Raw genomic sequence first — 57,671 nt, 5'->3', positions numbered from 1 at the left:
CTTTCGGGTTGATGCAGTCGGTGGCACCCAGCTGCCTGGCGATTTCAAACTTGGCCGGGTTGATGTCGATGGCAATGATGCGGCCGGCCTTGGCTTTCACCGCGCCGATCACCGCCGACAGGCCGATGCCGCCCAGGCCGAAGATGGCCACGGTGTCGCCCGGCTTGACCTTGGCGGTGTTGATCACTGCACCGATACCGGTGGTGACGCCACAGCCCAGCAGGCAGACTTTTTCCAGCGGCGCTTCTTTGGGAATCTTCGCCACGGAGATTTCCGGCAGCACGGTGTATTCGGAGAAGGTCGAAGTGCCCATGTAGTGGAAAATCGGCTGGCCCTTGTAGGAAAAGCGCGAAGTACCGTCGGGCATCAGGCCTTTGCCCTGGGTGGCGCGAATCGCCTGGCAGAGGTTGGTCTTGCCCGACAGGCAGAATTTGCACTTGCCGCATTCCGGGGTGTACAGAGGGATCACGTGGTCGCCCACCGCCACCGAGGTCACGCCTTCGCCGATGGCTTCAACCACGGCGCCGCCTTCGTGGCCGAGGATCGACGGGAAAATGCCTTCCGGGTCCGCGCCCGACAGGGTGTAGGCATCGGTATGGCACACACCGGACGCCACCACCCGCAACAGCACCTCGCCCGCCTTGGGCATGGCCACATCCACTTCAACGATCTCGAGGGGTTTCTTGGCTTCGAAGGCTACGGCCGCGCGGGACTTGATCATCCGGTTTCTCCATCGGGTTAAAAACGTAAGGCCGGCAGTGTAAAACATGCTCATCTGATTAATAATCCAGACAAAAGCAAAACATTATTGCCGTACAGGGACAATCAGCATGCTGGAAAACCGCTGGGAGGGCATCGACGAGTTCGTCGCCGTGGCCGAATGCAGCCAATTCACCGCGGCCGCCGAGCGCCTGGGCGTGTCGTCGTCCCATATCAGCCGCCAGGTCGCGCGACTGGAAGAGCGCCTGCAAACACGCTTGCTGTATCGCAGCACGCGCAAGGTGACACTGACCGAAGCCGGCCAGACCTTCCTGCAACATTGCCAGCGATTGCAGGACGGTCGCGAAGAAGCCTTGCGCGCCGTGGGCGACCTGGCCAGCGAGCCCAAGGGAATGTTGCGCATGACCTGCGCAGTGGCTTACGGCGAGCGTTTTATCGTGCCGCTGGTGACGCGGTTCATGGCGCTTTATCCGCAATTGCGCGTGGACGTGGAATTGACCAACCGACAGCTGGACCTGGTGCACGAAGGCCTGGACCTGGCGATTCGCCTCGGGCGCCTGGCGGATTCGCGCATGGTTGCCAGCCGCCTCGCGCCGCGGCGTATGTACCTGTGCGCGTCACCGTCCTACCTGGCCAGGTACGGGCGGCCACATAGCTTGTCGGAGTTAAGCCGGCATAACTGCCTGATCGGCAGCTCGGATATTTGGCAACTGGCCCAGGACGGGCGCGAATTTTCCCAGCGGGTACAGGGAAACTGGCGCTGCAACAGCGGGCAAGCGGTGCTGGATGCGGCCCTGCAAGGTGTCGGTCTTTGCCAGTTGCCGGACTATTACGTGCTGGAGCATTTGCACAGCGGCGCACTGGTGTCGTTACTCGAAGCCCATCAACCGCCCAACACCGCGGTTTGGGCGCTGTACCCACAACAACGCCACCTTTCGCCCAAGGTGCGAAAACTGGTGGACTTTCTCAAGGAGGGCCTGGGCAACCATCCCGTCTACCTGAGATAGACTGCTACCGCCCATGCAGCGCCTGAGTGCCGGTAAATAGCCTTTTTTACTGCGTAACCAGGCACCCCCATGATAACCAACGGCCCGCAACTCCAGCGCATCAGTCATTTCGTTCGCAAGGTCCTGGCGGATTTTCCCGTACCTTCGCGAATCGCCGCCCAGTTGATCCGCGAGCGGGTACAGCCCCTCAGCCAGGTCGAGTTCGACCCGGATACCACCCTCCTCGCCACCCTCGAATACAACACCGACAATCCCAATGCGGCCTTCACCGCCGTGGTGATCCAGTCGATGTCGCTGACCGAGGCCATGATCTGCAATGCGCCCCAGCCCCCGGGCGGCATGCTCAATACCACCGGGTTTTCCACCACTGCACCTTATTTCAATATTGTCAGCGAGCTGCCGCGCTTGATGGATAACCGGATTCCGGCAATGTTCAACGAAGAGTTCATCGTCTCGGGCTGGATCCCGCCAAGGCGTTATGAGGCGCTGTATCTGCAAAGCCAGCCCCAGGTTTACGACCCGAGCACGCAGCTGCAGATTTCACCAAAAACCTTCAGGCTCATCGTTAACTCAAGCCATTTCGAACAAACCTACGACGAGGCGATCGGCAAGTTCTGGAACAACCACCGGGAAAACTACAACACCCTGATGCGCATCGCGTTCACCAAAGCCTATCTGGAACAGTTCCATGAGTTCACCCTGACCGTGGCAGAGAGACAGCTGGCGGCACGGGCGGCGGGAATCGGCATCGACAAGAACCACGACAACCTCACCCTGGAGGATTTCCAGGAGCCCTATCGCCTCGACCCAAACCTGTCCCTGCGGCTATTGCGCGTTCACAACAGCGAATCCACCGACATCCTGACCATCACCGATAACCAAAGCCAGGTGACCCTGCTCTATATCCCGGGCAACTCCTCGCCCTTCCATGGGTTCAATAACCCGGCAGACATGCGCAGTTGGCTGGTGGAAACGGCAAGGGACGCCACTCAACGCAAGGCGCTGACCCAACACTTCGACGAGGACGCCATCGACTCCGGCCTGATCTACAGCGGCGTGGAGGAGGCACTGGTGGGGATGGCGGTGTTTCCGAAGCCGGCAACCTCCCCGGGTTTGTTCAACAGCCTGCGGGCCGATAACTACTGGGATCCCGAGCAGTACATCAATAACCCGATGTATCCGGCACTGGGCAGTAACCCGTTTGAGTTCATCGCCCGGCAGATCAGGGTACGCCTTGCAAAAGTAGCGGCGCGAAGCTTTATTTCGCCCCTGGATACGCTCAAGGCCGACACCCTGGATGCCCTGGAAAAAGCCTGCATCCTGGCGGTTCCCGTGGCACTGGCCATGGGCAACGCGCTACTGGCGGAATTTTGCTTCCTGACCTCCGGCGCGACTGAAATGGTGGTGGGTGCCGACGACCTGCTGCGCGGCAAACCCCACGCGAAGGAGCGCATTGTATTCGGCGCCCTTAACGCGCTGCCGGTGGTCGCCCATGGCGTGTCCAAGGGGCTCAAGGGCCTCGAAAGCCTGCGCCCCACCCTGGGCCCGGCAGTACGCCAGGATGCGGGCCGAATCAGCGTCAGCGCCATCAACGAAACCTCCATGGCGGCCAACACCGAGACGCGCACCCTGAGCCCACGGATGACTCCCGGCGGCCTGCAGACCATCCGGATTCACGGCGACCTGTACCTGACGTACAAGACCCCCAATGAATCAGGCTTCTTCGAACTGTTCGTAATGGCTCCCAACGCGCCAAACACGCTGCAATCCACCGGCCTGTATGCCATCCAGAGCGCCGACCTGAAGTGGCGCACGGCCGGGCTGGCCGGCGGAGGCGCATTTCGCAATGCCTGGCAAAGGGTCTACACGCTGTTCGGCGGCCCGCAACACTCGACGTTCTACAGTGCCTACGAGATGCCACCCCCCGCACGCGAGACCGTTTCGGAGATGCTCACCGACACCAGTTCGTTTTCGGAAAACCTTGAACCCGTGGGCAGCGGTGCCCAGCCGGTGAAAGACACCCGCAAGTTGTTTTTCGAGAAAAGAACCAAGCTGTCTGAAGATGCCACGATATTCTTTGCCAACTTGTCGTTTTCACCGATGCGGCCCGTGCTTCCAAGGCTCAGCCTGAATGAATCGCAGCCGACCATCATTCAAAAACTGCTGCACGCCAGCGACGGCCTCGTGATCGGCGAAAGCCATGGAGCCCTGTCGAGCAAGGCGTTCCTGATCAACAACATGCCGCTGTTGGCCAGCGAGGGGGTCAAACGCCTCTATTTCGAGCATCTGCTGACGGATGTACACATGCCCTTGCTCAAGGCGTTCTACCGTACCCGAAGCGCGGTGATGCCCGAGGAACTCAAGGGCTTCCTCAACAACATCTACCCGCCGTTGCGCGACCGGCACTACTCGTTCGTCAACATCGTCACCGCAGCCCGTGACGCCGGGATCAAAATCCAGCCGATCGACTGCACTGTCAGCTACATGCTGCGCGACCTGCCCGACACCGCCGACAACTTGCGCCAGCGCATGATGAACTACTACGCCACCGAGGTGATTCAATGGATCCAGACCACCAAGCCGCGCCCGGGAAAATGGGTCGCACTGGTGGGTGACAGCCATACCAATACCTACAAAGGGATTCCGGGGATCGCCGAACTCACCGGCAGCATCGGCCTGCGGATCGAGGATGCAGCGGCTGGCGGGCACCTCGGCGTCGAAGTGGACACGGGACGCACCGCCAGCCTGGGCATCGGCAAGGGTGAGGGAACGGTCAAGGCCAACCTGGTCCTGCGGGTGGACCGCGCCAGCTTGCAACGCCCGGCGCAACCGGCGCCCGCCCCCTCCCAGCCCCAGGCCAGGACGCCACAGACGCTGCTGACCAAGCCAGGCCAGTTCATGCTGACACCGGCAACCGTCACGACACCGGCACACCTTCACTACCGTTCACGGCGAGGCGACGTACGCCATTTCAGGATCGATCAACAGGGCGGCCGATACGCCATCAGCGCGCCCGGTTGGGCCGTGGACGGCAAACCGTTCGACAGCATTCAGGCACTGGTGGATGAGTTCAAGACCCCGGCCGGGGTTGAACAGATGACGGTGTGAGCGTCAGGAAGACTGGAAAGTCCGACGCTGGCGCAGCCATTCAAGGTCTTCCGGGCGCGTGACCTTGAGGTTGTCGGAACGGCCTTCGATCAGGCGAGGCGCATGCCCGGCCCATTCCATGGCCGAGGCTTCGTCGGTGATGACCACGTCCGAGACCAGGCTGTCGGCCAAGGCCCGGTGCAGCGCGCCAAGGTGGAACATCTGCGGGGTGTAGGCCTGCCAGATCGGCGTGCGATCAACCGTTTCCAACACACGCCCGTGCTTGTCGGCGCGCTTGAGGGTGTCCCGCGCCGGCACGGCCAGCAGCCCACCCACGCTGTCGTCGGCCAGTTCAAAGAGCAACTTGTCCAGGTCATCGCGGCTGAGGTTCGGCCGGGCGGCGTCATGCACCAGCACCCAATCGTCATCGCTGGCGCCCTGGCCGTGCAGGTAAAGCAAGGCATTGAGCACCGAACCCGAGCGTTCTTCGCCGCCGTCAACGCGCACAATGCGTGGGTCGGTGGCGCAAGCCAGGGTCGGCCAGTAAGGGTCATCCATCGCAACGCTGACCACCAGCCCCTTGAGGCCCGGATGATCGAGGAAACAGCCAAGGCTGTGTTCGAGAATAGTGCGCCCACCCAATTGCAAGTACTGCTTGGGACGGTCCGCGGCCATACGGGCACCCACGCCCGCGGCAGGAATCACGGCCCAGAAGGCCGGTGACGAAATGCTCATTGGGCCAACTGGTAGAGGGTTTCGCCCTCCTTGACCATGCCCAACTCATGGCGAGCCCGCTCTTCAACGGTCTCCATGCCTTTTTTCAATTCAAGTACTTCGGCATCGAGCACGCGATTGCGCTCCAGCAACACCTCGTTTTCGGCGTGCTGTGCGGCAATTTGCTGGGTCAGTTCGGTGACCTGCGCCAAGCTGCCATTCCCCACCCAAAGGCGGTACTGCAGGCCAGCCAGCAGCAAGAGCAAGACGAGGAACAACCAATTGGGACTGCGCATCGAATATCGGGTATCCAGTGAAAAAAGACAGCCATGCAAAATTTTTGCAGCAACTGATAGCACGAAGCCTGGAAAAACCAGGCTTGTGCTTGTTAGTCATGAGATTAGCGCCGAAACTCACGCTGCCGTGATTTTTCCGACGTAATCCGCTGACTTTTTACCATTTAACAATCAGCCGCGAAACTCGCTGCGACCGTTGTACTTGGCTTTGCCGCCCAGTTGCTCTTCGATACGCAGCAATTGGTTGTACTTGGAAACGCGATCGGAACGGCACAGGGAACCGGTCTTGATCTGCCCAGCCGAAGTGCCCACGGCCAGGTCGGCAATGGTCGAGTCTTCGGTTTCGCCGGAGCGGTGGGAGATCACGGCGGTGTAGCCCGCAGCCTTGGCCATCTGGATGGCTTCCAGGGTTTCGGTCAGGGTGCCGATCTGGTTGAACTTGATCAGGATCGAGTTGGCGATCTTTTTGTCGATGCCTTCTTTCAGGATCTTGGTGTTGGTCACGAACAGGTCGTCGCCCACCAGTTGGATCTTCTCGCCGATCTTGTCGGTCAACACTTTCCAGCCAGCCCAGTCGGACTCGTCCAGGCCGTCTTCGATCGAGATGATCGGGTAGCGCTCGGTCAGGCCCTTGAGGTAGTCAGCAAAACCTTCCGAGGTGAAGACGTGGCCTTCGCCGGACAGGTTGTACTTGCCGTCTTCGTAGAATTCGCTGGCCGCGCAGTCCAGGGCCAGGGTCACGTCGGTGCCCAGCTTGTAGCCAGCGTTGGCCACGGCTTCGGAGATCACTTTCAGTGCGTCTTCGTTGGACGCCAGGTTCGGCGCGAAACCACCTTCGTCACCCACTGCAGTGCTCAGGCCACGGGCCTTCAGCACAGCCTTGAGGTGATGGAAAATCTCGGTGCCCATGCGCAGGCCTTCGGAGAAGGTCTTGGCGCCAACCGGCTGCACCATGAATTCCTGGATGTCGACGTTGTTATCAGCGTGCTCGCCACCGTTGATGATGTTCATCATCGGAACCGGCATCGAGTAGACACCCGGAGTGCCGTTCAGGTTGGCGATGTGGGCGTACAGCGGCAGGTCCTGGTCCTGTGCAGCGGCCTTGGCAGCGGCCAGGGACACGGCGAGGATGGCGTTGGCGCCCAGGCTGCCTTTGTTTTCGGTACCGTCGAGCTTGATCATCGCGTGATCGAGGGCTTTCTGGTCAAGTGGATCCTTGCCCAGCAGCAGGTCGCGGATCGGGCCATTGATGTTGGCCACCGCCTTGAGTACACCCTTGCCCAGGTAACGGCTCTTGTCGCCATCACGCAGTTCCAGTGCTTCGCGGGAACCTGTGGAAGCACCGGACGGCGCGCAGGCGCTGCCGATGATGCCGTTATCGAGAAGCACGTCGGCTTCGACGGTAGGGTTGCCACGGGAGTCGAGAACTTCACGACCTTTGATGTCGACGATTTTTGCCATTGTTGTAAACACTCCAAAGTTGACGAAAACGACGCAGCTGAAGGAAATCTTTTGACCGACCGCAAGGGTGGAACAACGGGCAGGCTTGCAGGCGACAAGGCTCAGGCCTGCGGGCCTGAGCGTAAAGCGAGGGAAAGTCTACCGGAGAAATGGCGCTTACGCGGTCTCTACCGTCGGAAAACTCTTGACCAGGTCGTCCAACTGCTTCAACTGGGCCAGGAATGGCTCCAGCTTGTCCAGGCGCAGGGCGCATGGGCCGTCGCACTTGGCGTTGTCCGGGTCCGGGTGGGCTTCCAGGAACAATCCTGCCAGGGACTGGCTGATGCCGGCCTTGGCCAGGTCCAGTACCTGGGCACGGCGCCCGCCAGCGGAATCGGCGCGACCACCGGGCATTTGCAGCGCGTGGGTCACGTCGAAGAACACTGGGTATTCGAACTGTTTCATGATGCCGAAACCGAGCATGTCCACCACGAGGTTGTTGTAGCCGAAGCTCGAACCACGCTCGCAGAGGATCAACTGGTCGTTACCTGCTTCCACGCACTTGTTCAGGATATGTTTCATTTCCTGAGGCGCGAGGAACTGGGCTTTCTTGATATTGATCACAGCGCCGGTCTTGGCCATCGCGACCACGAGGTCGGTCTGGCGCGACAGGAAGGCCGGCAACTGGATGATGTCGCACACCTCGGCAACTACGGCAGCCTGCTCAGGCTCGTGGACGTCGGTGATGATCGGCACGCCGAAGGCTTGCTTGATGTCCTGGAAGATCCGCATGCCTTCTTCAAGGCCCGGGCCGCGGTAGGAGGTCACGGACGAACGGTTGGCCTTGTCGAAGCTGGCCTTGAATACGTAGGGGATACCGAGTTTCTCGGTCACCTTCACGTACTCTTCACAGACCTGCATCGCCATGTCGCGGCTTTCCAGCACGTTCATGCCGCCGAACAGCACCATGGGCTTGTCGTTGGCAATCTCGATGTCGCCTACGCGAATGATCTTCTGGGCCATCAGGTTTACGCCTTCTTCTGATGTTGCGTCAGTGCTGCTTTAACGAAGCCGCTGAACAACGGGTGACCGTCGCGCGGGGTCGAGGTGAACTCCGGGTGGAACTGGCAAGCCACGAACCATGGATGATCCGGTGCTTCAACCACTTCAACCAGCGCGCCATCACCGGAACGACCGGAGATTTTCAGGCCGGCTTCCATGATTTTCGGCAGCAGGTTGTTGTTCACTTCGTAGCGGTGACGGTGACGCTCGACAATCACGTCCTTGCCGTAGCAACCGTGAACCAGGGACCCCGGCTCCAGCAGGCAATCCTGCGCGCCGAGGCGCATGGTGCCGCCCAGGTCGGAGGCTTCGGTACGGGTTTCGACGGCGCCGGTGGCATCTTCCCACTCGGTGATCAGGCCCACGACCGGATGGCCGCTGGTGCGATCGAACTCGGTGGAGTTGGCGTCTTTCCAGCCCATTACGTTACGGGCGAACTCGATGACCGCCACTTGCATGCCCAGGCAGATACCCAGGTACGGCACCTTGTTCTCACGAGCGTACTGGACGGCAGTGATCTTGCCTTCCACGCCACGCAGACCGAAGCCGCCCGGAACCAGGATGGCATCAACGCCTTCCAGCAGCGCGGTGCCCTGGTTCTCGATGTCTTCGGAGTCGATGTAGCGCAGGTTGACCTTGGTACGGTTGCTGATGCCCGCGTGGCTCATCGCTTCGATCAGCGACTTGTAGGCGTCCAGCAGCTCCATGTACTTGCCGACCATGGCGATGGTGACTTCATGCTCAGGGTTGAGCTTGGCGTCGACCACGGCTTCCCACTCGGACAGATCGGCGCCGCCACATTGCAGGCCGAAGCGCTCGACGACAAAATCATCCAGGCCCTGGGAATGCAGGATGCCCGGGATCTTGTAGATGGTGTCGGCGTCTTCCAGGGCGATTACCGCACGTTCTTCAACGTTGGTGAACTGGGCGATCTTGCGACGGGACGCGATGTCGATCGCGTGGTCGGAGCGGCACACCAGCACGTCCGGCTGCAGGCCGATGGAACGCAGTTCCTTGACCGAGTGCTGGGTAGGCTTGGTTTTGGTTTCGCCGGCGGTGGCGATGTACGGCACCAGCGTCAGGTGCATCAGCATCGCGCGCTTGGCGCCGACTTCGAAACGCAACTGGCGGATGGCTTCGAGGAACGGTTGGGATTCGATGTCACCCACGGTGCCACCGATCTCGACCATCGCCACGTCGGCATCGCCTGCACCCTTGATGATGCGGCGCTTGATTTCGTCGGTGATGTGCGGGATCACCTGGATGGTTGCACCCAGGTAGTCACCACGGCGCTCCTTGCGCAGCACGTGCTCGTAGACACGGCCGGTGGTGAAGTTGTTGTTCTGGGTCATGGTCGTGCGGATGAACCGCTCGTAGTGGCCCAGGTCCAGGTCGGTCTCGGCGCCGTCGTGGGTGACGAACACTTCACCGTGCTGGAACGGGCTCATGGTGCCCGGGTCAACGTTGATGTACGGGTCCAGCTTGAGCATGGTGACCTTAAGTCCCCGCGCCTCCAGGATGGCCGCCAATGAAGCGGAGGCAATGCCTTTCCCCAATGAAGAAACAACACCGCCCGTGACGAATATGTAGCGCGTCATGAAAAACCCTAGAAGTCTGCGTTAAAGCGGTCCGAGCCGCCGGGGAAAGCGAAGGAAGGCCGAAGCCCCCGATCACCTGCATTAATCACAGTGCACCTTTCAAAAAAACCGCCGCGTTGTGACAGACCAGCAATGAAACACCGGTACGTTGATCGCTACACATTTTTTGGAATCGCCCAGCAAAGACTGCTTGGTAATCGGCAACTGCTGCGATTCAGGCGAATCCACAGAAGTTGTATCAAGAAGGGAGCGTAGTCTACCGGAAAGGCTCTATCAGCTCAAACCTTGATCGCAGGTTGGTGGCATCCAATGTAATTGCCAGCCGGTACCGCCACCCGCCGCAAGCCCCGGCAGGTTGGCCACAGCCAGCAATTGCTGGCCCTGATACAGCAGCGGCAATCTGCCACGGATGAAGCCTGGCACCGCACTTTCGTTAAGCAAGCGCTTCAGATCGCGCCGGCCCCGGCCTGGCAATTCCATGATTTCACCGCCCTGGCGATAACGGATGCTCAGGGGGCCTTCGGGTGCACTGCCGCTGAAGCGCACTTGGCCGTTACCGGGTAACTGTAGTGGGTTTTGCGGGCGCGGCCAGCTCACCGATGCGTCAGAAAATTCCGACCAACTGGCAGGTAACCACCAGATAAGTCCACCACAACGGTGCAATTGACCGTCGGCCAGGCGCCACAGTGGCTGTGCATCGTGTTTGGCGTCGCGCAAGGTCGCCCAGCCGGTCCAGTGGTCGCTGTCGGGCAAGCGTGTCAGCGGTGTCAGCCAGTGCATGAGTGCGTTGCGCTGGCGGGCCTCGGAGAGCGCGGCAAGCGGTTCAAGGGTCAGCGAAGGCAATGCCAGCCAGGGAAACACCGGGTGCTGGCTGGCGGCCAGCAGGTCCATCTGCGCCAGTTCGTCGAGCAGCCCCTGGGCTTCGCTCAAATGTTCAGCGCCACGGGCCATGGTGCTGACGGCCTGGGGCCACCGCTCGGTCAACTGCGGGAAAACATGGTGGCGCAGGTAATTGCGGGAGAAACGCGGATCAGCGTTCGACGGGTCTTCGATCCAGGTCAATTGATGTTCACGGGCGTAGGCTTCAAGCTCGGCGCGAGACACATCCAGCAAGGGTCGCACCAGATAGCCATCTGCCAAAGGGCGCTGCGCGGGCATTGCCGCCAGGCCACGCACGCCAGCCCCACGCAACAGCCGAAACAGTAAGGTTTCTGCCTGATCGTCACGGTGCTGGCCCGTGACCAGCAACTCCCCCGCCCCGATGACCTCGGCAAACGCCTGATACCGCGCGTCACGGGCCGCGCGCTCCAGGCTCGCGCCAGGTTGCACCTGCACGCGGATCACCCGCAAAGGCACGCCCAAGGCGTCGCACACGAACTGGCAATGGGCCGGCCACGCATCCGCCGCAGCTTGCAGCCCATGATGAACATGGATAGCGCTGAGTGGCGGGAGCTTGTCGATTTTGGCCCGCGTGGCCAGGAGGTGCAGCAGGACGGTGGAGTCGAGGCCGCCGGAGAAGGCGATATGCCAGGCCGGGGCGCAGCGCCAGGGCGCGACGGCTTGCAGGAGCTTGGCGGTTAACGTGGGCTTCATAGCAAAGTACGCCATCAATCTGGAATGCGATAACCCAGCATACACAAGGCAAATGTGGGAGCGGGCTTGCTCGCGAATGCAGTGTGTCAGTCGCCAACTATCTTGACTGAATCACCGCCTTCGCGAGCAAGCCCGCTCCCACACAAGCCAGCTCCCACATTTAGTAACGCGTCGGCTTAGAGACCGTAGCTCATCAGGCGCTCGTAACGACGGGCCAGCAGCGCCTCGTTGTCGAACTTCTTGAGCATCGCCAGCTGCGAGCTGAGTTCGGCACGAATGGTCGCGGCAGCGGCAGCCGGGTCACGGTGGGCGCCGCCCAATGGCTCGGCGATCACTTTATCCACGATACCCAGGCCTTTCAGGCGATCGGCAGTGATGCCCATGGCTTCCGCGGCATCCGGTGCCTTCTCGGCGGTTTTCCACAGGATCGAGGCGCAACCTTCCGGCGAGATCACCGCATAGGTGGAATATTGCAGCATGTTCAGCTGGTCGCAGACGCCAATCGCCAATGCGCCGCCGGAACCGCCTTCGCCGATCACGGTAGCGATGATTGGCGTCTTCAGGCGCGCCATTACCCGCAGGTTCCAGGCAATCGCTTCGCTCTGGTTGCGCTCTTCAGCGTCGATACCCGGGTAGGCGCCCGGGGTGTCGATGAAGGTCAGGATCGGCATCTTGAAGCGCTCGGCCATTTCCATCAGGCGACAGGCCTTGCGGTAGCCTTCAGGGCGCGGCATGCCGAAGTTGCGGCGGACTTTCTCGCGCACTTCACGGCCTTTCTGGTGACCGATGACCATCACTGGCTGGTCGTCCAGGCGAGCGATACCGCCCACGATGGCGGCATCGTCGGAGAAGTGACGATCGCCGTGCAGCTCATCGAACTCGGTAAAGATATGGTCGATGTAGTCCAGGGTGTACGGACGGCGCGGGTGGCGGGCCAGGCGCGCGATCTGCCAGCTGGTCAGCTTGCCGAAGATGTCTTCGGTAAGCGTGCTGCTCTTGTCTTGCAGGCGAGCGATTTCATCGCCGATATTCAGCGAATTGTCATTGCCGACCAGGCGCAGCTCTTCGATCTTGGCTTGCAGGTCAGCGATCGGCTGTTCGAAATCAAGAAAATTCGGGTTCATAAGCGTCCGTCTTGGGTCGACGGCCAAGGAGTGCCTGGCCAGCCGGTTGTCTATTCGCGCCCTACCTTAAGGGAGAGGCGCGGTTAGGTCGAGATTAAATGTTCGGTCGAGATCAGGCGATCTTCGTACTGCCTGACCGTCAACGGTATTGGAGGAAGACGTTGTCACGCCCGAACTGGTCACGCAATGCTTGAATCAAGCCATCGGCGGGGTCAATTCGCCACGTCTCGCCAAACTGCAACATCGCCTTGGCGTCGTTGCCGGTGTACTCCATGGTCACCGGGCAGGCGCCACGGTGGCGTTTAAGCAAGTCACCCAACCAGCGTAGCTGATCACCTTTGAGCGCATCGGTCTTGACCTTCAGGCGCAGGCTTTCGGCCAGGTTGGTGCGAGCATCTTCCATGCTCATCACGCGCTTGATCCGCAGGCGCAGGCCGCCGGAGAAGTCGTCGTTGCTGACCTCCCCTTCCACCACCACCATCGCGTCGGTCTGCAACAGCGACTGGGCGGAATGGAAGGCATCGGCAAACAGCGAGGCTTCGATCCGGCCCGAGCGGTCGTCGAGGGTGATGAAACCCATCTTGTCGCCCTTTTTATTCTTCATCACCCGCAGCGCGATGATCATGCCTGCGACGGTCTGGGTATCCCGCGCCGGCTTCAGGTCGATGATGCGCTGGCGGGCGAAACGCCGGATTTCACCTTCATATTCGTCAATCGGGTGACCGGTGAGGTACAGGCCCAGGGTGTCTTTCTCACCCTTGAGGCGCTCCTTGAGGGTCAGGTCCTTGGCCTTGCGATGGTTGGCGTAGACGTCGGCATCTTCTTCGACGAACAGCCCCCCAAACAGGTCGGCGTGGCCGCTGTCGTGGGTGCGTGCGGTCTGCTCGGCGGCCTTGATCGCTTCTTCCATGGCGGTCAGCAATACCGCGCGGTTGCGGTCGATATTGGCCTGGTACGCCTTCGGCTCATCGTGGAAGTACGGGCCCAGGCGATCCAGGGCGCCGCTGCGGATCAAGCCATCCAGAGTACGTTTGTTGATGCGCTTGAGGTCGACCCGGGCGCAGAAATCGAACAGGTCCTTGAACGGCCCGTCCTGACGCGCTTCGGTAATCGCCTCCACCGGGCCTTCGCCCACGCCCTTGATCGCGCCGAGGCCATAGATGATGCGGCCTTCGTCGTTCACCGTGAACTTGAACTCGGAAGTGTTCACGTCCGGCGCGTCGAGGCGCAGCTTCATGGTGCGCACTTCCTCGATCAAGGTCACGACCTTGTCGGTGTTGTGCATATCCGCAGACAGTACCGCCGCCATGAACGGCGCCGGGTAGTGAGCTTTCAGCCACGCAGTCTGGTAAGACACCAGGCCATAGGCGGCAGAGTGGGATTTGTTGAAGCCGTAACCGGCGAACTTTTCCACCAGGTCGAAGATGTTACCGGCCAGGTCGGCATCGATGTTGTTGGTGGCGCAACCTTCAATGAAGCCACCGCGCTGCTTGGCCATTTCCTCGGGCTTTTTCTTACCCATGGCTCGACGCAGCATGTCCGCGCCGCCGAGGGTATAGCCGGCCATGACCTGGGCAATCTGCATCACCTGTTCTTGATACAGGATGATGCCGTAGGTCGGTGCCAGTACCGGCTTGAGACCTTCGTACTGGTAGTCGGAGTGCGGGTAAGCCAGCTCGGCACGCCCGTGCTTACGGTTGATGAAGTCATCCACCATGCCCGATTGCAGCGGGCCCGGACGGAACAGGGCCACCAGTGCGATCAAGTCTTCCAGGCAGTCGGGCTTGAGCTTTTTGATCAGCTCTTTCATGCCGCGGGATTCAAGCTGGAACACGGCCGTGGTTTCGGCTTTTTGCAGCAGGCTGTAGGTCGGCTTGTCATCCAGCGGGATAAACGCGATATCCAGCGGTGGCTCATTGACCTTGGCGCGGTCGCGGTTGATGGTCTTCAGCGCCCAGTCGATGATCGTCAGGGTACGCAGGCCGAGGAAGTCGAACTTCACCAGGCCGGCCGCCTCCACGTCGTCCTTGTCGAACTGGGTTACCAGGCCGTCGCCTTCTTCGTCGCAATAGATCGGCGAAAAGTCGGTCAGCTTGGTAGGCGCGATTACTACACCACCGGCGTGTTTACCGACGTTACGCACCACGCCTTCGAGCTTGCGCGCCATGTCCCAGATTTCAGCCGCTTCTTCATCGACCTTGATGAAGTCCCGCAGGATTTCTTCCTGCTCGTAGGCTTTTTCCAGGGTCATGCCGACCTCAAACGGAATCATCTTCGACAGGCGGTCAGCCAGGCCGTAGGACTTGCCCTGTACCCGGGCCACGTCGCGGATTACCGCTTTCGCCGCCATGGAACCGAAGGTGATGATCTGGCTTACCGCGTTGCGGCCGTACTTCTCGGCCACGTACTCAATAACCCGGTCGCGACCATCCATGCAGAAGTCGACGTCGAAGTCGGGCATCGATACCCGTTCCGGGTTAAGGAAACGTTCGAACAGCAGGTCGTATTCCAGCGGGTCGAGGTCGGTGATCTTCTGCACATAGGCCACCAGCGACCCAGCACCCGATCCACGGCCAGGCCCCACCGGCACGCCGTTGCTTTTGGCCCACTGGATAAAGTCCATTACGATCAGGAAGTAACCGGGGAACCCCATCTGGATAATGATATCCAGCTCGAAATTCAGGCGGTCGACGTAGACCTGGCGCTTGGCTTCATAATCTTCAGTGGTGTCCTTGGGCAGCAGGACGCTCAGGCGTTCCTCCAAACCGTCGAACGAGACCTTGCGGAAATACTCGTCGATGGTCATGCCATCGGGAATCGGGAAGTTGGGCAGGAAGTGCTTGCCCAGCTTCACTTCAATATTGCAGCGCTTGGCAATTTCGACGGAGTTTTCCAGGGCCTCGGGCAGGTCACTGAACAGCTCGGCCATTTCATCGGCGCTTTTGAGGTACTGCTCTTCGCTGTAGTTTTTCGAGCGGCGCGGATCGTCCAGCGCCCGGCCTTCGCCGATGCATACGCGGGTTTCGTGGGCCTCGAAGTCTTCCTTCTTGATAAAGCGCACATCGTTGGTCGCGACCAGCGGCGCGCCAAGCTTTTCAGCCAGGGCCACAGCGGCGTGCAACTGCTCTTCATCGTTGGGGCGGTTGGTGCGCTGGATTTCCAGGTAGAAACGGTTGGGGAACACCTCCATCCACTCACGGGCGAGCACTTCAGCCTCATGAGGATTGCCGCCCAACAGCGCGATACCGATTTCACCCTCTTTGGCCGCCGAGAGCATGATCAGCCCTTCGCTGGCTTCGGCCACCCACTCGCGCTCGATGATGATCGAGCCATTGCGCTGGCCATCGATAAAGCCACGGGAAATCAGTTCGGTGAGGTTGCGATAACCCACGCCGTTCATCGCCAACAGGCTGATGCGGCTCAGTGGGTTATCCGGGTCCTTGTTCGACAGCCACAGGTCGGCACCGCAGATCGGCTTGATGCCGGCGCCCATGGCGGCCTTGTAGAACTTGACCAGGGAACACATGTTGTTCTGGTCGGTCACCGCCACGGCAGGCATGTTCATGCCCACCAGCGTTTTGACCAGGGGTTTGATCCGTACCAGGCCGTCGACCAGGGAGTATTCAGTGTGCAGGCGCAGGTGAACGAATGAAGCCGGCATAGTGATCCTGTACAAAACGTGGAGACAACAAGGCCCGGATTGTACCGGGCCTTGGCAAAAACATCAGCCTTGCTGCTAAACCTCGATCAGGCTTTCCCGAGCCTCGAAAGCCTGGCGAACCGGGGCAAACGAGCGGCGGTGGATCGGGGTCGGGCCCAGGCGAGCCAAAGCTTCCAGATGAACGGGCGTTGGATAGCCTTTGTGCCCGCCGATGCCGTAGCCGGGATAGATCAATTCGAAAGCCGCCATTTCACGGTCACGGCTGACCTTGGCCAGGATCGATGCAGCGGCAATCGCCGGCACTTTGCTATCACCCTTGACCACCGCTTCTGCGGGCATCGTCAGCTTCGGGCAGCGGTTGCCGTCGATCATCGCCATTTTTGGCGTGATATGCAGGCCTTCAATGGCGCGCTGCATGGCCAGCATGGTGGCGTGCAGGATGTTCAGTTTGTCGATCTCTTCGACTTCAGCGCGGGCGATGTGCCAACTCAGGGCTTTCTCGCAGATCTCGTCGTAGAGTTTTTCGCGACGGGCTTCGGTGAGTTTCTTCGAATCGTTGAGGCCAAGGATCGGACGGTTTGGATCGAGAATCACCGCGGCGGTGACGACTGCGCCGCACAGCGGGCCGCGTCCGACTTCGTCAACACCGGCAACCAGGTCAAGGGCATCGGCGACCAGGCTGAAATCCAGGCCCATTTGCGTCTTCATAGGGCTTCCTGCTTATGACCGATCAACGTCAGCACGGCATCCGCCGCCTGGTTCGACGCATCACGGCGCAAGGTGCGGTGAATTTCGTCGAAACCACGGGTCTGCTCTTCGCCACCGTCGATCAACGGGAAAAGGGTTTGCGCCAGGGCTTCAGGCGTCGCATCGTCCTGCAACAACTCGGGCACCAACAGACGCTGGGCCAGCAAATTCGGCAGGGAGATGTAGGGGCTTTTGACCATACGCTTGAGAATCCAGTAGGTCAGCGGCGCCAGGCGATAGGCAACGACCATTGGGCGCTTGTAGAGCAAGGCCTCAAGGGTCGCGGTGCCGGAGGCGATCAGCACCGCATCGCACGCCGCCAGTGCCAGGTGCGAGCCCCCGTCGAGCAGGGTCAACGGCAAGTTGCGCCCTACAAGCAATTCTTCAATTTGTGCACGGCGCTGAGGACTGGCGCATGGCAATACGAAGCGCACACCCGGCTTCAGCGCCTGCAGGCGTTCGGCTGCATCAAAAAACAGCGCGCCGAGACGACCGACTTCGCCACCACGGCTCCCCGGCATCAAGGCCACCAGCGGACCTTCGGGCAAACCCAGTTCGGCACGCGCGGCAGCACGGTCGGCCTGCAGAGGAATGGTATCGGCCAGGGTGTGCCCGACAAACCGCACCGGGACGCCCTTCTCTTCGTAGAACCTGGCCTCGAAGGGCAGCAGGGTCAGCATCAGGTCGCAGCCTTCGCGAATCTTCAGCACGCGCTTTTGCCGCCACGCCCACACGGACGGGCTGACGTAATGCACGGTCTTGATCCCGGCCTGACGCAATTTGAGTTCGATATTGAGGGTGAAGTCCGGCGCGTCGATTCCGATAAAGACGTCGGGCTTTTCTTCGATCAGGGTCTGGATCAGCTTTTTGCGACGGGCCAGCAGCTCGCGCAAACGGCCCAGCACCTCCACCAGCCCCATGACCGACAAGCGTTCCATAGGGAAGTAGGACGTCAGGCCTTCAGCCTGCATCAACGGACCGCCGACACCGATGAATTCAACCGCCGGATGCTGGAGCTTGAGGGCCCGCATCAGGCCTGCACCGAGAATATCGCCGGAAGCTTCTCCGGCCACCAACGCTATACGCAGCCTGGCCATGATCAGCGGGTGATGCCGCGAGTCGACGACTGGATAGAGTCACGAAATATCGCGACTTCCGGAAACAATGCGGCTGGCTCCGTCAGTTCGATCAAGGCCTGGTCGACCGTCAGCCCCTGGCGGTAAACCACCTTGTAGGCGCGGCGCAGGGCGTGGATCGCGTCTTCGCTGAAGCCCCGACGGCGCATGCCTTCGAAGTTCATGCTGCGGGCCTCGGCCGGGTTGCCGAATACGGTGACGAACGCCGGAACGTCCTTGCCGATGGCGGTACCCATGCCGGAAAAGCTGTGGGCGCCGATATGGCAGTACTGATGCACCAGGGTAAAGCCGGACAGGATCGCCCAATCGTCAACGTGCACATGGCCGGCCAACGCAGTGTTGTTGACCAGGATGCAATGGTTGCCGATTACGCTGTCATGACCGATATGCGCATAAGCCATCACCAGGTTGTGGTCACCCAGGGTAGTCTCGGCACGGTCCTGGACGGTACCGCGGTGAATGGTCACGCCTTCACGGATGATGTTGTGATCACCGATTACCAGACGTGTTTCTTCACCCTTGTACTTCATGTCCGGGGTGTCTTCGCCTATCGATGAGAACTGATAGATACGATTGTGTTTGCCAATCCTCGTCGGGCCTTTGAGGATCACATGCGGCCCGATGACTGTCCCCTCGCCGATTTCCACACCTGCGCCGACGATCGACCAAGGGCCGACCTCAACGTCGGCGGCCAGTACGGCCGTCGGATCGATGATTGCGCGAGGGTCAATCAAACTCATAGTTTGCGTTCCGCACAGATGATTTCAGCCGAGCACACCGGCTTGCCGTCGACCGAGGCCTGGCATTCGAACTTCCAGATCTGGCGCTTGCAGCTGATGAACTTGGCTTCAAGGATCAACTGGTCACCCGGAGTTACCGGGTTGCGGAAGCGCAGTTTGTCAGAGCCCACGAAATAGTAGAGCGTGCCATCGGCAGGCTTCAGGTCGAGCATTTTGAAACCAAGGATACCGGCAGCCTGGGCCATCGCTTCGATGATCAATACGCCTGGCATGATGGGATGCGCAGGGAAGTGACCGTTGAAGAACGGTTCGTTGATGCTGACATTCTTGTAGGCACGAATGCGCTTTTCCTCAACATTGAGGTCCGTGACCCGGTCCACCAGCAGGAACGGGTAACGGTGAGGCAGGTATTCGCGAATCTCGTTGATGTCCATCATTTCGGGGGGAAGCCTGTAATAAAGATTGGGAGCGTGCGGACTAAGGCACGCCCCTCTAGCAAATCAAGGAGGCAGTCTAGCGGCTGTGCACACTTGATATGGAAATGGTATCAGCCATCTGATGAAGCATTACCGCCAGGGGTCACGTCCCCAACACGCTTTTCCAGATGTTTCAGGCGCCGAGCGATATCGTCGAGCTGCCTCAGACGCGCCGCGCTCTTGCGCCATTCGGCCGCAGGCTGCATGGCCGTTCCGGATGAATAGGACCCAGGCTCGGTAATCGAATGGGTCACCATGGTCATGCCGGTGATGAATACGTTGTCGCACACTTCGATATGGCCCACCAGGCCAACACCCCCGGCGAGCATGCAATGCTTGCCGATCCTGGTGCTGCCGGAGATCCCCACGCAGGCGGCCATGGCGGTGTGATCGCCAATCTGCACGTTGTGGGCGATCTGAATCTGGTTATCCAGTTTCACGCCGTTACCAATGACGGTATCGGCCAGGGCCCCGCGGTCAACGGCAGTGTTGACGCCAATTTCAACGTCATCGCCAATCAACACGCCGCCCACTTGGGCAATCTTGTGCCAGACACCCTTCGAGTTGGCGAAGCCGAAGCCCTCGCCGCCGATCACGGCACCGGACTGAATCACCACACGCTCACCGATACGCACGTCGTGGTACAGGGTCACACGCGGAGCCAGCCAGCCACCGGCACCAATCTCGCTGCGCGCGCCGATAAAACACTGGGCACCCAGCGTTACACCCGCCCCGATGCGTGCACCGCTTTCAATCACCACAAAAGCACCGATGCTCGCGGCAGGGTCAACCTGAGCGTCATCGGCGATCACCGCCGTCGGATGGATACCGGCGGGGGCCTTGGGTTTCGGATCGAACAGGTGCGACACCCGGGCATACGCCAGGTACGGATCGGCAACAACCAGCGCGTCCCCGGCAAAACCTTCGGCGTCAGCGGCCTTCAGCAGCACGGCTGCGGCGCGGCTTTCGCCCAGGTATTTACGGTATTGGGGGTTTGCCAGGAAGCTCAACTGAGCTGGGCCAGCCTCCTGCAAGGTGGCTAGCCCAGTGATTTCCTTCTCCGCGGAGCCACGCAAGGTGGCTCCCAGGAACTCGGCCAATTGGCCGAGCTTGATAGTCGCAGTCATGGCTTACTTCAGCTGATTCATGCGCTCGATCACCTGACGGGTGATGTCGTACTGAGGTTTAACGTCGATGACCGCACCGCGTTCGAATACCAGGTCAAAGGCACCTTTCTTGATGACTTCTTCCACAGCGCTGTCGAGTTTCGGCTTCAGCTGCTTGAGCATTTCGCGGTCGGCAACAGCCTTGGCTTCGTTCAGCTCCTTGGACTGGAACTGGTAGTCACGGGCCTTTTGCTTGAATTCAAGCTCCAGACGCTCGCGCTCGCCTTGCTGCATCTTGTCGCCACCGGCTACCAGACGATCCTGGATGCCCTTGGCGCTGCTTTCCAGCGTCTTGAGCTTGGTCAGTTGAGGACCGAATTTCTTCTCGGCATCTACGGCATATTTCTTGGCCGCATCGGATTCCAGCAGCGCCATCTGATAGTTCAGAACGGCAATTTTCATTTCGGCAAAGGCCGGGGTCGCTACCAGGACAGTCGCCAGGAGAACCAATTGAGTCAACTTACGCACGATGCACTCCTACAGAATCCGTTGTCGTTATCTTGGGTCAGACGCTTAGAACGTCTGGCCGAGGGAGAATTGGAAAATCTGGGTTTCAGCGTTATCCGGTTTCTTGACCGGCATGGCCAGAGCAAAGCTCAATGGGCCAAGCGCGGTAACCCAGGTCACACCGACACCGACAGAGCTTGCCAGGTTGCTGAAGCTCACGTCGTTGCACTGCGTGTTGGACTTCGAGCCATTCGGGTTGGTGACCTGTTCGCACTTGGAGTCGAACACGTTACCCACATCCCAGAAGACCGAAGTACGCAGGGAACGTTGATCTTTAACGAATGGCAGCGGGAACAGAATCTCAGCACCACCCTGGATCAGCACGTTACCACCGAATGGCAGCGGGTCGTTGTCCGAGTCAGCCACAGTCCCCTGGTTACCGGTCACACCCACGCCACGGCTTGGGGTACCACGAGGACCCAAGGTGCTGTCTTTGAAACCACGTACCGAGTTGAAACCACCCGCATAGTAGTTCTCATAGAACGGCAAGCCGCTGGTCGAACCATAACCATCGCCATAACCCAATTCGGTGTGCAGGCGCATGGTGTAGTTTTCGCTCAATGGCTGGAACAACTGGCCACGGTAGTCGAGTTTGAAGAACGACAGGTCGCTGCCCGGCGTGGTGGCTTCCAGAGTCAGGCTCTGGGAATGGCCACGGGTCGCCAGTACACCTTTGTTCAGGGTCGATTCCGACCAACCGGCCGAAGCCTTGAAGTTCAGGAACTGGTCGCCTTCTTTACGCACGAAGTTGAAGATCTCATCCACGGTGTACACACCGGTCTTGATCTTGTCCTGCTGCGCGGTCAGGCCGAAGGTCAGACGCGAGGTCTCACTGATCGGGTAACCAATGTTGGCACCAACACCGAAGCTGTCGATTGCATAGCTTGCAACGTCAACGTCGAGGTCTTTGTAGTCGGTTGTGCGATAGAAGGCGTTGTAGCCCAGGCTCACGCCGTCAGCAGTCCAGTAGGGGTCGACATAACCGAAGTTATAGCGGCTCTGGTATTCGCTTCGGGTCAGGCCGATGGAAACCTTGTTACCGGTACCGAGGAAGTTGTTCTGGGTGATCGAACCACCGAGGATCAGGCCGGCACTCTGGGCGAAACCGACACTGGCGGTAATCGAACCGGAGGCTTGCTCTTCTACGGCGTAGTTCACGTCAACCTGGTCATCCACACCCGGTACAGCCGGGGTTTCAACGTTGACTTCCTTAAAGAAGCCCAGGCGCTCGAGGCGAACCTTGGACTGGTCGATCAGGTAAGTCGACGCCCAGCCACCTTCCATCTGACGCATTTCGCGGCGCAGCACTTCGTCGGCAGACTTGGTGTTGCCACGGAAGTTGATGCGGTTCACGTAGGCACGCTTGCCCGGGTCTACAACGAAGGTGATGTCCACGGTGTGGTCTTCGTCGTGCGGGGTCGGTACGCCGTTGACGTTGGCGAAGGTATAGCCTTCGTTACCCAGGCGACGGGTGATCAGCTCGGAGGTGGTGGTCATCAGCTTGCGCGAGAACACCTGGTCCTTCTGCACCAGCAACAGGGACTTGACCTGGTCTTCAGGCACTTTCAAGTCGCCGCTGAGCTTGACGTCACGAACCTTGTACTTCTCGCCTTCGTTGACGTTGACAGTGATATAGACGTGCTTCTTGTCCGGGGTGATGGACACCTGGGTCGAAGCGATATCCATGTTGATATAGCCGCGGTCCAGGTAGTAGGAACGCAGGCGCTCCAGGTCACCGGAGAGTTTTTCACGGGCATACTTGTCATCGTTCTTGAAGAACGACAGCCAGTTGGTGGTCTTGAGTTCGAACAGGTCGATCAGGTCGTCATCAGCAAACTTGGTGTTACCCACCACGTTGATGTGCTGGATGGCCGCCACGGTGCCTTCGTTGATGTTGACCTTCAGGCCGACGCGGTTACGCGGTTGCGGCACCACTTCGGTCTCGACGGTAGCCGAGTAACGACCCTGGGCAACGTACTGGCGTTGCAGTTCGTTACGCACGCCTTCGAGGGTGGCACGCTGGAAGATCTCGCCTTCGGCAAGGCCGGATTGCTTGAGGCCTTTCATCAAGTCTTCAGTGGAGATCGCCTTGTTGCCTTCGATCTCGATACTGGCGACAGAAGGTCGCTCGACGACAGTGATGACGAGGACGTTACCTTCGCGACCCAGTTGGATATCTTGAAAGAACCCGGTTTTGAACAGCGCACGAGTGGATTCCACCAGGCGACGGTCATCAGCCTGTTCCCCGACGTTCAACGGCAAGGCACCAAAGACGCTACCCGCGGAAACCCGCTGGAGGCCGTTGACGCGAATATCGGAGATGGTGAAGGACTCGGCGTGAACTTCGGCGATCATCAATACGGTGAGAACCGCAGTTAGCAGCAGACGTTTCATGAAGTCCTTTCTTATTCCAACTGGCAATAAACAAACTGCCGCAAAATGCGGCAGATTCGCAATTCAGCGAAGCGTTACAGTCGTCCCAGATCGTTGACCAGGGCTAATAACATCACCCCGACCACCAAACTGATACCGATCTGTATCCCCCAACCCTGCACCCGATCCGACAAGGGGCGACCACGCGCCCACTCGACCAGATAAAACAACAGATGCCCCCCATCCAATACTGGAATGGGCAACAAATTCAGAACCCCAAGGCTAATACTCAGATAAGCCAGGAAATTCAGGAAATCTACAACGCCCGACTGGGCAGAAGCGCCCGCCACTTTAGCAATGGTTATCGGTCCACTCAAGTTTTTTACCGAGAGCTCGCCGAACAACATTTTCTTGAGGGAATCGAGGGTCAGCACACTCATGGTCCAGGTGCGTCTCGCACCCTCGCCAATCGCTGCCAACGGCCCGAAGCTGACCTCTCGAACCATCGAAGGTGGCCAATCGACACCTTTGACGCCGGCCCCCAGGTAACCCCCGGCTGCCTTGGCTTCCCCACGAACCGCCAGGGTCACAGGGACGTCGATTTGAGCACCATCGCGCTCAACTTTCAGCACAATTTTGGTATCAGGGCGTACACGCACCAGGTCGACCACCTGCTGCCAGTCACTCAGCGCCTGGCCATCGAGGGCCAGCAGGCGATCACCGGTTTTCAGACCCGCGGCCTGGGCCGGCCCCTTCGGATCCAGCTCCGCCAGCACCGGCGGCAAGGCCGGACGCCATGGGCGAATGCCCAGGGATTTGATCGGGTCAGGCTCATCGGAGCCTTTCAGCCAGTGATCCAGGGCCAGCTCGCGCGAGCTTTCGGTGGTGGAATCCTGATCGCGCACCACCAGTTTCACGATGCCGCTTTCACCCAAGCGACGCACCAACTGCAAATTGACGGCACCCCAGCCGGTGGTTGGCTCGCCATCAACTGCAACAATTTCTTGCCCGGCAGTCAGGCCGGCCTTCGCCGCCATGCTGTCGGCCTCGACGGCACCGATCACCGGACGCACCTGCTGGCTACCCAACATGGCCAGGACCCAGAAGAACACCATCGCCAACAGGAAATTCGCGATCGGGCCTGCCGCGACGATGGCGATGCGCTGACGAACGGTCTTGCGGTTGAAGGATTGATCCAACTGATCAGCCGGCACTTCGCCTTCGCGCTCGTCGAGCATCTTGACGTAGCCGCCCAATGGAATGGCCGCAATTACGAACTCGGTGCCACGACGGTCGTGCCAGCGCAGCAACGGCATGCCGAAGCCTACGGAAAAGCGCAGTACCTTGACGCCGCAACGACGCGCGACCCAGAAATGGCCGAACTCGTGGAAGGTAACCAGCACACCCAGAGCAACCAGGGTGCCGACAATCATGTAGAGCGCACTCATCTAATTTCTCCGCATTTCAATCCAGTGCCTGAAGGCTTGAACACACCCAGAGGCTAACGCGTATTGCGGCTCAACCACTGCTCGGTCAAGGCCCGGGCCTTTGCATCCGCTTCGAACACCGCGCCCAGATCATTCACCGGGACGACGGGCTCAAGGCTCAAGACGTCCTCGATGATACCCGCGATCTGCGGAAAGCGGATGCGCCGGTCCAGAAACGCCGCCACAGCCACTTCATTGGCCGCATTCAGCATCGCCGGGGCACTGTTACCCGCCTCCGCAGCTTGCCGCGCAAGACGCAGGCAAGGGAAGCGTTGCTCGTCGGGCGCTTCGAAGTCCAGACGGGCAATGGCAAACAGATCCAGCGGCGCAACACCCGAGTCAATCCGCTCAGGCCATGCCAGGGCATTGGCGATCGGCGTACGCATGTCCGGATTGCCCAGTTGGGCCAATACCGAGCCATCCACATAGTCCACCAGGGAATGAATCACACTTTGCGGGTGGATCACCACCTCGACCTGGTCCGGCCGGGCATCGAACAACCAGCAGGCCTCAATCAGCTCCAGGCCCTTGTTCATCATGCTCGCTGAATCCACCGAGATCTTGCGCCCCATGGACCAGTTCGGGTGAGCGCACGCCTGATCGGGAGAAACATGTTCCAGATCGGCCAGCGGCGTCTGCCGGAACGGGCCACCGGAGGCTGTCAGCAGAATCCGGCGCACGCCGACCTGGCTCAACCCGCGGGCGAAATCACCAGGCATGCATTGGAAAATCGCGTTGTGCTCGCTGTCGAGCGGCAACAGCACGGCGCCGCTCTTGCGCACCGCCTGCATGAAGAGTGCCCCGGACATCACCAGGGCTTCTTTGTTGGCCAGCAGAATCTTCTTGCCCGCATCAACGGCCGCCAGGGTCGGGCGCAAGCCGGCAGCGCCGACAATCGCCGCAACCACGGTGTCGACCTCAGGGTCTGCCGAAACCTGGCACAACCCCTCCTCCCCCACCAATACCTGAGTCGCCAGGCCCGCAGCGCGCAAGTCATCCTGCAAACCACGTGCAACTGCCGCTTCGGGCACTACTGCGTATTGCGGCGCGTGCCGCACACACAGTGCCAGCAGTTCACTCAGGCGACTGAAACCGGTCAAGGCGAATACTTGATAACGCTCGGGATGACGGGCAATCACATCCAGGGTGCTTAGCCCCACCGAGCCGGTAGCGCCCAGCACGGTTACCTGCTGCAGGCGGCTCACGAGGCAGCCATCCACAGCAGTACGGCAAAGATCGGGATCGCGGCAGTCAGGCTGTCGATACGGTCCAGCACGCCACCGTGACCCGGCAGCAGGTTACTGCTGTCCTTGATCCCGGCCTGGCGCTTGAACATGCTTTCGGTCAGGTCACCGACCACCGAGATGAACACCACCACGGCTGCGCCCACCAGGCCCAGTAGCATTTCCTTGACGGTCCAGCCACGCACCACACCGACCACCACGGTAATCACCAGGGTCAACGCCAGGCCGCCATATACGCCTTCCCAGCTTTTGCCCGGACTGACCGCCGGCGCCAGCTTGCGCTTGCCGAAGGCACGCCCGGAGAAATAGGCGCCGATATCGGCACCCCACACCAGGACCATCACCGCCATGATCAGCCAGTTACCCAGTTGCATGTGCTTGATGTAGACCAGGCCTTGCCAGGCAGGCAACAGAATCAAAAGGCCAATCACCAGCTTGCAGGCGACACTGGACCAATGACTGCTGGTGCCCGGATAGGTCAGCACCAGATAGGTCGCCAACGCCCACCACAACACCGCCGCACCCAGCACCCAGGGCGCCACGTCCGGCAGGATGTACATCAGGAACATCAACAACGCCACGACAGCGGCATACATCACACGAGGCAACTGCGCGGCGAAACCCGCCAGGCGCGCCCATTCCCAGGCACCCAGGGTCACAACCAGGCCGATGAACAGCGCGAAGTTCGCACCTTCAAGCAGGAAAAACCCGCACAGGGCAATAGGCAGCAGGATCAGCGCCGTGATGATTCGTTGTTTAAGCATTAAACCCGGGCTCCAGCTTCGATCTGCTCGCTCGTTTTACCGAAGCGACGCTGACGGGAAGCGAAATCGGCCAGCGCATTGCGCATGGCATCGTGTTTGAAGTCCGGCCAGAACAGGTCGGAGAAGTACAGTTCGGTATAGGCCAACTGCCACAACAGGAAGTTGCTGATGCGATGGTCGCCACCGGTACGAATGCACAGGTCCGGCAACGGCAGGTCGCCGGTCACCAGGCAGGTTTGCAAGAGTTCGGGGGTAATGTCTTCCGGGCGCAGATGGCCGGCCTGCACTTCCCGCGCCAGACGCTGCGCGGCCTGGGCAATATCCCACTGGCCGCCGTAGTTGGCTGCGATCTGCAGCACAAAACGGTTGCTGCCGGCAGTGATCGCCTCGGCTTCGCGCATGGCCGCCTGCAGCTCCGGATGAAACCGCGAACGGTCACCGATGATACGCAGGCTGATGTTGTTCTCGTTCAGGCGCTTGGCCTCGCGGCGCAGGGCCTTGAAGAACAGGTCCATCAAGGCACTGACCTCCTCGGCCGGGCGCTGCCAGTTTTCACTGGAGAACGCGAACAGGGTCAATACTTCGACCTTGGCCTCGGCGCACACCTCGATCACGGCTCGTACAGCGTCGACACCCGCTTTATGCCCGGCAACGCCCGGCATAAAGCGCTTCTTCGCCCAGCGATTATTCCCGTCCATGATGATCGCGACATGGCGCGGCACCACGGAGGGCACAGTCTGCTTGGTCTTTTCCATGAAGGCGTCCTGACCCCTTATACGGCCATCAGGTCCTTTTCTTTATCTTCCGTGGCCTTGGTGATCTGGGCCTCGGCATCTTTAGTCAGCTTGTCGATATCAGCAACGGCACGGCGCTCTTCGTCTTCGCTGATTTCCTTGTCCTTGACCAGCTTCTTCAGGTCACCCAAGGCATCACGACGGATGTTGCGCACGGCAACACGCGCGTCTTCCGCTGCACTGCGCGCCTGCTTGGTGAAGCCCTTGCGGGTTTCTTCGGTCAGGGCAGGCATGGAGATCAGCAGCAATTCGCCCAGGTTGGTCGGATTGAGGTTCAAACCGGCGCTCTGGATGGCCTTGTCGACGGCGCCGAGCATGTTGCGCTCGAAAGCAACGACTTGCAGGGTGCGCGAATCTTTTACAGTGATGTTGGCCACTTGGGTGATCGAGGTATCAGCGCCGTAGTAAGGCACCATCACGCTGCCCAGGATGCTTGGGTGGGCCTTGCCGGTACGAATCTGGCCAAACGCATGGTTCAGGGATTCCAGGGATTTTTGCATGCGCTCTTGAGCGTCTTTTTTGATTTCGTTGATCATTGTTCGATTTCCTCGATCAGAGTCCCTTCCGCGCCGCCGTGTACGATGTTCAGCAGGGCGCCGGGCTTGTTCATGTTAAATACGCGCAGCGGCATCTTGTGGTCGCGGCACAAGCAAATTGCCGTCAGGTCCATCACGCCCAGCTTGCGATCCAGTACTTCATCATAAGTCAGATGATCGAACTTCTCGGCATGCGGGTCTTTGAATGGGTCTGCGGTGTAGACACCGTCAACCTTGGTGGCCTTGAGTACCACGTCCGCGTTGATCTCGATACCACGCAGGCAAGCTGCCGAATCGGTGGTAAAGAATGGGTTGCCGGTACCGGCCGCAAAAATCACGACTTCCTTGGCATCCAGGTGACGCATGGCCTTGCGACGATCATAGTGATCCGTTACGCCAACCATGGAAATAGCCGACATCACGATCGCGGTGATATTGGCGCGCTCCAGCGCATCACGCATGGCCAGGGCGTTCATCACAGTGGCCAGCATGCCCATGTGGTCGCCTGTCACCCGATCCATGCCGGCAGCGCTGAGTGCCGCGCCACGGAACAGGTTGCCGCCGCCGATCACCAGACCGACCTGGACACCGATACCGACCAGTTGGCCGACTTCCAGCGCCATGCGATCGAGTACTTTGGGATCGATCCCAAACTCTTCCGAGCCCATCAGGGCCTCGCCGCTAAGCTTGAGTAGAATGCGTTTATAGCGAGCCTGATGACCACTGCCCTGCTGAGCCATTGCGAATCTCTCCTGCGGCGTATTTTTTGAAAATTCTTGGCAAGCCGTTTACGGCCTGCGTTCACTCTAGCTTGACGCTGTCACAGCGCCATCGGAACACGGCTTTGTAAGCCAGTTCCAAAGGGAAACCAATAAAAATCGATCACCCCATTTGAAAAGAGGCTGCGCGCGTAAGCGGGCAGCCTCTTTTGGGCGACAGTTAAAAACTGTCTTACTTCTTGGTGGCAGCCAGCTGGGCAGCAACTTCTTCAGCGAAGTTGTCGACCGGCTTCTCGATGCCGTCGCCTACTTTGTAGTAGGTGAAGGAAACGATTTCAGCACCGGCTTTCTTGGCCAGTTCGCCAACCTTGATTTCAGGGTTCTTGACGAACGCCTGCTCAACCAGGGAAGCCTCAGCCAGGAACTTGCTGATACGGCCCTTGACCATGTTTTCAACGATGTTTTCAGGCTTGCCTTTGATTTTCTCTTCGTTCAGCTGCAGGAACACGGCTTTCTCGCGTTCGATGGCTTCAGCAGAAACTTCCGATGGCAGCAGGAATTCAGGGTTGCTGGCCGCTACGTGCATAGCGATGTCTTTGGCCAGTTCAACGTTGCCGCCTTTCAGGGCAACCACAACACCGATCTTGTTGCCGTGCAGGTAAGCACCCACAACGTCACCTTCAACGCGGGTCAGGCGACGAATGTTAACGTTCTCGCCTACTTTACCCACCAGAACCAGACGATCAGCTTCTTGAGCTTCGATCAGCGGAGCCGCGTCGGTCAGCTTGTCAGCGAATGCTTTTTCAACGCTGGCAGCGACGAAGTTCTTGAAGTCGTCTTGCAGGGCCAGGAAGTCGGTCTGCGAGTTAACTTCCAGGATAACGGCCGATTTGCCGTCTTCCTTGATTGCGATGGCGCCTTCAGCAGCGACGTTGCCTGCTTTCTTGGCAGCCTTGATGGCGCCCGAAGCACGCATGTCATCAATGGCTTTTTCGATGTCGCCGCCGGCCTTGGTCAAGGCCTTTTTGCAATCCATCATGCCTTCGCCGGTACGCTCACGCAGTTCTTTAACCAACGCTGCAGTAATCTCTGCCATTTTCAAAATCCTCTTGGATAGGTTTTCAACCATTCCACCCGATTGAACGGGCGATCAATTCTTCCCGAACCACCCTTGTAGGCCGCTGCACGTTACAAATGTTGTAGCTGCGCTGCCGACAAATGGTTTTCGAGGTGGCAAAAAGGGGGCCAAGCCCCCTTTTTGCTTACTGAGTCAACGCCAAGGCGTCAGTTACTCAGCTGCAGCTACCGGAGCTTCTTCAACGAACTGCTCGGTACCGCCAGCAACGTGGTTGCGACCACGGATTACAGCGTCAGCCATCGAACCCATGTACAGCTGGATAGCGCGGATTGCGTCATCGTTGCCTGGGATGATGTAGTCAACGCCTTCCGGGCTGCTGTTGGTATCGACTACGCCGATAACCGGGATGCCCAGCTTGTTGGCTTCGGTGATCGCGATGCGCTCGTGATCAACGTCGATAACGAACAGTGCGTCAGGCAGACCGCCCATGTCCTTGATACCACCCAGGGAACGATCGAGCTTTTCCAGGTCGCGAGTGCGCATCAGCGCCTCTTTCTTGGTCAGCTTGGCGAAAGTACCGTCTTCGGCTTGCACTTCAAGGTCACGCAGACGCTTGATGGAAGCACGGATGGTTTTGAAGTTGGTCAGCATGCCGCCCAACCAGCGGTGATCGACGTACGGCGAACCGCAACGTGCTGCTTCTTCAGCAACGATCTTGCCAGCGGAACGCTTGGTGCCGACGAACAGAATCTTGTTTTTGCCCTGGGCCAGGCGCTCTACGAAAGTCAGAGCTTCGTTGAACATTGGCAGGGTTTTTTCAAGGTTGATGATGTGGATCTTGTTACGCGCGCCGAAAATGTATTTACCCATTTTCGGGTTCCAGTAACGGGTCTGGTGACCGAAGTGCACACCGGCCTTCAGCATATCGCGCATGTTGACTTGGGACATGATAGTTCCTTAATAAGTCGGGTTTGGCCTCCACGTATCCCAATGACCAACCAGCGGCATTCGCCTCCGGCACCCAGGTCATCGTGTCGACACGTGTGTGGATTTAAGCTTTGCGGGGTATCCCCGGAAAGCGGCGCATTTTATACCACAGAGCTTGCAAAAACGAAACCCGCAATCACATTTGCCGTCAGTCGCTTTTGCCTAAGCCTTTGAATAGAGCCAGAATGCCCCCATCCTTATAGACAGAAGCGATCGCCAGACGCTCATGGTTTCACCCTTGCGTCTGCTAGAATCGCGTTTTTTGGGCTTGTGCGAATTCTGCAACCTTTTGTCGCACACCCGTAAACCGTATTGATTTCAGCGCGTCGCGCTAGAGAGAGCCTGTATGACCGTAACCCTCAAAACCGCCGAAGATATCGCTGGCATGCGTGTTGCCGGCAAACTGGCTGCCGACGTCCTGGAAATGATTGCCGAACACGTCAAGCCCGGCGTCACCACCGAAGCGCTGGACCGCATTTGCCACGACTATATCGTCGACGTGCAAAAGGCCATCCCTGCGCCGCTGAACTACAAGGGTTTCCCCAAGTCGATCTGCACCTCGATCAACCACGTGGTGTGCCACGGGATTCCCGGCGACAAGCCGCTGAAGGACGGCGACACCCTGAACATCGACGTCACCGTCATCAAGGACGGCTACCACGGCGACACCAGCCGCATGTTCCACGTCGGCACCGTGCCGGTCTGGGCCGAGCGCCTGTCGCAAGTCACCCAGGAATGCATGTACAAGGCCATCGAGATCGTCAAGCCTGGCTGCCGCCTGGGTGACATCGGTGAAATCATCCAGAAGCACGCTGAAAAGAACGGCTTCTCGGTGGTGCGCGAGTTCTGCGGCCACGGCATCGGCAAGGTGTTCCACGAAGAGCCACAGATCCTGCACTACGGCCGCGCCGGCACCGGCATGGAGCTCAAGGCAGGCATGACCTTCACCATCGAGCCGATGATCAACCAGGGCAAGGCCGACACCAAGGTGCTGGGCGACGGCTGGACCGCCATCACCAAGGACCGCAAGCTCTCGGCGCAGTGGGAACACACCCTGCTGGTGACCGACACCGGCTACGAGATCTTCACCCTGCGTGCCGACGACACGATTCCCCGCGTTTCGGCGTAATGTTTGCACCGGTTTTCTAATAGCGACGCTGTGACCCATAGATAGAAAGGAAAACCGATCGATGCCCCAGGTGGATCCCGAACTCTTCGACCGTGGCCAGTTCCAGGCGGAACTGGCACTGAAGGCCAGCCCCATCGCCGCCTTCAAGAAGGCCATTCGTCAGGCCCGCGAGGTGCTCGACGGGCGCTTTCGTACCGGCCGCGATATCCGCCGGCTGATCGAGGACCGCGCCTGGTTCGTCGACAACATCCTGCAAAAGGCCTGGGAACAGTTCAGCTGGAGTGAAGACGCCGATATCGCCCTGGTGGCGGTCGGCGGCTACGGCCGTGGCGAACTGCACCCCTACTCCGACATCGACCTGCTGATCTTGCTGGACAGCGCCGATCACGAGATCTTTCGCGACTCCATCGAGCGTTTTCTGACGCTGTTGTGGGACATCGGCCTGGAAGTCGGCCAAAGCGTACGCTCGGTGGACGAGTGTGCCCAGGAAGCCCGCGCCGACCTGACGGTGATCACCAACCTGATGGAAAGCCGCACCATCGCCGGCCCCGAGCGCCTGCGCCAGCGCATGCTGGAAGTCACCAGCACCGCGCACATGTGGCCAAGCAAGGACTTCTTCCTGGCCAAGCGTGCCGAGCAGAAAGCCCGGCACCACAAGTACAACGACACCGAATACAACCTGGAACCCAACGTCAAAGGCTCCCCGGGCGGGCTGCGGGACATCCAGACGATTTTGTGGGTCGCCCGTCGCCAGTACGGCACCCTGAACCTGCGCGCCCTGGCCGGGGAAGGCTTCCTGGTGGAGAGCGAAAACGCCCTGCTGGCCTCCTCCCAGGAATTCCTCTGGAAAGTGCGCTACGCGCTGCACATGCTGGCCGGGCGCTCCGAAGACCGCCTGCTGTTCGACCACCAGCGCTCCATCGCGACCCTGCTGGGGTTTGAAGGCGAAGACGCGAAGACCAGCATCGAAAGCTTCATGCAGCAGTACTACCGCGTGGTAATGAGCATTGCCCAGCTCAGCGACCTGATCATCCAGCACTTCGAAGAAGTGATCCTGGCCCCGGAAGACGAAGCACCGCCGCAGCCGATCAACGCGCGCTTCCAGCTCCACGATGGCTACATCGAGGCACGCAACGACAACGTATTCAAACGCACGCCGTTCGCCATGCTGGAAATCTTCGTGTTGATGGCCCAGCAGCCGGAAATCAAGGGCGTACGCGCCGACACCATTCGCCTGCTGCGGGAAAACCGTCACCTGATCGACGACGACTTCCGTCACGACATCCGCAATACCAGCCTGTTTATCGAGCTGTTCAAGTGCAAGATCGGCATCCACCGCAACCTGCGTCGCATGAACCGCTACGGGATCCTGGGGCGCTACCTGCCGGAGTTCGGTTTTATCGTCGGGCAGATGCAGCACGACCTGTTCCACATCTACACGGTGGACGCCCACACCCTGAACCTGATCAAGCACCTGCGTAAGTTGCAGTACACCCAGGTATCAGAGAAATTCCCGCTGGCCAGCAAGCTCATGGCGCGTCTGCCCAAGCCGGAATTGATCTACCTCGCCGGCCTGTACCACGACATCGGCAAGGGCCGGCACGGCGATCACTCGGAAATTGGCGCAGTGGACGCCGAAGCGTTCTGCCAGCGTCACCAGTTGCCGCTGTGGGACAGCCGCCTGATCGTGTGGCTGGTGCAGAACCACCTGGTGATGTCCACCACCGCCCAGCGCAAGGACTTGTCCGACCCGCAGGTGATCCACGATTTTGCCCAGGCCGTCGGCGATGAAACCCGCCTCGACTACCTGTACGTGCTCACCGTGTCCGACATCAACGCCACCAACCCGACGCTGTGGAACTCCTGGCGCGCCAGCCTGTTGCGCCAGCTCTACACCGAGACCAAGCGCGCGCTGCGTCGCGGCCTGGAGAACCCGGTGGACCGCGAAGAACAGATCCGCCGCACCCAAAGCGCGGCCCTGGATATTCTGGTGCGTGGCGGCAATGACCCGGACGACGTCGAGCAACTCTGGTCGCAACTGGGAGACGACTACTTCCTGCGCCACACCGCCGGCGACGTGGCCTGGCACAGCGACGCGATCCTGCAGCAGCCGGCCGATGGCGGCCCGCTGGTGCTGATCAAGGAAACCACCCAGCGCGAGTTCGAGGGTGGCACGCAGATCTTTATCTACGCACCCGACCAGCACGACTTCTTCGCCGTGACCGTGGCGGCGATGGACCAGCTCAACCTGAACATTCACGACGCCCGGGTCATCACCTCCAGCAGCCAGTTCACCCTCGACACCTACATCGTGCTCGACACGGAAGGCGAGTCCATCGGCGACAACCCGGAGCGGGTGAAAAAGATCCGCAAAGGCCTGACCGACGCGCTGCGCAATCCTGACGACTACCCGACCATCATCCAGCGTCGGGTGCCGCGCCAGCTCAAGCACTTTGCTTTTGCCCCCGAGGTGACCATCCACAACGACGCCCAGCGCCCGGTGACGGTGCTGGAACTCAGCGCGCCGGACCGCCCGGGCCTGCTGGCACGGATCGGCACGATCTTCCTGGAGTTCGACCTGTCGTTGCAGAACGCCAAGATTGCGACCCTGGGCGAGCGGGTGGAAGACGTGTTCTTCATCACCGATGCCGACAACCAGCCGCTTTCCGACCCTGAACTGTGCCGACGCTTGCAGGAAGCCATCGTCCAGCAGTTGAGCGTCAATCAGGAGACCGGCGTCGAGATGTCACGCTTGAGCATCTGACCGACCGCCCATTTTCAGCTTCCAATGAATTGAACGAGATTTATCGATGAACAACGCCCTGAACCAGCTGCAGCCCTACCCGTTCGAGAAATTGCGCGTCCTGCTGGGCAGCGTCACGCCGAACCCGGACAAACGCCCCATCGCCCTGTCCATCGGTGAGCCGAAGCACAAATCCCCGCAGTTTGTCGCCGAGGCGCTGGCCAACAACCTGGACCAGATGGCGGTGTACCCCACCACCCTGGGCATTCCCGCCCTGCGCGAAGCCATTGGCGCCTGGTGTGAACGCCGTTTCAGCGTGCCCAAGGGCTGGCTTGACCCGGCGCGCAACATCCTGCCGGTGAACGGCACCCGTGAAGCGCTGTTCGCCTTCACCCAGACCGTGGTCAACCGCGGCGACGACGCGCTGGTGGTCAGCCCGAACCCGTTCTACCAGATCTACGAAGGGGCTGCGTTCCTCGCCGGGGCCAAGCCGCATTACCTGCCGTGCCTGGATGAAAACGGCTTCAACCCGGATTTCGACGCGGTATCGCCGGACATCTGGAAACGCTGCCAGATCCTGTTCCTGTGCTCGCCAGGCAACCCCACCGGTGCACTGATTCCCGTCGACACCCTGAAAAAGCTGATCGCCCTGGCTGACGAATACGACTTCGTGATCGCCGCCGACGAGTGCTACAGCGAGCTATACTTCGACGAACAAACCCCGCCGCCAGGCCTGCTCAGCGCTTGCGTGGAACTGGGCCGCCATGACTTCAAGCGTTGCGTGGTGTTCCACAGCCTGTCCAAGCGCTCCAACCTGCCGGGCCTGCGCTCGGGCTTTGTGGCCGGCGATGCCGAAATCCTCAAGGGCTTCCTGCTGTACCGCACCTACCACGGTTGCGCGATGCCGGTGCAAACCCAACTGGCGAGCATTGCTGCCTGGCAGGACGAAGCCCACGTGCAGGCCAACCGTGACCTGTACCGGGAGAAGTTCGATGCGGTGCTGGCGATCCTGAAGCCGGTGCTGGACGTGCAAAACCCGGACGGCGGCTTCTACCTGTGGCCGAATGTGAAGGGCGACGATGCGGCGTTCTGCCGGGACTTGTTCGTGGAAGAACACGTGACCGTGGTACCGGGCTCGTATCTGTCGCGGGAAGTGGACGGGGTCAACCCGGGCGCCGGGCGTGTACGCCTGGCGCTGGTCGCGCCGCTGGCGGAGTGCGTGGAAGCGGCGACGCGGATTCGCGACTTTATTACCCGCAATAAATAACTGCGCTGAATGTGGCGAGGGAGCTTGCTCCCGCTGGAGTGCGCAGCGCTCCCGCTTTTTTGGGGCCGCTACGCAGCCCAGCGGGAGCAAGCTCCCTCGCCACAAGCAAGCACCGCAGTGTTATTTGATATGACCCAGATTCGCCTCGCTCATATCCAGATCCGCCAACACCTCCCGTAGCACATCATCACCAATCTGATGGTGACGGCTCAGGCTATACAGTTCCAGACGCTGCGCCCGCAGGGCCTTGAGCCGCAACTTGCGCTCCAGTTGATCCATCTGCAACGCCAGCGCCTGGGCTTCGGCCGAATCGTTGAACACTTCCAGTTGATGACGATACTCCGACATCAACCGCGCCTTGAGCTCGGTGGCCAAGGCTGCCTGGGCGGCATCCTGGGGTGCAGCTTCAGCGGGTTCTTCGGCTTCCAGGGCATGGATAGCAGCCACGGCGGTCTTCTTCCAGGCCTCGCGCACTTCATTGTGGCGTTTCTCATCCGGGCTCTTCTCGATGCCGCGCAACAGCAGCGGCAAAGCGATGCAGGCCGCGACGAGCGAAAGCAGGATCACACCGGCGGCGATGAAGATCAGCAGGTCGCGCTCGGGAAAATCCTGCCCCGGCGCAAGCAGTAACGGTACCGACATCACACCCGCCAGGGTCACGGCACCGCGTACGCCACCGACGGTCAGCAACCAGCAGGACCGCGCGGTGGGCACCAGCGTCAGCTCACTTTTCCCACGAATCCGGCGCAATAAACCCGACAGTCGCCAGATGCTTTGCACCCAGATAAACCGCAACACCACCAGCACCAGGAAAATCGCGATCACGTCCAGGCAGCGATACAACAAGGTCGGCCACAGCGTCGGCTCGTGACTGACCACCGCCTTGATGATGTCCGGCAGTTGCAGGCCCAGCAGCAGGAAGATCAAGCCGTTGAACGCAAACTCCAGCAGCGACCAGACGCTGCGGTTGAGCAACCGGGTGCTGGTCTGGCGCGGCAGCAGGTCGAGCCAGCTTTGCATCATGCCCGCAGCCACCGCCGACAGGATGCCCGAGGCGCCAAGGCGTTCCGCCAGCACGTAGGCGGCGAATGGCAGCAACAACATGAACACCACGTGCGTCGCCGGGTCGTCCCAGCCCCGGGCGATCATCCAGGCACGCAGGCGGCCCACCAGCCAGCTCAACGCCACACCGACCGCCAGGCCACCCACGGCCACCAGCACAAAGGTGAGGCTCGCATCCGCCAGCGAGAACACGCCGGTCAGCGCCGCCGCCAGGGCGAACTTGAAGGTCACCAGGCCCGAGGCATCATTCATCAACGCCTCGCCCTGGAGCATGTGCATCAGTGGCGTCGGCAACCGATTCTGGGAAATGGCTGACACCGCCACGGCATCCGTCGGCGATAACACGGCCGCGAGGGCGAAGGCCACCGGCAGGGGAATACTCGGCAACAACCAGTGAATGAAGTAACCGGCACCCACCACCGTAAACAGCACCAACCCCACCGCCAGCGTCAGGATCGGCCCGCGCAGGCGCCACAATTCACGCTTGGGCATGCGCCAGCCATCAGAGAACAGCAGCGGCGGCAGAAACAGGAAAAGAAACAACTCAGGGTCCAGGGCGACATGCAGCCCCAGGGTCGGCCAGGCCAGCAACGCACCGGCGGCGATCTGCACCAGTGGCAACGGCAGTGGGATGATACGCCCGACAAGGCGCGAAACGCTGACCAGCATCAGCAGGATAAGTACGGTGTAGGCGGTTTGCATAACGCGGGATTCCCAGACAATCAACTTGCAACAACACACATCAGGCAACAACTCGCCGTTGAAGTGCCATATTAGCCGCCTATGCTGCGCGATGGCCTTTGCACAAAAGTCGCACACGAGCAAAACGTAAGTGTGACGAGCGGCGCCGAAAGCCGCTGGCCATGGCATAATCCGTGACCTTTAATCTGCGTGAGCCCAAAGGGGGGCAATTCCTTGACCGCTTCAAGCAAAACGTTGCACCTTTTCGGCATCAAAGCCTGCGACACCATGAAAAAGGCGCGCACCTGGCTCGATGAGCACGCTATCCAGTATGAGTTTCATGACTACAAGACGGCCGGTATCGACCGCGAACACTTGACCCAATGGTGCAATGAGCACGGTTGGCAGGTGGTTTTGAACCGTGCGGGCACCACCTTTCGCAAACTCGAAGACGAACGCAAAGCCGATCTCGACCAAGCGAAAGCCATTGAATTGATGCTCGCGCAACCCTCGATGATCAAGCGCCCGGTGCTTGATCTCGGTGACAAAACCCTGATTGGCTTCAAGCCAGATAGCTATTCGGCGGCCCTCAAGTAGGCCAGCCCACTCCATTTTTGTAGAGGTAACAGCATGTCCAATTCCCTGTTCAGCCTGGGCTTCGGCGTCGGCACTCAGAACCGCCAAGGTGCTTGGCTGGAAGTGTTTTACGCACAACCGCTGCTCAATCCATCGGCTGAAATCATCGCGGCCATCGCGCCGATCCTCGGTTACACCGAAGGCAACCAGGCGATCACTTTCACCGTCACCCAGGCCCTGCAACTGGCTGACGCGCTCAAGGGCGTCGACGCTGCCCAAGCCGCCCTGTTGAGCCGCCTGGCTGAAAGCCACACGCCGCTGGTCGCCACCCTGCTGGCCGAAGACGCCGCACTGACCTCCACGCCTGAGGCCTACCTCAAGCTGCACCTGCTGTCCCATCGCCTGGTCAAGCCTCACGGCCTGAGCCTGGCCGGTGTGTTCCCGCAGTTGCCGAACGTGGCCTGGACCAGCCAGGGCGCAATCGACATCAATGAGCTGGCCGAGCGTCAACTGGAAGCGCGCCTGCGTGGCGACCTGCTGGAAGTGTTCTCGGTGGACAAGTTCCCGAAAATGACCGACTACGTGGTGCCGAGCGGCGTGCGTATCGCTGATGCCGCGCGCATCCGCCTGGGCGCCTACGTAGGCGAAGGCACCACCGTGATGCACGAAGGTTTCGTCAACTTCAACGCCGGTACCGAAGGCCCGGGCATGATCGAAGGCCGCGTGTCGGCTGGCGTGTTCGTCGGCAAGGGTTCGGACTTGGGCGGCGGTTGCTCCACCATGGGCACCCTGTCGGGTGGCGGCAACATCGTGATCAAGGTCGGCGAAGGCTGCCTGATCGGCGCCAACGCCGGTATCGGTATCCCGTTGGGCGACCGCAACACCGTGGAGTCGGGCCTGTACGTGACCGCCGGCACCAAGGTTGCGCTGCTGGACGAGCAGAACCAGCTGGTCAAGGTGGTCAAGGCCCGCGAGCTGGCCGGCCAACCGGACCTGCTGTTCCGCCGCAACTCCGAGACCGGTGCCGTGGAGTGCAAAACCCACAAATCGGCCATCGAACTGAACGCAGCGCTGCACGCTCACAACTAAGCAGCGACTCGATGCCACTAACGGCCCGCGCCTGACCGGTGCGGGCCGTTTATACGAGTCTTGATCACCATGCTTGTGCCCTCTCCCTGGCGCGCCGATTTTCCGGCCATCGCCACCCTGCAACGGCAAGACCAGACCTATCTGGACAACGCCGCCACCACGCAAAAACCTCAAGCCCTGCTGGACGCCATCAGCCATTACTACGCCAATGGCGCAGCCAATGTGCACCGTGCACAGCACTTGCCGGGCGCCCATGCGACCCAGGCTTTCGAGGACAGTCGCAGCAAGGTGGCACAGTGGCTGAACGTCGGTGACGAGGGGCAAATCATCTTCACACACGGCGCGACATCGGCGCTGAACCTCCTGGCTTATGGCCTTGAGCACCTATTCAACCCGGGCGACGAGATTGTCATCAGCGCCCTGGAGCACCACGCCAACCTGCTGCCGTGGCAGCAACTGGCCAAGCGTCGCGAGCTGGCGCTGGTGGTACTGCCGCTTGACGCTGGCGGTTTGATCGACCTGCAAGCCGCCGCCCAACTGATCGGCCCGCGCACCCGCCTGCTGGCGGTGAGCCAACTGTCCAACGTACTAGGCGCCTGGCAGCCGTTGCCGCAACTGCTGGCGCTGGCCAAGGCCCACGACGCCCTGACGGTGGTCGATGGCGCCCAGGGCATCGTGCATGGTCGCCATGATATGCAGGCCCTGGGCTGCGACTTCTACGTGTTTTCCAGCCATAAACTCTACGGGCCGGATGGCGTCGGCGTGCTGTATGGCCGCACCGAAGCCCTGCATCACCTGCGCCACTGGCAGTTTGGGGGCGAGATGGTGCAGCAGGCTGATTATCAAAGCGCCAGTTTCCGCCCGGCGCCCCTCGGCTTCGAAGCCGGGACTCCGCCGATCGCCAGCGTGATCGGCCTGGGGGCAACCCTGGATTACCTGAGTTCCCTGGACCAGCAGGCGGTGACGGCTCACGAAGCCGCCCTGCACGACTACCTGTTGCGTGGCTTGCAAGCGCGCAATGGCGTGCGCTTGCTGGGGTCGCCGCACGTCGCCCTGGCCAGCTTCGTGGTGGAAGGCGTGCACAACGCCGACCTCGCCCACTTGCTGACCGAACAAGGGATTGCGGTGCGCGCCGGCCATCATTGTGCGATGCCGCTGCTCAAGCAGATGGGATTGTCGGGGGCGATTCGGGTGTCGTTGGCGCTGTACAACGACTCCGATGACCTGGAGCGCTTTTTTGAAGCGCTGGATCAAGCCCTGGATATGTTGCGATGAGCTTGCCGCCGGAGGCCGTTGTCGCGCTGGAAGCGTTCCAGGCAGTCGGCAGTTGGGAGCAACGGGCCCGCCTGCTGATGCAATGGGGCGAGCGGCTGCCCGCCTTGCCGGATGAAGACAAGGTCGACGCCAACCTGGTGCAGGGCTGTGAAAGCCTGGTGTGGCTGGTGGGGCGCTTGCAGGATGGGCATTGGCAGTTTGCCGCCAGCAGCGATGCACGGCTGATACGCGGGCTGGTGGCGTTGTTGCTGGCGCGGGTCAACGGTGTGTCTGCCGCCGAACTGCAAGCCGTCGACTTGCCCGGCTGGTTTGAACAACTGGGCCTGTCGCGGCAGTTATCGCCGTCGCGCAGCAATGGGTTGAATGCGGTGCTGCAGCGCATGCGGCATCTGAGCCTCACACAAAACTAAATGTGGGAGCGGGCTTGCTCGCGAAGGCGGCGTGTCAGTCACCGGAGATGTCGACTGATACACCGCTTTCGCGAGCAAGCCCGCTCCCACATTTTGATCCTCATTCCAGACTGAGATCTAAGGAGCCTTGACCCTGTCAGCAGGCCGGCGCACCCCGGCCACTATCTTGTCCACCGCCTTGGTCGCGGCCACCATGCCGAAGGTCGCAGTCACCATCATCACCGCGCCAAACCCGCCGGCACAGTCCAGCTTCACGCCATCCCCGACAAAACTCTTCTGCAAACAGATGCTGCCGTCCGGCTTCGGGTAACGCAGCTGTTCGGTGGAGAACACGCAGGGCACGCTGTAATGGCGGGTCACAGTGCGGGAGAAGCCATAATCGCGACGCAACGTGGAGCGCACCTTCGACGCCAGCGGGTCATTGAACGTACGGTTCAAGTCACATACCTGAATCAACGTCGGATCAATCTGTCCGCCCGCGCCGCCGGTGGTGATGATCTGGATCTTGCGCCGCTTGCACCAGGCAATCAGTGCGGCCTTGGCGTTCACACTGTCGATGCAGTCGATCACACAGTCGATGTTCGGCGTGATGTACTCGGCCATCGTCTCGCGGGTCACGAAATCCGCCACCGCGTGCACGGTGCAATCCGGGTTGATGCCTTTCAGGCGCTCGGCCATGACCTCGACCTTGGCCTTGCCCACCGTGCTGTCCAGCGCATGCAGCTGACGGTTGCTGTTGCTGACGCACACATCATCGAGGTCAAACAGCGAAATCTCGCCCACGCCGCAGCGAGCGATGGCTTCCGCCGCCCACGAACCCACCCCGCCCACGCCGACGATGGCCACATGGGCCGCCTTCAGGCGCTCCAGGCCTTCAATGCCATACAAGCGGGCGACGCCGGCAAACCGTGGATCTTCTGTACTCATGACCATTACCCCAAAAACCGGCGCGCATTATAGGGCTACACAGCGACAAGTTTTAAACTACAAGCTACAAGTAAGAGAACTTACGACGAGTTGCACTGCCCAATGTCCGGTTTTTCCCGGCTTGCTGTACGGTCGGTGAAAGGCCAGTGTAGGATGCGCGCCGTTCGGCGCAGGCCGACACCTCTTTTCGTTCCACACCCTTTGGAACCCGAAATAGCCATGTCATCGCGTAAATTTGGACTCAACCTGGTGGTGGTGCTGGCAATTGCCGCGCTGTTCACCGGCTTCTGGGCGCTGATCAACCGCCCGGTCAATGCCCCTAACTGGCCCGAGCAGATCTCCGGTTTTTCGTACTCGCCGTTCCAGCAAGGCCAGTACCCACAGAAAGACCAGTATCCGACCGACGATCAAATGCGTCAGGACCTTGCGATCATGAGCAAGCTGACGGACAACATCCGTACCTACTCGGTCGACGGCACCCTGGGGGATATCCCCAAGCTGGCGGAAGAATTCGGCCTGCGGGTGACCCTGGGGATCTGGATCAGTCCGGACCTTGAGCGCAACGAGCGCGAGATCCAGCGCGCCATCGAAATCGCCAACAGCTCCCGCAGCGTAGTGCGGGTAGTGGTGGGCAACGAGGCGCTGTTCCGCGAGGAAATCACTCCGGAAGCGCTGATCGTGCTGCTGGATCGGGTACGGGCCGCCGTCAAGGTGCCCGTGACCACCTCCGAGCAATGGCACATCTGGGAACACAACCCGCAACTGGCCAAGCACGTCGACCTGATCGCCGCGCACATCCTGCCGTACTGGGAACATATCCCGGTGGACAAGGCCGGCCAGTTCGTCCTCGATCGCGCACGGGACCTGAAGAAGACCTTCCCGAAAAAGCCGCTGTTGCTGTCGGAGGTTGGCTGGCCGAGCAACGGCCGGATGCGTGGCGGTGCTGACGCCTCCCCCGCCGACCAGGCGATTTACCTGCGCACGCTGGTTAACACGCTGAACCGCCAGGGCTACAACTACTTCGTGATCGAAGCGTTTGACCAGCCATGGAAAGCCAGCGACGAAGGCTCTGTAGGCGCCTATTGGGGCGTGTTCAACGCCGCACGCCAGCAGAAATTTAACTTTGATGGCCCGGTGGTCGCGATTCCGCAATGGCGAGTGCTGGCGATCGGCTCGGTGGTGCTTGCACTGCTGTCCCTGACCCTGCTGATGATCGACGGCTCGGCCCTGCGCCAGCGCGGCCGTACGTTCCTGACCTTTATCGCGTTCCTGTGCGGGTCGGTATTGGTGTGGATCGGTTATGACTACAGCCAGCAATACAGCACCTGGTTCAGCTTGACGGTGGGCTTCCTGCTGGCACTCGGCGCCCTGGGCGTATTTATCGTGTTGCTGACCGAAGCCCATGAGCTGGCCGAAGCAGTCTGGACCCACAAACGCCGGCGTGAATTCCTGCCGGTTGAAGGGGATTCGGACTACCGCCCGAAAGTCTCGATCCACGTGCCGTGCTACAACGAGCCGCCGGAGATGGTCAAACAGACCCTCGACGCCCTGGCCGCCCTCGATTATCCGGACTACGAAGTCCTGATCATCGACAACAACACCAAGGACCCGGCCGTGTGGGAGCCGGTGCGCGACTACTGCGAAACCCTCGGCCCGCGCTTCAAGTTCTTCCACGTCTCGCCCCTGGCCGGTTTCAAGGGCGGCGCACTGAACTACCTGATCCCGCACACCGCCAAGGATGCCGAAGTGATCGCGGTGATCGACTCCGATTACTGCGTGTCGCCAAACTGGCTCAAGCACATGGTGCCGCACTTCGCCGACCCGAAAATCGCCGTGGTGCAGTCGCCACAGGATTATCGCGACCAGAACGAAAGCACCTTCAAGAAGCTCTGCTACGCGGAATACAAAGGCTTCTTCCATATCGGCATGGTCACCCGCAACGACCGTGACGCGATCATCCAGCACGGCACCATGACCATGACCCGTCGCTCGGTGCTGGAAGAGCTGGGCTGGGCCGACTGGTGCATCTGTGAGGATGCCGAGCTGGGCCTGCGGGTCTTCGAGAAGGGCCTGTCGGCGGCGTACTACCACGACAGCTACGGCAAGGGCCTGATGCCCGATACCTTTATCGACTTCAAGAAACAGCGTTTCCGCTGGGCCTACGGTGCGATCCAGATCATCAAGCGTCACACTGCGAGCCTCTTGCGCGGCAAGGACACCGAGCTGACCCGTGGCCAGCGCTACCACTTCCTCGCGGGGTGGTTGCCGTGGGTGGCCGACGGCATGAACATCTTCTTCACCGTGGGCGCCTTGTTGTGGTCGGCGGCGATGATTATCGTGCCGACGCGGGTTGACCCGCCGCTGCTGATTTTCGCGATCCCGCCACTGGCGTTGTTCGTGTTCAAGGTCGGCAAGATCATCTTCCTCTACCGTCGTGCGGTGGGTGTGAACCTGAAAGATGCGTTCTGCGCGGCACTGGCCGGGCTGGCGTTGTCGCACACCATCGCCAAGGCGGTGCTGTACGGGTTCTTCACCACCAGCATTCCGTTCTTCCGTACACCGAAGAACGCCGATAACCACGGTTTCTGGGTGGCGATCTCCGAAGCCCGGGAAGAGATGTTCATCATGCTGCTGTTGTGGGGTGCGGCACTGGGGATTTACCTGGTGCAGGGCCTGCCGAGCAATGACATGCGCTTCTGGGTGGTGATGTTGCTGGTGCAGTCGCTGCCGTATGTGGCGGCGCTGATCATGGCGTTCCTGTCGTCGCTGCCGAAACCGGCACCGAAGCAAGAGCCCGTGGCCGCTGCTTAAAATCCTGCGCAATGCACTAAACGGCGGCCTCTGGCCGCCGTTTTGCTATAAGATAACGGCCATTTTGTGAGACTTGGCCCAGGCCATTGCTTTGTGTGGGAGCGGGCTTGCTCGCGAATGCGCCGGGTCAGTTCATACATTGTTGACTGACACTCCGTATTCGCGAGCAAGCCCGCTCCCACACAAGCCCCCCTCCCACATAAGCCTTGCGCCCTGACATGCTTCTGGAGTTTTTACATGACGGCCCACGCCGACCTTTCGCCGACCCTCCAACTCGCTATCGACCTGATCCGCCGCCCGTCGGTGACGCCGGTCGACGCCGATTGCCAGAAGCTGATGATGCAGCGCCTGGGCGACGCCGGTTTTGCGCTTGAGCCGATGCGCATCGAGGATGTGGATAACTTCTGGGCCACCCACGGCAAACACGAAGGCCCGGTATTGTGCTTCGCCGGCCACACCGACGTGGTGCCGACCGGCCCGGTCAAGGCCTGGCAGAACGACCCGTTCGACGCGCTGATCGATGAAAACGGCATGCTCTGCGGCCGTGGCGCAGCCGACATGAAAGGCAGCCTGGCGGCGATGCTGGTCGCTTCCGAGCGCTTCGTGACGGACTACCCGGACCACAAGGGTTCGGTGGCTTTCCTGATCACCAGTGACGAAGAAGGCCCGGCGCACCACGGCACCAAGGCCGTGATCGAACGCCTGGCAGCCCGCAAGGAGCGCCTGGACTGGTGCATCGTCGGCGAACCGTCGAGCACCACCCTGGTGGGCGACGTGGTCAAGAACGGCCGTCGCGGCTCCCTCGGCGCCACCCTGACCGTGCGCGGCGTGCAAGGCCATGTGGCCTACCCGCACCTGGCGAAGAACCCGATCCACCTGGCGGCTCCGGCCCTGGCCGAACTGGCCGCCGAGCACTGGGACGATGGCAACACCTTCTTCCCGCCTACCAGCTTCCAGATTTCCAACCTCAACTCCGGCACCGGCGCCACCAACGTGATCCCGGGCGACCTGACGGCGGTGTTCAACTTCCGCTTCTCCACCGAGTCCACCGTCGAAGGCCTGCAGCAGCGGGTCGCGGCGATTCTCGACAAGCATGGCCTGGACTGGCATGTGGAGTGGGCGCTGTCGGGCCTGCCGTTCCTCACCGAACCGGGCGCGTTGCTCGATGCGGTCTCCGCCAGCATCAAGGCCGTCACCGGTCGCGAGACCCAGGCGTCCACCAGCGGCGGCACCTCCGATGGGCGCTTCATCGCGACCCTCGGCACTCAGGTGGTGGAGCTGGGCCCGGTCAACGCGACGATCCATCAGGTCAACGAGCGCATCCTCGCCAGCGACCTCGATGTGCTGACCGAAATCTACTACCAGACCCTGATCAAGTTGCTCGCCTGATGCTCGCTTGCCCCATTTGCAGCGCACCGCTACAGGAAGTGAACAACGGTGTAGCCTGCCCGGCCGGGCACCGTTTCGACCGGGCGCGCCAGGGTTACCTGAACCTGTTGCCGGTGCAGCACAAGAACAGCCGTGACCCGGGCGACAACCTGGCGATGGTGGAAGCGCGCCGCGACTTTCTCAACGCCGGGCATTACGCCCCGGTGGCCAGGCGCCTGGCCGAACTGGCCGCTGAACGCAAACCCCAGCGCTGGCTCGACATCGGCTGTGGCGAGGGTTACTACACCGCACAGATCGCCGACGCCCTGCTGCGCGCCGATGGTTATGCCCTGGATATTTCCAGGGAAGCGGTCAAGCGCGCCTGCAAGCGCAACCCCACGGTGACCTGGTTGATCGCCAGCATGGCCCGGGTGCCGTTGGCCGATGCCAGTTGCCAGTTCCTGGCCAGCGTGTTCAGCCCACTGGACTGGCTGGAGGCCAAGCGCCTGCTCAGCCCGGGTGGTGGTTTGATGAAAGTCGGCCCGACCCGCGGCCACCTGATGGAGCTGCGTGAGCGTTTGTACGACGAAGTGCGCGAGTACACCGACGACAAGCACCTGGCGCTGGTGCCGCAGGGCATGAGCCTGCAACACAGCGAAACCCTGGAGTTCAAGCTCAGCCTGGCCGACCCCAAGGATCGCGCCAACCTGCTGGCGATGACGCCCCACGGCTGGCGCGCGAGTGCCGAACGCCGGGCCCGGGTGATCGAAGCCGCCGAACCGCTGCTGGTCACTGTGTCGATGCGCTACGACTATTTCGTGCTTCAATAACCCATTATTTTTGTGGGCCTCGGGGCCCACACCGAATCCGCGAATGGATTTTCAAAATCCCGCAACGAGGAACATCCATGCGCCAACCTGATATCGAGATTTACCTCAAGGACGCCGACGTCGACCACAAGGCCATCGCCGCCTGGTTGGGCGCCGCCCTGGGCCCGTGCACCGACTGGGTCCAGCGCGGCCAGACCTACAAGTGCAAAGCCGGCAGCGTACCGGTCACCTGGCTGCCGAAAGCCGTAGGCAAATGGAACAGCCTGTACCTGGAAAGCGACCAGACCCCGTGGGAAGACGACATCGCCTGCGCCCGCGCAGCCTTTGCCGCGCTGAACGTCGAAGTGCGTTGCGCGCCGGGCAGCTGGGTAGAAGAAGAAGGTGAAGAAAGCGCGGATACCTGGATTCGTATCAGCGCCGACGGTGAAGAGCAGATCACCTGGAAAACAACCTGAGGGATCGTTCCCACGCTCTGCGTGGGAATGCAACCTGTGACGCTCCGCGTCACGATTAAAAGCAGACGCGGAGCGTCCAAAGAAGCATTCCCACGCAGAGCGTGGGAACGATCACGCCAAGGTTACAGGCCCACCACATCCTCAGCCTGCAAGCCCTTCTCGCCCGTCACCACGGCGTATTCCACCTGCTGGCCTTCGGCCAATGAACGATGCCCTTCACCGCGAATGGCGCGGTAGTGCACAAACACATCCTTGCCATCTTCCCGCTGGATAAAGCCATAGCCCTTGGCGTCGTTGAACCACTTCACATTGCCGGTTTCGCGCGTTGCCATCTGTTTTGCTCCCACATGCTTTTTATAAGTACGTTTATTGTTGAGTCGTCGCAGTTGAACTGCCGAGTATAAGACAGGCTCAAAAAGCTTCAACTCAAGATTACTTCGCCGCTTTTTTGCCGATTTTCGGCTAATACTGCACACTAGCGCCCCGAGCACCTGCCCGGTTTTTTTCCCCACTCAAAGCAGAAGCCGTATGACCCGTTCTCCCTTTCGCCGTCTGGTATTTGGCACCTTGCGCCGGCTGTTGTACCTCTGGGTTCGCTCAGAGACGATCAACCAGTCGTCCCTTACCTTGAACCTCGACCGCAGTCGTCCGGTGTTTTACGTCCTGCAATCTCCATCCCTCACCGAATTGGCGGTGGTTGATACCGAATGTACCAAGGCCGGCCTGCCGCGCCCGGTGCTGCCGGTGTCGGTCGGCCCGCTGATGGAGCCGGCGGCCTTCTTCTACCTGACGCCCGACCCCGACTGGCTGGGGCGCCAGGACAAGCGTGGGGCCCCACCCACCCTGACCCGCCTGGTGGATGTGCTCACCGAACACGCCGAAGAGAATGCACAGATCATTCCAGTCAGCGTGTTCTGGGGCCAGTCGCCCGACAGCGAGTCCAGCCCCTGGAAACTGCTGTTCGCCGACAGCTGGGCCGTCACCGGCCGCCTGCGCCGGCTGCTGAGCATCCTGATCCTGGGCCGCAAGACCCGGGTGCAATTCTCCGCGCCCATCAACCTGCGTGAGTTGATCGAGCACAATAAAGGCCACGAACGCACCGTGCGCATGGCCCAGCGCATCCTGCGGGTGCACTTTCGCAACCTGAAAACCGCCGTGATCGGCCCCGACCTGTCCCACCGGCGCAACCTGGTGAAGGGCCTGGTGAACATGCCACTGGTACGCCAGGCGATCCTCGACGAGGCCGAACGCGAGAAAATCACCCCCGAGAAAGCCAAGGCCCAGGCCCTGCGCTATGGCAACGAGATCGCCTCGGACTACACCTACACCGCCATCCGTTTCCTCGAAGTGGTGCTGAGCTGGTTCTGGAACAAGATCTACGACGGCATCAAGGTCAACAACATCGAAGGTGTGCAAAAGGTCGCCCAGGGCTACGAGGTGATCTATGTACCGTGCCATCGCAGCCATATCGACTACCTGCTGCTCTCCTACCTCCTGTTCAAGAATGGCTTGACCCCGCCGCACATCGCCGCCGGGATCAACCTGAACATGCCGGTGATCGGCAGCCTGTTGCGCCGTGGCGGGGCGTTTTTCATGCGCCGTACCTTCAAGGGCAACCCGCTGTACACCTCGGTGTTCAACGAATACCTGCACACCTTGTTCACCAAGGGTTTCCCGGTGGAATACTTCGTCGAAGGCGGACGCTCGCGCACCGGGCGCATGCTGCAACCGAAGACCGGGATGCTGGCGATCACCCTGCGCAGCTTCCTGCGTTCCTCGCGCATGCCCATCGTGTTCGTGCCGGTGTACATCGGCTATGAGCGGGTGCTGGAAGGCCGCACTTACCTGGGCGAACTGCGCGGTGCGAGCAAGAAGAAAGAGTCGATTTTCGATATTTTCAAAGTGGTCGGCGCCCTCAAGCAGCGCTTTGGCCAGGTCGCCGTGAACTTCGGCGAACCGATCAAGCTGGCTGAATTCCTCGACAGCGAGCAGCCCGACTGGCGCTCCCAGGAGCTGGGCCCGAACTACAAGCCGGCGTGGCTCAACGAAACCACCAACCGCCTCGGCGAACGGGTGGCGCAACACTTGAACGAAGCGGCGGCGATCAATCCGGTGAACCTGGTGGCCCTCGCGCTGCTGTCCACCACCCGTCTGGCCCTGGACGAACAGGCGATGGCGCGCCAGCTGGATCTGTACCTGGCACTGCTGCGCAAGGTGCCCTACTCGCCCCACACCACCCTGCCGGAAGGCGACGGCCTGGCGCTGATCAAGCACGTCAAGGACATGCACCTGCTGTCGGAACAGAGCGATGCACTGGGCAAGATCCTCTACCTGGACGAGCAGAACGCCGTCCTGATGACCTACTACCGCAACAACGTGCTACACATCTTCGCCCTGCCGGCGCTGCTGGCAAGTTTCTTCCAGAGCAGCTCGCGGATGAGCCGCGAGCAGATCCTGCGCTATACCCGTGCGCTCTACCCGTACCTGCAATCGGAGCTGTTTATCCGCTGGTCCCTGGACGAGCTGGACGCGGTGGTCGACCAGTGGCTCGAAGCCTTCGTCGAACAAGGCCTGCTGCGTTTTGAAAACGACGTGTACCTGCGCCCGGCGCCGAGCTCACGGCAGTTTGTGCTGTTGACCCTGCTGTCCAAGAGCATCGCCCAGACCCTGCAACGCTTCTACATGGCGATCTCGCTGCTGCTCAACAGCGGCCAGAACAGCATCAGCGCCGAAGAGCTGGAAGACCTGTGCACGGTCATGGCCCAGCGCCTGTCGATCCTGCACGGCCTGAATGCCCCGGAGTTCTTCGACAAGAGCCTTTTCCGACATTTTATCCAGACCCTGCTGGAGCAAGATGTGCTGCGTCGCGACGAGGCCGGCAAACTGAGCTATCACCCGCTGCTGGGTGAGCTGGCCGAAGGTGCAGCCAAACGCGTATTGCCCGCGGAGATTCGCCTGTCGATTCGCCAGGTCGCACTGCATCGCAGCGAAGAGGCGCCAGACCAGCCTGTGGTACCCGAAGAAACACACTAGAGTGACCGAGGCGCCAGGGTGTTTCTGGCGCCGTTGACAAGGAGCTGCACCATGAAAAAAATCATCCTCCTGGGCCTGACCGCCCTGCTGGGAGCCTGCCAGACCATGAGCCCCGCGCCCAAAGCCAGCCTCGATGGCGAAGTGTTCTACCTGCAACGCATCGCCCTGCCGCCCGCCGCCACCTTGAGTGTGACCCTGCAGGATGTGTCCTTGATGGATGCCCCGGCCGTGACCCTGGCCGAGCAGAAAGGCCCGGTGAAAGGCCAGGTGCCGCTGCCCTTTCATCTGAGCTACGACCCGACCCAGGTCAAGCCTGGCCACAGTTACTCGGTGAGCGCTCGCATCGAACTGGAGGGCAAGCTACTGTTTATCACCACCGAACGGCACTCCGTGCAGTTGAACGGCCAGGCCCCACAACCGCTGCGCCTGCGCGTGGATGCGGTTGCACACTGATTAAAATATCGAACATAAGGAAGCGCCCATGCTCCGTAACTCCCTTCGCCTCACTGCCCTGTGCGCCGGCTTGCTGCTCGGTGCCAACGCCATGGCCTTGTCCCTCGGCAGCCTGTCCCAGGGCGACGCCACCGGCGGCCTCAAGGATGCACTGACCCAAGGCGCACAGATTGCCGTGAAACAACTGGGTGTGCCCGGTGGTTTCAGCAACAACCCCGAAGTGAAGATCGGCCTGCCGGGCAAGTTGGGCAAAGTCGCTGACAAGTTGAAAATGTTCGGCATGGGTGACCAGGTCACGCAACTTGAAACCAGCATGAACAAGGCGGCCGAGTCTGCTGTCACCCAGGCCCAGCCGATCCTGGTAAACGCGGTGAAAAACATGAGCGTGACCGATGCCAAGGGCATCCTCACCGGCGGCCAGGACTCGGCCACCCAGTACCTGAACAAAAGCAGCCGTGACGAGATCCGGGCCAAGTTCCTGCCGATCGTCAAGGCCGCTACCGACAAGGTCGGCGTGGCCCAGCAGTACAACGCGCTCGCCGGCAAGGCCGCCACCTTTGGCGCCATTGATGCCAAGAGCGCCAATGTCGAAAGCTACGTGACCGAACAGGCGCTGGACGGGCTGTTCAAGATGATCGCCCAGCAGGAAGAAACCATTCGCAAGAACCCGGCGGCGGCTGCCACCAGCTTGGCCAAGAAGGTGTTCGGCGCGCTGTAGACCATACCTGGCAACTAAAAACGCCCTGAACTATTCAGGGCGTTTTTTTTAATAGCGGCACTTGCAAGGCAAATCACTACCCACGGCATTGCTGTTGCTGCTGTTGGTGGTGTTGTTTTCGGTTTTGATATTAATGTTGATCTCGGGCTGGCCATTGCCATTGGACCGACCGGAATTCGGCCCTATTCCAAATACAGCCCCCAACAGGTGCAGTGGTGAAACCAGTACTGGAAAAATCATACACACTCCTCGATATCTATGGTCAAAAGCCCCCTCTGAGTGGCAAGGCAGCCCGAGTGGTTCCCGGGCTGCCTCGAGTCAGCGGCTACCGATGGATCGGAAAGAGTGCCGACGACCTCTGGTAGGGTTGGTGGGCCTCATGCACCGGCGCCTGGTGATACGGCTTGGGCCGCGCAGGCAGGACAGGCCCCGTTGGTCGGGAGTGATGGCCGTGATTGAAACCGGGCCGTCCATGGCCGGGCTTGTGCGGTCGCGCCGTATCAGCTTCTTTATTGGAACCAGGCAACAGATTGCCCAGCAGTGACCCCAGGAAAGCACCTTTGAAAGCTGCCAGGGCAGACAAAATAAACATATGACACTCCATGAACTCATTGTTGTTCATCGGGACCGCAGGCTTGCGGCCCCGACAACGACGTCTGTCAATCAGACAATTCTGAGTGGAGCACCATGGGCAAACGTTCCGTCGCCCAGGGTCGTAGTTTGCGTCTATGTGTGAATGACCAGAGGCATTTCCTTACAGGACACCCCTGCCACTCGCAGCCTTACACCGCCTCCTTGCGGACCCGAAACCACGCCGCATACAGCGCGGGCAGGAACAACAGGGTCAATGCCGTCGCAACAATCAAGCCGCCCATGATCGCCACGGCCATCGGCCCGAAGAACACGCTGCGGGACAGCGGGATCATCGCCAGTACGGCCGCCAGCGCCGTCAGCACAATCGGCCGGAAGCGCCGCACGGTCGCCTCGATAATCGCCTGCCAGGGAGCCAGGCCGGCCTTGATGTCCTGCTCGATCTGGTCCACCAGGATCACCGAGTTACGCATGATCATCCCCGACAGCGCGATGGTCCCCAGCATCGCCACGAACCCAAAGGGCTGGCGGAACACCAGCAGGAACATTGTCACCCCGATCAGGCCCAAGGGCGCCGTGAGAAACACCATCGCGGTGCGGGAGAAGCTGCGCAATTGCAGCATCAGCAAGGTCAGCACCACCACGATAAACAGCGGCACACCGGCCTTGACCGAGTTCTGCCCACGGGCGGAATCCTCGACCGTGCCGCCAACTTCCAGCAGGTAGCCGTCCGGCAGTTCAGCGCGCACGCCTTCGAGGGTCGGCAGGATCTGCTGCACCAGGGTGGCCGGTTGTTCCTTGCCGTAGATATCGGCGCGAACGGTCACGGTCGGCAGGCGATTACGGTGCCAGATGATGCCTTCCTCAAAGCCGTATTCCAGGGTCGCGATCTGCGACAGCGCCACGCTCTTGCCGTTGTCGGTCGGCACCGCCAGGCTTGGCAGCAGCGACAGCTCGGTGCGCTCATGCACCGTGCCGCGCAGCAGGATTTCGATCAACTCGTTGTCTTCGCGATACTGGCTGACGCTGGAGCCCGTAAGGGAACTCTGGAGGAATTTCGACAGGTTGGCGGTGCTCACGCCGAGGGCACGGGCGCGGTCCTGGTCAACGTTGAGGTAGACGATCTTGCTCGGTTCTTCCCAGTCCAGGTGCACGTTGACCACGTGGGTATTTTCGCGAACCTTGGCCGCCACTTTCCGCGCCAGGGCCCGGACTTCTTCGATGTGCTCGCCCGTTACCCGGAACTGCACGGGGTAGCCAACCGGCGGGCCGTTTTCAAGCCGCGTAACCCGCGAACGCAGGTCCGGGAATTGTTCGTTGAGGGTTTCGATCAGCCAGGTGCGCAAGCTTTCGCGCTCCTCGATGGTCTTGGCCAACACCACAAACTGGGCAAAGCTGGCGGCCGGCAGTTGCTGGTCCAGCGGCAGGTAGAAACGTGGCGAACCGGTACCGACATAGGCCACATAATTTTCAATACCTGCATGTTCCTTGAGCAAGGCTTCAAGGCGTTTGACCTGGTCGGCCGTATTGCTCAGGGACGCGCCTTCAGCCAGTTTCAGGTCGACCATCAGTTCCAGTCGCCCGGAAGCCGGGAAGAACTGCTGGGGCACAAAGCGGAACAGCGCCACCGAGCCGATAAACAGCAGCAAGGTCAGGACGATCACCGTCTTGCGCCGACGCACGCACCATTCCACCAGGCGTCTTACGCGCTGATAGAAGGGTGTGCCGTAGGGATCCGGCCCGTCGGTGCCATGCTTGGCCGCATGAATCTTCGCCAGGTCCGGCAGGAGTTTTTCCCCCAGGTACGGCACGAACATCACGGCGGCGACCCACGAGGCCAGCAGCGCAATGGTCACCACCTGGAAGATCGAGCGGGTGTATTCACCGGTGCTCGATTGCGCCGTGGCAATCGGCAGGAAACCCGCGGCCGTGATCAGGGTGCCGGTGAGCATCGGGAAGGCTGTGCTGGTCCAGGCGAAACTGGCGGCCTTGAGTCGGTCGTACCCTTGCTCCATTTTGATCGCCATCATTTCAACGGCGATGATCGCATCGTCCACCAGCAAGCCCAGCGCCAGCACCAGCGCGCCGAGGGAGATTTTGTGCAGGCCGATGCCGAGGTAATACATGGTGGCAAACGTCATGGCCAACACCAGCGGAATCGCCAGGGCGACCACCATGCCGGTGCGCACGCCCAGAGAGAAAAAGCTCACCAGCAACACAATCGCCAGGGCCTCGGCGAGCACCTGGACGAATTCGCCGACACTGGTTTTTACCGCTGCCGGCTGGTCCGACACCTTGCGCAGTTCCATACCGGCAGGAAGGTTCTTCTGCAGGCGTGCGAATTCGCCTTCCAGGGCCTTGCCCAGCACCAGGATGTCGCCACCATCACGCATGGCCACGGCCAGCCCGATGGCGTCGGCGCCCATGTAGCGCATGCGCGGTGCCGGTGGATCGTTGAAGCCACGATGAATCTCGGCCACGTCACCGATACGGAACGTACGATCACCGACGCGGATCGGGAAGTCGCGAATCTCCTTAACGGTCTTGAAGTTGCCGGACACCCTTAACTGCACGCGCTCGCTCGGGGTTTCAAAGAAGCCGGCGGTGGACACCGCGTTCTGTTCCTGCAACGCCTGCTGCACGGCCGCCAGCGGCAGGCCGAGGGTGGCGAGCTTGAGGTTGGACAGCTCGATCCAGATCTTCTCGTCCTGCAAGCCCAGCAGTTCGACCTTGCCGACATCCGGCACCCGTTGCAGCTGAATCTGGATGCGGTCGGCGTAGTCCTTGAGCACGGCGTAGTCAAAGCCATCGCCGGTCAGGGCGTAGATATTGCCGAAGGTGGTGCCGAATTCATCGTTGAAAAACGGGCCCTGGATATCCGGTGGCAGGGTCTGGCGAATATCGCTGATTTTCTTGCGCACCTGGTACCAGAGGTCCGGGATCTCTGCGGAGTGCATCGAATCCCGGGCCATGAAGGTGACCTGGGATTCACCGGGCCGCGAGAAGGAGACGATGCGCTCGTAGTCGCCGGTCTCCATCAATTTCTTTTCAATACGCTCGGTGACCTGGCGCGACACTTCCTGGGCTGTAGCGCCTGGCCAGTTGGTCTTGATCACCATGGCCTTGAAGGTAAACGGCGGGTCTTCGCTTTGTCCCAGCTTGGTGTAGGACAAGGTGCCGACCACTGCCAGCAGGATCATCAGGAACAGTACGATCTGGCGATTACGCAACGCCCATTCGGAAAGATTGAAACCCATCGGGGACTACTCCTTGGCCGCCAGACTTACCACTCGATTGGCGCGATCCACCGGGCGCACTTGCTGGCCCTCATGGAGTACATGCACACCGGCGGCGATCACCCAATCAGTGGGGTTCAAGCCTTCCAGCACCGGCACGGTTTTCTCGCCAAAGGCGCCGATCCGCACCGGTGTGCGCTTGAGGGTATTGTCGGGCTGCACCACCCAGACGTAGGACGCGCCGTTCTCCGCGCTCAGGGCAGACAGCGGCACCGCCAGGGGAATCACCCCGTCAGCCTGGATGAAGACGCGAGCGCTCTGCCCCAGTTCCGCAGGCACTTTGCCGCCGGTAAACGCGACGCGGGCGGCGAAGGTTCGCGACTTTGGATCGGCAGCCGGCGACAGTTCGCGGATGCGGCCGTTGAAGCGCTGGTCGGGCTGGCTCCACAGTTCCACGGACACCGGCTGGCCAATCTTGAAACGCCCGAAGCTTTGCTCCGGCAGGCTGATCAACACCTCCCGCTCGCCATCGGTGGCCAGGGTGAATACGGTCTGGCCGGCCGACACCACCTGGCCGACTTCCACTGCACGCTTGGCGACCACGCCATCCTGGGGTGCGCGCAACACGGCGTAACCGGCCTGGTTATTGGCCACGTCGAATTCGGCCTTGATCTGCTTGAGGCGTGCTTCACCGGAGCGGTAGAGGTTTTCGGAGTTGTCGTACTGGGAGCGGCTGACCATCTGACGGTCCATCAGGGTCTTGTAGCGGTCACGCTCGGCGCGTACCAGGCTCAGGTTGGCGTCGGCAGCGGCGACCTGGGCGCGGGTGGCTTCCAGTTGCAGGCGTACGTCCTGAGGGTCGAGTTCGGCCAGGGGCTGGTTGGCCTTGACGCGCTCGCCCTCCTCCACCAGTCGTCGGCTGACTTTGCCGCCAATGCGAAAGGCCAGGTCGGGTTCATAGCGGGCACGCACCTCGCCCGGGTAGCTGTCGGAAGCCTGCGCCGAAGGCTCTGGCTGAACCACCATGGCCGGGCGGACGGTGGTTTGCGCCGCTTCTTCATGGCCACAAGCAGCCAACAGGAATAACAAGCTGGCAGGCAACGCGAGTGGCAGGAAATAGCTGCGCATGCTGAAGGACCTTTCGCTAATGGTGCTAGGAATAATTATACTGGCCAGTATGTTATTAATACCAAACTCACCAGTCCAGTAATAAAGTGAAAATGTCCGACAATCCTGTGAACACCAATAGCCCCGGGCGTCCCAAGGACATGGCAAAACGCCAGGCGATTCTTGATGCGGCGAAGATCCTGTTTTTGAGTAATGGATATGCCAGTACCAGCATGGATGCCGTGGCAGTGGAGGCCGGGGTGTCGAAGCTGACGGTGTACAGCCATTTCACCGACAAGGAGACGCTGTTCTCGGCGGCGGTGGTTGCCAAGTGCGAAGAGCAGTTACCGGTGATGTATTTCGAGCTGCCCGAGGGTGTGCCGGTGGAGAAGGTGCTGCTCAATATCGCCCGCGGGTTTCATGTGCTGATCAATAGCGAGGAGTCGGTGAACCTGCATCGGTTGATGATGACTTCCGGGAGTCAGGATCCGAAGTTGTCGCAGATCTTTTTCGAGGCCGGGCCGATGCGTATGTTGCAGGGGATGGAGCGGCTGCTCTGTAAGATCGACCAGAGTGGCGCATTGCGTATTGCCAAGCCGTTCACCGCGGCGGAGCATTTTTTTTGCTTGCTCAAGGGGACGGCGAATTTTTGTTTGTTGTATGGGTGTGGGGGGCAACTGAGCGCTGAGGCGGCCGAGGAGCATGTGCAGGAAGTGGTTGGGTTGTTCATGCGGGCTTATCGGGCTTTTTGAACTGGGTACATATCCGTTTTTTGGGTCAGGGCCGCTTATGGTTCCGCTCTTACAGCGGCTCACTTTTGAACAGCGCAAAAGTAAGCAAAACGCTCTTGCCCC

General features: G+C 60.6%; 47 protein-coding genes (1 of these 47 running past the window's edge). 17 read left to right on the top strand and 30 right to left on the bottom strand.

Features of this window, described 5'->3' with window-relative positions:
- Nucleotides 1–721: the 5' portion of an S-(hydroxymethyl)glutathione dehydrogenase/class III alcohol dehydrogenase gene (locus HX801_RS26130; protein ID WP_003219285.1), read on the bottom strand. Its footprint begins 392 nt before the window's first position; only the first 721 of its 1,113 coding nucleotides appear in the window; the start codon lies at nucleotides 719–721; its stop codon lies off the left edge, out of view.
- Nucleotides 722–830: 109 nt separating this feature from the next.
- On the opposite strand from HX801_RS26130, the gene HX801_RS26125 reads away from it, so the two are divergent.
- Both HX801_RS26125 and HX801_RS26120 read left to right on the top strand, forming a co-directional pair.
- Complete coding sequence (locus HX801_RS26125) at nucleotides 831–1,727, top strand: LysR substrate-binding domain-containing protein (RefSeq protein ID WP_003219287.1); 897 nt, start codon at nucleotides 831–833, stop codon at nucleotides 1,725–1,727.
- Nucleotides 1,728–1,796: 69 nt separating this feature from the next.
- Nucleotides 1,797–4,835, top strand: coding sequence for a dermonecrotic toxin domain-containing protein (locus tag HX801_RS26120; protein ID WP_177022988.1), 3,039 nt, complete (start codon nucleotides 1,797–1,799; stop codon nucleotides 4,833–4,835).
- 3 nt (nucleotides 4,836–4,838) lie between these two features.
- On the opposite strand, the gene ispD is transcribed toward HX801_RS26120, so the two are convergent.
- The 23 genes from ispD to rpsB all read right to left on the bottom strand — a co-directional run bounded on the left by ispD (nucleotide 4,839) and on the right by rpsB (nucleotide 31,017).
- Nucleotides 4,839–5,549 carry a 2-C-methyl-D-erythritol 4-phosphate cytidylyltransferase gene (gene ispD, locus HX801_RS26115; RefSeq protein ID WP_003219291.1) on the bottom strand — a complete coding sequence of 237 codons (711 nt, stop codon included), beginning with the start codon at nucleotides 5,547–5,549 and terminating at the stop codon, nucleotides 4,839–4,841.
- A complete protein-coding gene (gene ftsB, locus HX801_RS26110) occupies nucleotides 5,546–5,824 on the bottom strand; it encodes a cell division protein FtsB (protein ID WP_003219292.1) in 279 nt (92 codons plus the stop codon). The genes ispD and ftsB overlap by 4 nt, the downstream gene beginning before the upstream one ends.
- A 171-nt stretch (nucleotides 5,825–5,995) precedes the next feature.
- Nucleotides 5,996–7,285, bottom strand: coding sequence for a phosphopyruvate hydratase (gene eno, locus HX801_RS26105; protein ID WP_003219294.1), 1,290 nt, complete (start codon nucleotides 7,283–7,285; stop codon nucleotides 5,996–5,998).
- 156 nt (nucleotides 7,286–7,441) lie between these two features.
- Complete coding sequence (gene kdsA / locus HX801_RS26100; protein ID WP_003219295.1) at nucleotides 7,442–8,287, bottom strand: 3-deoxy-8-phosphooctulonate synthase; 846 nt, start codon at nucleotides 8,285–8,287, stop codon at nucleotides 7,442–7,444.
- A 5-nt stretch (nucleotides 8,288–8,292) separates the two neighbouring features.
- Nucleotides 8,293–9,924 (bottom strand): CTP synthase, encoded by a 1,632-nt coding sequence (locus tag HX801_RS26095; protein WP_177022987.1) that lies wholly within the window; start codon nucleotides 9,922–9,924, stop codon nucleotides 8,293–8,295.
- A gap of 273 nt (nucleotides 9,925–10,197) precedes the next feature.
- Nucleotides 10,198–11,517 (bottom strand): tRNA lysidine(34) synthetase TilS, encoded by a 1,320-nt coding sequence (tilS, locus tag HX801_RS26090; RefSeq protein WP_177022986.1) that lies wholly within the window; start codon nucleotides 11,515–11,517, stop codon nucleotides 10,198–10,200.
- A gap of 176 nt (nucleotides 11,518–11,693) precedes the next feature.
- Nucleotides 11,694–12,641: an acetyl-CoA carboxylase carboxyltransferase subunit alpha gene (locus HX801_RS26085; RefSeq protein WP_003219302.1), complete on the bottom strand. Its 948-nt coding sequence runs from the start codon at nucleotides 12,639–12,641 to the stop codon at nucleotides 11,694–11,696.
- A 139-nt stretch (nucleotides 12,642–12,780) separates the two neighbouring features.
- Nucleotides 12,781–16,302, bottom strand: coding sequence for a DNA polymerase III subunit alpha (dnaE, locus tag HX801_RS26080; protein WP_177008896.1), 3,522 nt, complete (start codon nucleotides 16,300–16,302; stop codon nucleotides 12,781–12,783).
- A 75-nt stretch (nucleotides 16,303–16,377) separates the two neighbouring features.
- The gene (gene rnhB / locus HX801_RS26075; RefSeq protein ID WP_003219305.1) at nucleotides 16,378–17,010 is read right to left on the bottom strand and encodes a ribonuclease HII; all 633 of its coding nucleotides are present in this window, start codon (nucleotides 17,008–17,010) and stop codon (nucleotides 16,378–16,380) included.
- Nucleotides 17,007–18,146 (bottom strand): lipid-A-disaccharide synthase, encoded by a 1,140-nt coding sequence (gene lpxB, locus HX801_RS26070; protein ID WP_087694922.1) that lies wholly within the window; start codon nucleotides 18,144–18,146, stop codon nucleotides 17,007–17,009. Before lpxB ends, rnhB begins: the two co-directional genes overlap by 4 nt.
- A gap of 2 nt (nucleotides 18,147–18,148) precedes the next feature.
- Nucleotides 18,149–18,925 (bottom strand): acyl-ACP--UDP-N-acetylglucosamine O-acyltransferase, encoded by a 777-nt coding sequence (gene lpxA, locus HX801_RS26065; RefSeq protein WP_003219308.1) that lies wholly within the window; start codon nucleotides 18,923–18,925, stop codon nucleotides 18,149–18,151.
- On the bottom strand, nucleotides 18,922–19,362 hold the full coding sequence (gene fabZ / locus HX801_RS26060; RefSeq protein WP_003219309.1) for a 3-hydroxyacyl-ACP dehydratase FabZ: 441 nt from the start codon (nucleotides 19,360–19,362) through the stop codon (nucleotides 18,922–18,924). The genes lpxA and fabZ overlap by 4 nt, the downstream gene beginning before the upstream one ends.
- A 110-nt stretch (nucleotides 19,363–19,472) precedes the next feature.
- The gene (lpxD, locus tag HX801_RS26055; protein WP_102368229.1) at nucleotides 19,473–20,528 is read right to left on the bottom strand and encodes a UDP-3-O-(3-hydroxymyristoyl)glucosamine N-acyltransferase; all 1,056 of its coding nucleotides are present in this window, start codon (nucleotides 20,526–20,528) and stop codon (nucleotides 19,473–19,475) included.
- A gap of 3 nt (nucleotides 20,529–20,531) precedes the next feature.
- Nucleotides 20,532–21,035 (bottom strand): OmpH family outer membrane protein, encoded by a 504-nt coding sequence (locus tag HX801_RS26050; RefSeq protein WP_003219314.1) that lies wholly within the window; start codon nucleotides 21,033–21,035, stop codon nucleotides 20,532–20,534.
- 45 nt (nucleotides 21,036–21,080) lie between these two features.
- Nucleotides 21,081–23,468 (bottom strand): outer membrane protein assembly factor BamA, encoded by a 2,388-nt coding sequence (bamA, locus tag HX801_RS26045; RefSeq protein WP_008432225.1) that lies wholly within the window; start codon nucleotides 23,466–23,468, stop codon nucleotides 21,081–21,083.
- A gap of 74 nt (nucleotides 23,469–23,542) precedes the next feature.
- Entirely contained in the window at nucleotides 23,543–24,895 is a 1,353-nt protein-coding gene (gene rseP, locus HX801_RS26040) for a sigma E protease regulator RseP (RefSeq protein ID WP_177022985.1), read from the bottom strand.
- Nucleotides 24,896–24,948: 53 nt separating this feature from the next.
- Nucleotides 24,949–26,139: a 1-deoxy-D-xylulose-5-phosphate reductoisomerase gene (ispC, locus tag HX801_RS26035; protein WP_087694925.1), complete on the bottom strand. Its 1,191-nt coding sequence runs from the start codon at nucleotides 26,137–26,139 to the stop codon at nucleotides 24,949–24,951.
- Nucleotides 26,136–26,942: a phosphatidate cytidylyltransferase gene (locus HX801_RS26030; RefSeq protein WP_177022984.1), complete on the bottom strand. Its 807-nt coding sequence runs from the start codon at nucleotides 26,940–26,942 to the stop codon at nucleotides 26,136–26,138. The genes ispC and HX801_RS26030 overlap by 4 nt, the downstream gene beginning before the upstream one ends.
- A complete protein-coding gene (gene uppS / locus HX801_RS26025) occupies nucleotides 26,942–27,697 on the bottom strand; it encodes a polyprenyl diphosphate synthase (RefSeq protein ID WP_003219323.1) in 756 nt (251 codons plus the stop codon). Before uppS ends, HX801_RS26030 begins: the two co-directional genes overlap by 1 nt.
- A gap of 17 nt (nucleotides 27,698–27,714) precedes the next feature.
- Nucleotides 27,715–28,272, bottom strand: a complete 558-nt coding sequence (gene frr / locus HX801_RS26020) for a ribosome recycling factor (protein WP_003219325.1) — start codon at nucleotides 28,270–28,272, stop codon at nucleotides 27,715–27,717.
- Nucleotides 28,269–29,012, bottom strand: coding sequence for a UMP kinase (gene pyrH, locus HX801_RS26015; RefSeq protein WP_003219327.1), 744 nt, complete (start codon nucleotides 29,010–29,012; stop codon nucleotides 28,269–28,271). The genes frr and pyrH overlap by 4 nt, the downstream gene beginning before the upstream one ends.
- 211 nt (nucleotides 29,013–29,223) lie before the next feature.
- Nucleotides 29,224–30,087: a translation elongation factor Ts gene (gene tsf / locus HX801_RS26010; RefSeq protein ID WP_008432237.1), complete on the bottom strand. Its 864-nt coding sequence runs from the start codon at nucleotides 30,085–30,087 to the stop codon at nucleotides 29,224–29,226.
- A gap of 192 nt (nucleotides 30,088–30,279) precedes the next feature.
- Nucleotides 30,280–31,017: a 30S ribosomal protein S2 gene (gene rpsB / locus HX801_RS26005; RefSeq protein ID WP_003219330.1), complete on the bottom strand. Its 738-nt coding sequence runs from the start codon at nucleotides 31,015–31,017 to the stop codon at nucleotides 30,280–30,282.
- Between the two features lie 385 nt (nucleotides 31,018–31,402).
- Between rpsB and map the strand changes: the two genes are divergently transcribed.
- From map to dapC, 3 genes are all read left to right on the top strand, one after another.
- Nucleotides 31,403–32,185 carry a type I methionyl aminopeptidase gene (gene map, locus HX801_RS26000; protein WP_003219332.1) on the top strand — a complete coding sequence of 261 codons (783 nt, stop codon included), beginning with the start codon at nucleotides 31,403–31,405 and terminating at the stop codon, nucleotides 32,183–32,185.
- 61 nt (nucleotides 32,186–32,246) lie between these two features.
- The gene (locus HX801_RS25995) at nucleotides 32,247–34,949 is read left to right on the top strand and encodes a [protein-PII] uridylyltransferase (RefSeq protein ID WP_003219334.1); all 2,703 of its coding nucleotides are present in this window, start codon (nucleotides 32,247–32,249) and stop codon (nucleotides 34,947–34,949) included.
- Nucleotides 34,950–34,995: 46 nt separating this feature from the next.
- Nucleotides 34,996–36,195 (top strand): succinyldiaminopimelate transaminase, encoded by a 1,200-nt coding sequence (gene dapC / locus HX801_RS25990; protein WP_177022983.1) that lies wholly within the window; start codon nucleotides 34,996–34,998, stop codon nucleotides 36,193–36,195.
- Between the two features lie 120 nt (nucleotides 36,196–36,315).
- On the opposite strand, the gene HX801_RS25985 is transcribed toward dapC, so the two are convergent.
- Nucleotides 36,316–37,959, bottom strand: a complete 1,644-nt coding sequence (locus HX801_RS25985) for a Na+/H+ antiporter (RefSeq protein WP_177022982.1) — start codon at nucleotides 37,957–37,959, stop codon at nucleotides 36,316–36,318.
- A gap of 213 nt (nucleotides 37,960–38,172) precedes the next feature.
- On the opposite strand from HX801_RS25985, the gene HX801_RS25980 reads away from it, so the two are divergent.
- The 4 genes from HX801_RS25980 (at nucleotide 38,173) to HX801_RS25965 (ending at nucleotide 41,288) form a co-directional block, all read left to right on the top strand.
- Nucleotides 38,173–38,535 (top strand): ArsC family reductase, encoded by a 363-nt coding sequence (locus tag HX801_RS25980; RefSeq protein WP_003219341.1) that lies wholly within the window; start codon nucleotides 38,173–38,175, stop codon nucleotides 38,533–38,535.
- Between the two features lie 33 nt (nucleotides 38,536–38,568).
- Nucleotides 38,569–39,603 (top strand): 2,3,4,5-tetrahydropyridine-2,6-dicarboxylate N-succinyltransferase, encoded by a 1,035-nt coding sequence (gene dapD, locus HX801_RS25975; RefSeq protein ID WP_003219342.1) that lies wholly within the window; start codon nucleotides 38,569–38,571, stop codon nucleotides 39,601–39,603.
- 69 nt (nucleotides 39,604–39,672) lie between these two features.
- The gene (locus tag HX801_RS25970) at nucleotides 39,673–40,878 is read left to right on the top strand and encodes an aminotransferase class V-fold PLP-dependent enzyme (protein ID WP_008432246.1); all 1,206 of its coding nucleotides are present in this window, start codon (nucleotides 39,673–39,675) and stop codon (nucleotides 40,876–40,878) included.
- Nucleotides 40,875–41,288: a SufE family protein gene (locus tag HX801_RS25965; RefSeq protein ID WP_177022981.1), complete on the top strand. Its 414-nt coding sequence runs from the start codon at nucleotides 40,875–40,877 to the stop codon at nucleotides 41,286–41,288. Before HX801_RS25970 ends, HX801_RS25965 begins: the two co-directional genes overlap by 4 nt.
- Before the next feature lie 117 nt (nucleotides 41,289–41,405).
- Here HX801_RS25965 and tcdA read toward each other — a convergent pair whose 3' ends face one another.
- Nucleotides 41,406–42,215 (bottom strand): tRNA cyclic N6-threonylcarbamoyladenosine(37) synthase TcdA, encoded by an 810-nt coding sequence (gene tcdA / locus HX801_RS25960; protein WP_003219345.1) that lies wholly within the window; start codon nucleotides 42,213–42,215, stop codon nucleotides 41,406–41,408.
- A 219-nt stretch (nucleotides 42,216–42,434) separates the two neighbouring features.
- On the opposite strand from tcdA, the gene HX801_RS25955 reads away from it, so the two are divergent.
- From HX801_RS25955 to HX801_RS25940, 4 genes are all read left to right on the top strand, one after another.
- Nucleotides 42,435–45,026 carry a glycosyltransferase gene (locus tag HX801_RS25955; protein WP_003219347.1) on the top strand — a complete coding sequence of 864 codons (2,592 nt, stop codon included), beginning with the start codon at nucleotides 42,435–42,437 and terminating at the stop codon, nucleotides 45,024–45,026.
- A gap of 237 nt (nucleotides 45,027–45,263) precedes the next feature.
- Nucleotides 45,264–46,415 (top strand): succinyl-diaminopimelate desuccinylase, encoded by a 1,152-nt coding sequence (dapE, locus tag HX801_RS25950; RefSeq protein ID WP_008430488.1) that lies wholly within the window; start codon nucleotides 45,264–45,266, stop codon nucleotides 46,413–46,415.
- A complete protein-coding gene (locus HX801_RS25945; protein ID WP_177022980.1) occupies nucleotides 46,415–47,224 on the top strand; it encodes a putative RNA methyltransferase in 810 nt (269 codons plus the stop codon). Before dapE ends, HX801_RS25945 begins: the two co-directional genes overlap by 1 nt.
- 77 nt (nucleotides 47,225–47,301) lie before the next feature.
- A complete protein-coding gene (locus tag HX801_RS25940; protein WP_008430491.1) occupies nucleotides 47,302–47,679 on the top strand; it encodes a hypothetical protein in 378 nt (125 codons plus the stop codon).
- Nucleotides 47,680–47,801: 122 nt separating this feature from the next.
- On the opposite strand, the gene HX801_RS25935 is transcribed toward HX801_RS25940, so the two are convergent.
- On the bottom strand, nucleotides 47,802–48,011 hold the full coding sequence (locus HX801_RS25935) for a cold-shock protein (protein WP_003219353.1): 210 nt from the start codon (nucleotides 48,009–48,011) through the stop codon (nucleotides 47,802–47,804).
- Between the two features lie 196 nt (nucleotides 48,012–48,207).
- On the opposite strand from HX801_RS25935, the gene plsB reads away from it, so the two are divergent.
- The 3 genes from plsB to HX801_RS25920 are packed head-to-tail and all read left to right on the top strand — an operon-like array spanning nucleotide 48,208 to nucleotide 51,883.
- On the top strand, nucleotides 48,208–50,712 hold the full coding sequence (plsB, locus tag HX801_RS25930; RefSeq protein ID WP_102368222.1) for a glycerol-3-phosphate 1-O-acyltransferase PlsB: 2,505 nt from the start codon (nucleotides 48,208–48,210) through the stop codon (nucleotides 50,710–50,712).
- A gap of 51 nt (nucleotides 50,713–50,763) precedes the next feature.
- Nucleotides 50,764–51,165, top strand: coding sequence for a YbaY family lipoprotein (locus HX801_RS25925; RefSeq protein WP_177022979.1), 402 nt, complete (start codon nucleotides 50,764–50,766; stop codon nucleotides 51,163–51,165).
- 28 nt (nucleotides 51,166–51,193) lie between these two features.
- The gene (locus HX801_RS25920) at nucleotides 51,194–51,883 is read left to right on the top strand and encodes a DUF4197 domain-containing protein (protein WP_003219356.1); all 690 of its coding nucleotides are present in this window, start codon (nucleotides 51,194–51,196) and stop codon (nucleotides 51,881–51,883) included.
- 48 nt (nucleotides 51,884–51,931) lie between these two features.
- On the opposite strand, the gene HX801_RS25915 is transcribed toward HX801_RS25920, so the two are convergent.
- From HX801_RS25915 to HX801_RS25905, 3 genes are all read right to left on the bottom strand, one after another.
- The gene (locus tag HX801_RS25915) at nucleotides 51,932–52,123 is read right to left on the bottom strand and encodes a hypothetical protein (RefSeq protein WP_177022978.1); all 192 of its coding nucleotides are present in this window, start codon (nucleotides 52,121–52,123) and stop codon (nucleotides 51,932–51,934) included.
- Between the two features lie 542 nt (nucleotides 52,124–52,665).
- Nucleotides 52,666–55,731, bottom strand: a complete 3,066-nt coding sequence (locus tag HX801_RS25910) for an efflux RND transporter permease subunit (protein WP_177022977.1) — start codon at nucleotides 55,729–55,731, stop codon at nucleotides 52,666–52,668.
- A 6-nt stretch (nucleotides 55,732–55,737) separates the two neighbouring features.
- Entirely contained in the window at nucleotides 55,738–56,838 is a 1,101-nt protein-coding gene (locus tag HX801_RS25905; protein ID WP_003219359.1) for an efflux RND transporter periplasmic adaptor subunit, read from the bottom strand.
- A 92-nt stretch (nucleotides 56,839–56,930) separates the two neighbouring features.
- On the opposite strand from HX801_RS25905, the gene HX801_RS25900 reads away from it, so the two are divergent.
- The gene (locus tag HX801_RS25900) at nucleotides 56,931–57,569 is read left to right on the top strand and encodes a TetR/AcrR family transcriptional regulator (RefSeq protein WP_087694933.1); all 639 of its coding nucleotides are present in this window, start codon (nucleotides 56,931–56,933) and stop codon (nucleotides 57,567–57,569) included.
- The last annotated feature ends 102 nt before the right edge of the window (nucleotides 57,570–57,671 follow it).

It is taken from the genome of Pseudomonas sp. G1002, assembly GCF_013385455.1.
Classification (GTDB): Bacteria; Pseudomonadota; Gammaproteobacteria; order Pseudomonadales; family Pseudomonadaceae; genus Aquipseudomonas.
The sequence above is the reverse complement of the archived record's forward strand: the minus strand, read 5'-3'. Positions and strand labels throughout refer to the sequence as shown.

Excerpts from the sequence above, each read along its gene's own strand:
- HX801_RS26125 (WP_003219287.1), top strand. The coding sequence starts at position 831 with ATGCTGGAAAACCGCTGGGAGGGCATCGACGAGTTCGTCGCCGTGGCC.
- HX801_RS26120 (WP_177022988.1), top strand. The coding sequence starts at position 1,797 with ATGATAACCAACGGCCCGCAACTCCAGCGCATCAGTCATTTCGTTCGC.
- ispD (WP_003219291.1), bottom strand. The coding sequence starts at position 5,549 with ATGAGCATTTCGTCACCGGCCTTCTGGGCCGTGATTCCTGCCGCGGGC.
- ftsB (WP_003219292.1), bottom strand. The coding sequence starts at position 5,824 with ATGCGCAGTCCCAATTGGTTGTTCCTCGTCTTGCTCTTGCTGCTGGCT.
- eno (WP_003219294.1), bottom strand. The coding sequence starts at position 7,285 with ATGGCAAAAATCGTCGACATCAAAGGTCGTGAAGTTCTCGACTCCCGT.
- kdsA (WP_003219295.1), bottom strand. The coding sequence starts at position 8,287 with ATGGCCCAGAAGATCATTCGCGTAGGCGACATCGAGATTGCCAACGAC.
- HX801_RS26095 (WP_177022987.1), bottom strand. The coding sequence starts at position 9,924 with ATGACGCGCTACATATTCGTCACGGGCGGTGTTGTTTCTTCATTGGGG.
- tilS (WP_177022986.1), bottom strand. The coding sequence starts at position 11,517 with ATGAAGCCCACGTTAACCGCCAAGCTCCTGCAAGCCGTCGCGCCCTGG.
- HX801_RS26085 (WP_003219302.1), bottom strand. The coding sequence starts at position 12,641 with ATGAACCCGAATTTTCTTGATTTCGAACAGCCGATCGCTGACCTGCAA.
- dnaE (WP_177008896.1), bottom strand. The coding sequence starts at position 16,302 with ATGCCGGCTTCATTCGTTCACCTGCGCCTGCACACTGAATACTCCCTG.
- rnhB (WP_003219305.1), bottom strand. The coding sequence starts at position 17,010 with ATGAAGACGCAAATGGGCCTGGATTTCAGCCTGGTCGCCGATGCCCTT.
- lpxB (WP_087694922.1), bottom strand. The coding sequence starts at position 18,146 with ATGGCCAGGCTGCGTATAGCGTTGGTGGCCGGAGAAGCTTCCGGCGAT.
- lpxA (WP_003219308.1), bottom strand. The coding sequence starts at position 18,925 with ATGAGTTTGATTGACCCTCGCGCAATCATCGATCCGACGGCCGTACTG.
- fabZ (WP_003219309.1), bottom strand. The coding sequence starts at position 19,362 with ATGATGGACATCAACGAGATTCGCGAATACCTGCCTCACCGTTACCCG.
- lpxD (WP_102368229.1), bottom strand. The coding sequence starts at position 20,528 with ATGACTGCGACTATCAAGCTCGGCCAATTGGCCGAGTTCCTGGGAGCC.
- bamA (WP_008432225.1), bottom strand. The coding sequence starts at position 23,468 with ATGAAACGTCTGCTGCTAACTGCGGTTCTCACCGTATTGATGATCGCC.
- rseP (WP_177022985.1), bottom strand. The coding sequence starts at position 24,895 with ATGAGTGCGCTCTACATGATTGTCGGCACCCTGGTTGCTCTGGGTGTG.
- HX801_RS26030 (WP_177022984.1), bottom strand. The coding sequence starts at position 26,942 with ATGCTTAAACAACGAATCATCACGGCGCTGATCCTGCTGCCTATTGCC.
- uppS (WP_003219323.1), bottom strand. The coding sequence starts at position 27,697 with ATGGAAAAGACCAAGCAGACTGTGCCCTCCGTGGTGCCGCGCCATGTC.
- frr (WP_003219325.1), bottom strand. The coding sequence starts at position 28,272 with ATGATCAACGAAATCAAAAAAGACGCTCAAGAGCGCATGCAAAAATCC.
- pyrH (WP_003219327.1), bottom strand. The coding sequence starts at position 29,012 with ATGGCTCAGCAGGGCAGTGGTCATCAGGCTCGCTATAAACGCATTCTA.
- tsf (WP_008432237.1), bottom strand. The coding sequence starts at position 30,087 with ATGGCAGAGATTACTGCAGCGTTGGTTAAAGAACTGCGTGAGCGTACC.
- rpsB (WP_003219330.1), bottom strand. The coding sequence starts at position 31,017 with ATGTCCCAAGTCAACATGCGCGATATGCTGAAGGCCGGTGTGCACTTC.
- map (WP_003219332.1), top strand. The coding sequence starts at position 31,403 with ATGACCGTAACCCTCAAAACCGCCGAAGATATCGCTGGCATGCGTGTT.
- HX801_RS25995 (WP_003219334.1), top strand. The coding sequence starts at position 32,247 with ATGCCCCAGGTGGATCCCGAACTCTTCGACCGTGGCCAGTTCCAGGCG.
- dapC (WP_177022983.1), top strand. The coding sequence starts at position 34,996 with ATGAACAACGCCCTGAACCAGCTGCAGCCCTACCCGTTCGAGAAATTG.
- HX801_RS25985 (WP_177022982.1), bottom strand. The coding sequence starts at position 37,959 with ATGCAAACCGCCTACACCGTACTTATCCTGCTGATGCTGGTCAGCGTT.
- dapD (WP_003219342.1), top strand. The coding sequence starts at position 38,569 with ATGTCCAATTCCCTGTTCAGCCTGGGCTTCGGCGTCGGCACTCAGAAC.
- HX801_RS25970 (WP_008432246.1), top strand. The coding sequence starts at position 39,673 with ATGCTTGTGCCCTCTCCCTGGCGCGCCGATTTTCCGGCCATCGCCACC.
- HX801_RS25965 (WP_177022981.1), top strand. The coding sequence starts at position 40,875 with ATGAGCTTGCCGCCGGAGGCCGTTGTCGCGCTGGAAGCGTTCCAGGCA.
- tcdA (WP_003219345.1), bottom strand. The coding sequence starts at position 42,215 with ATGAGTACAGAAGATCCACGGTTTGCCGGCGTCGCCCGCTTGTATGGC.
- HX801_RS25955 (WP_003219347.1), top strand. The coding sequence starts at position 42,435 with ATGTCATCGCGTAAATTTGGACTCAACCTGGTGGTGGTGCTGGCAATT.
- dapE (WP_008430488.1), top strand. The coding sequence starts at position 45,264 with ATGACGGCCCACGCCGACCTTTCGCCGACCCTCCAACTCGCTATCGAC.
- HX801_RS25945 (WP_177022980.1), top strand. The coding sequence starts at position 46,415 with ATGCTCGCTTGCCCCATTTGCAGCGCACCGCTACAGGAAGTGAACAAC.
- HX801_RS25940 (WP_008430491.1), top strand. The coding sequence starts at position 47,302 with ATGCGCCAACCTGATATCGAGATTTACCTCAAGGACGCCGACGTCGAC.
- HX801_RS25935 (WP_003219353.1), bottom strand. The coding sequence starts at position 48,011 with ATGGCAACGCGCGAAACCGGCAATGTGAAGTGGTTCAACGACGCCAAG.
- plsB (WP_102368222.1), top strand. The coding sequence starts at position 48,208 with ATGACCCGTTCTCCCTTTCGCCGTCTGGTATTTGGCACCTTGCGCCGG.
- HX801_RS25925 (WP_177022979.1), top strand. The coding sequence starts at position 50,764 with ATGAAAAAAATCATCCTCCTGGGCCTGACCGCCCTGCTGGGAGCCTGC.
- HX801_RS25920 (WP_003219356.1), top strand. The coding sequence starts at position 51,194 with ATGCTCCGTAACTCCCTTCGCCTCACTGCCCTGTGCGCCGGCTTGCTG.
- HX801_RS25915 (WP_177022978.1), bottom strand. The coding sequence starts at position 52,123 with ATGATTTTTCCAGTACTGGTTTCACCACTGCACCTGTTGGGGGCTGTA.
- HX801_RS25910 (WP_177022977.1), bottom strand. The coding sequence starts at position 55,731 with ATGGGTTTCAATCTTTCCGAATGGGCGTTGCGTAATCGCCAGATCGTA.
- HX801_RS25905 (WP_003219359.1), bottom strand. The coding sequence starts at position 56,838 with ATGCGCAGCTATTTCCTGCCACTCGCGTTGCCTGCCAGCTTGTTATTC.
- HX801_RS25900 (WP_087694933.1), top strand. The coding sequence starts at position 56,931 with ATGTCCGACAATCCTGTGAACACCAATAGCCCCGGGCGTCCCAAGGAC.